The 42,666-nt window shown below is 60.6% G+C and carries 39 protein-coding genes; 13 read left to right on the top strand and 26 right to left on the bottom strand.

Features of this window, described 5'->3' with window-relative positions:
• Positions 1-98 precede the first annotated feature (98 nt).
• Entirely contained in the window at positions 99-1,154 is a 1,056-nt protein-coding gene (locus ACRC4F_RS22060) for a haloacid dehalogenase-like hydrolase (RefSeq protein WP_438661247.1), read from the bottom strand.
• Between the two features lie 241 nt (positions 1,155-1,395).
• Here ACRC4F_RS22060 and ACRC4F_RS22055 point away from each other — a divergent pair, with 241 nt between their 5' ends.
• Complete coding sequence (locus tag ACRC4F_RS22055; RefSeq protein ID WP_438661246.1) at positions 1,396-2,787, top strand: L-cystine transporter; 1,392 nt, start codon at positions 1,396-1,398, stop codon at positions 2,785-2,787.
• Positions 2,788-2,909: 122 nt separating this feature from the next.
• Here the strand turns inward: ACRC4F_RS22055 and ACRC4F_RS22050 are convergent, their stop codons facing one another.
• A complete protein-coding gene (locus ACRC4F_RS22050) occupies positions 2,910-3,422 on the bottom strand; it encodes a dihydrofolate reductase (RefSeq protein ID WP_438661245.1) in 513 nt (170 codons plus the stop codon).
• A gap of 85 nt (positions 3,423-3,507) precedes the next feature.
• Between ACRC4F_RS22050 and ACRC4F_RS22045 the strand changes: the two genes are divergently transcribed.
• Together ACRC4F_RS22045 and ACRC4F_RS22040 are read left to right on the top strand one after the other, a co-directional pair.
• Positions 3,508-4,887: a DUF2868 domain-containing protein gene (locus tag ACRC4F_RS22045; RefSeq protein ID WP_438661244.1), complete on the top strand. Its 1,380-nt coding sequence runs from the start codon at positions 3,508-3,510 to the stop codon at positions 4,885-4,887.
• Positions 4,880-6,256 (top strand): GTPase/DUF3482 domain-containing protein, encoded by a 1,377-nt coding sequence (locus ACRC4F_RS22040; RefSeq protein ID WP_438661243.1) that lies wholly within the window; start codon positions 4,880-4,882, stop codon positions 6,254-6,256. Before ACRC4F_RS22045 ends, ACRC4F_RS22040 begins: the two co-directional genes overlap by 8 nt.
• A 79-nt stretch (positions 6,257-6,335) precedes the next feature.
• On the opposite strand, the gene ACRC4F_RS22035 is transcribed toward ACRC4F_RS22040, so the two are convergent.
• From ACRC4F_RS22035 to ACRC4F_RS22000, 8 genes are all read right to left on the bottom strand, one after another.
• Positions 6,336-6,869, bottom strand: a complete 534-nt coding sequence (locus ACRC4F_RS22035; RefSeq protein WP_438661242.1) for a hypothetical protein — start codon at positions 6,867-6,869, stop codon at positions 6,336-6,338.
• A 94-nt stretch (positions 6,870-6,963) separates the two neighbouring features.
• Positions 6,964-7,563 carry a phosphonate degradation HD-domain oxygenase gene (locus tag ACRC4F_RS22030; protein WP_438661241.1) on the bottom strand — a complete coding sequence of 200 codons (600 nt, stop codon included), beginning with the start codon at positions 7,561-7,563 and terminating at the stop codon, positions 6,964-6,966.
• A complete protein-coding gene (locus tag ACRC4F_RS22025) occupies positions 7,563-8,696 on the bottom strand; it encodes a TIGR03364 family FAD-dependent oxidoreductase (RefSeq protein WP_438661240.1) in 1,134 nt (377 codons plus the stop codon). Before ACRC4F_RS22025 ends, ACRC4F_RS22030 begins: the two co-directional genes overlap by 1 nt.
• Positions 8,697-8,861: 165 nt before the next feature.
• Positions 8,862-9,887, bottom strand: a complete 1,026-nt coding sequence (locus ACRC4F_RS22020; RefSeq protein ID WP_438661239.1) for a putative 2-aminoethylphosphonate ABC transporter substrate-binding protein — start codon at positions 9,885-9,887, stop codon at positions 8,862-8,864.
• A 35-nt stretch (positions 9,888-9,922) separates the two neighbouring features.
• Positions 9,923-11,647 (bottom strand): putative 2-aminoethylphosphonate ABC transporter permease subunit, encoded by a 1,725-nt coding sequence (locus tag ACRC4F_RS22015; RefSeq protein WP_438661238.1) that lies wholly within the window; start codon positions 11,645-11,647, stop codon positions 9,923-9,925.
• On the bottom strand, positions 11,647-12,723 hold the full coding sequence (locus ACRC4F_RS22010) for a putative 2-aminoethylphosphonate ABC transporter ATP-binding protein (protein ID WP_438661237.1): 1,077 nt from the start codon (positions 12,721-12,723) through the stop codon (positions 11,647-11,649). Before ACRC4F_RS22010 ends, ACRC4F_RS22015 begins: the two co-directional genes overlap by 1 nt.
• 225 nt (positions 12,724-12,948) lie before the next feature.
• Positions 12,949-13,812: a LysR family transcriptional regulator gene (locus tag ACRC4F_RS22005; protein WP_438661236.1), complete on the bottom strand. Its 864-nt coding sequence runs from the start codon at positions 13,810-13,812 to the stop codon at positions 12,949-12,951.
• 16 nt (positions 13,813-13,828) lie between these two features.
• Positions 13,829-16,114 (bottom strand): heavy metal translocating P-type ATPase, encoded by a 2,286-nt coding sequence (locus tag ACRC4F_RS22000; protein ID WP_438661235.1) that lies wholly within the window; start codon positions 16,112-16,114, stop codon positions 13,829-13,831.
• 85 nt (positions 16,115-16,199) lie between these two features.
• Between ACRC4F_RS22000 and cadR the strand changes: the two genes are divergently transcribed.
• Positions 16,200-16,649 (top strand): Cd(II)/Pb(II)-responsive transcriptional regulator, encoded by a 450-nt coding sequence (gene cadR / locus ACRC4F_RS21995; RefSeq protein WP_027926516.1) that lies wholly within the window; start codon positions 16,200-16,202, stop codon positions 16,647-16,649.
• 124 nt (positions 16,650-16,773) lie between these two features.
• Here cadR and ACRC4F_RS21990 read toward each other — a convergent pair whose 3' ends face one another.
• The 3 genes from ACRC4F_RS21990 to ACRC4F_RS21980 all read right to left on the bottom strand — a co-directional run bounded on the left by ACRC4F_RS21990 (position 16,774) and on the right by ACRC4F_RS21980 (position 19,458).
• Positions 16,774-17,745, bottom strand: coding sequence for a thymidylate synthase (locus ACRC4F_RS21990; RefSeq protein ID WP_438661234.1), 972 nt, complete (start codon positions 17,743-17,745; stop codon positions 16,774-16,776).
• A gap of 48 nt (positions 17,746-17,793) precedes the next feature.
• Positions 17,794-18,600 (bottom strand): prolipoprotein diacylglyceryl transferase, encoded by an 807-nt coding sequence (lgt, locus tag ACRC4F_RS21985; RefSeq protein WP_438661233.1) that lies wholly within the window; start codon positions 18,598-18,600, stop codon positions 17,794-17,796.
• A gap of 75 nt (positions 18,601-18,675) precedes the next feature.
• The gene (locus ACRC4F_RS21980; RefSeq protein ID WP_438661232.1) at positions 18,676-19,458 is read right to left on the bottom strand and encodes a sulfite exporter TauE/SafE family protein; all 783 of its coding nucleotides are present in this window, start codon (positions 19,456-19,458) and stop codon (positions 18,676-18,678) included.
• Positions 19,459-19,579: 121 nt separating this feature from the next.
• On the opposite strand from ACRC4F_RS21980, the gene ACRC4F_RS21975 reads away from it, so the two are divergent.
• Positions 19,580-20,326: an NRDE family protein gene (locus ACRC4F_RS21975; RefSeq protein ID WP_438661231.1), complete on the top strand. Its 747-nt coding sequence runs from the start codon at positions 19,580-19,582 to the stop codon at positions 20,324-20,326.
• 123 nt (positions 20,327-20,449) lie between these two features.
• Here ACRC4F_RS21975 and ptsP read toward each other — a convergent pair whose 3' ends face one another.
• Both ptsP and ACRC4F_RS21965 read right to left on the bottom strand, forming a co-directional pair.
• Positions 20,450-22,729: a phosphoenolpyruvate--protein phosphotransferase gene (ptsP, locus tag ACRC4F_RS21970; RefSeq protein WP_438661230.1), complete on the bottom strand. Its 2,280-nt coding sequence runs from the start codon at positions 22,727-22,729 to the stop codon at positions 20,450-20,452.
• A 22-nt stretch (positions 22,730-22,751) separates the two neighbouring features.
• Positions 22,752-23,231: an RNA pyrophosphohydrolase gene (locus ACRC4F_RS21965; protein WP_007945562.1), complete on the bottom strand. Its 480-nt coding sequence runs from the start codon at positions 23,229-23,231 to the stop codon at positions 22,752-22,754.
• Positions 23,232-23,374: 143 nt separating this feature from the next.
• Between ACRC4F_RS21965 and ACRC4F_RS21960 the strand changes: the two genes are divergently transcribed.
• Positions 23,375-24,031 carry an HAD family hydrolase gene (locus ACRC4F_RS21960; protein WP_438661229.1) on the top strand — a complete coding sequence of 219 codons (657 nt, stop codon included), beginning with the start codon at positions 23,375-23,377 and terminating at the stop codon, positions 24,029-24,031.
• Between the two features lie 122 nt (positions 24,032-24,153).
• Here ACRC4F_RS21960 and ACRC4F_RS21955 read toward each other — a convergent pair whose 3' ends face one another.
• The gene (locus tag ACRC4F_RS21955; RefSeq protein WP_438661228.1) at positions 24,154-24,579 is read right to left on the bottom strand and encodes a DUF2269 domain-containing protein; all 426 of its coding nucleotides are present in this window, start codon (positions 24,577-24,579) and stop codon (positions 24,154-24,156) included.
• A 39-nt stretch (positions 24,580-24,618) separates the two neighbouring features.
• Positions 24,619-26,133 (bottom strand): threonine ammonia-lyase, biosynthetic, encoded by a 1,515-nt coding sequence (gene ilvA, locus ACRC4F_RS21950; RefSeq protein WP_438661227.1) that lies wholly within the window; start codon positions 26,131-26,133, stop codon positions 24,619-24,621.
• 146 nt (positions 26,134-26,279) lie between these two features.
• On the opposite strand from ilvA, the gene rpiA reads away from it, so the two are divergent.
• The gene (rpiA, locus tag ACRC4F_RS21945) at positions 26,280-26,954 is read left to right on the top strand and encodes a ribose-5-phosphate isomerase RpiA (protein WP_008150505.1); all 675 of its coding nucleotides are present in this window, start codon (positions 26,280-26,282) and stop codon (positions 26,952-26,954) included.
• Between the two features lie 122 nt (positions 26,955-27,076).
• Here the strand turns inward: rpiA and ACRC4F_RS21940 are convergent, their stop codons facing one another.
• The 4 genes from ACRC4F_RS21940 to ACRC4F_RS21925 all read right to left on the bottom strand — a co-directional run bounded on the left by ACRC4F_RS21940 (position 27,077) and on the right by ACRC4F_RS21925 (position 31,395).
• A complete protein-coding gene (locus ACRC4F_RS21940) occupies positions 27,077-27,994 on the bottom strand; it encodes an SdiA-regulated domain-containing protein (RefSeq protein ID WP_438661226.1) in 918 nt (305 codons plus the stop codon).
• Between the two features lie 105 nt (positions 27,995-28,099).
• Positions 28,100-29,029 carry an SdiA-regulated domain-containing protein gene (locus ACRC4F_RS21935; protein ID WP_438661225.1) on the bottom strand — a complete coding sequence of 310 codons (930 nt, stop codon included), beginning with the start codon at positions 29,027-29,029 and terminating at the stop codon, positions 28,100-28,102.
• 269 nt (positions 29,030-29,298) lie between these two features.
• Positions 29,299-29,964, bottom strand: a complete 666-nt coding sequence (locus tag ACRC4F_RS21930; RefSeq protein ID WP_438661224.1) for a fumarylacetoacetate hydrolase family protein — start codon at positions 29,962-29,964, stop codon at positions 29,299-29,301.
• A 36-nt stretch (positions 29,965-30,000) separates the two neighbouring features.
• Positions 30,001-31,395 carry an FAD-binding oxidoreductase gene (locus ACRC4F_RS21925; protein WP_438661223.1) on the bottom strand — a complete coding sequence of 465 codons (1,395 nt, stop codon included), beginning with the start codon at positions 31,393-31,395 and terminating at the stop codon, positions 30,001-30,003.
• 204 nt (positions 31,396-31,599) lie between these two features.
• Here ACRC4F_RS21925 and serA point away from each other — a divergent pair, with 204 nt between their 5' ends.
• Positions 31,600-32,829 carry a phosphoglycerate dehydrogenase gene (gene serA / locus ACRC4F_RS21920; protein WP_438661222.1) on the top strand — a complete coding sequence of 410 codons (1,230 nt, stop codon included), beginning with the start codon at positions 31,600-31,602 and terminating at the stop codon, positions 32,827-32,829.
• Between the two features lie 63 nt (positions 32,830-32,892).
• Here the strand turns inward: serA and ACRC4F_RS21915 are convergent, their stop codons facing one another.
• The gene (locus tag ACRC4F_RS21915) at positions 32,893-33,318 is read right to left on the bottom strand and encodes a DUF4399 domain-containing protein (protein ID WP_438661221.1); all 426 of its coding nucleotides are present in this window, start codon (positions 33,316-33,318) and stop codon (positions 32,893-32,895) included.
• Positions 33,319-33,453: 135 nt separating this feature from the next.
• Here ACRC4F_RS21915 and ACRC4F_RS21910 point away from each other — a divergent pair, with 135 nt between their 5' ends.
• Complete coding sequence (locus tag ACRC4F_RS21910; protein ID WP_438661220.1) at positions 33,454-34,041, top strand: transporter substrate-binding domain-containing protein; 588 nt, start codon at positions 33,454-33,456, stop codon at positions 34,039-34,041.
• Between the two features lie 219 nt (positions 34,042-34,260).
• On the opposite strand, the gene ACRC4F_RS21905 is transcribed toward ACRC4F_RS21910, so the two are convergent.
• Both ACRC4F_RS21905 and ACRC4F_RS21900 read right to left on the bottom strand, forming a co-directional pair.
• Entirely contained in the window at positions 34,261-34,746 is a 486-nt protein-coding gene (locus tag ACRC4F_RS21905) for a DUF523 domain-containing protein (RefSeq protein ID WP_438661219.1), read from the bottom strand.
• A gap of 2 nt (positions 34,747-34,748) precedes the next feature.
• Positions 34,749-35,381 carry a 2OG-Fe(II) oxygenase gene (locus tag ACRC4F_RS21900; RefSeq protein ID WP_438661218.1) on the bottom strand — a complete coding sequence of 211 codons (633 nt, stop codon included), beginning with the start codon at positions 35,379-35,381 and terminating at the stop codon, positions 34,749-34,751.
• Positions 35,382-35,504: 123 nt separating this feature from the next.
• On the opposite strand from ACRC4F_RS21900, the gene ACRC4F_RS21895 reads away from it, so the two are divergent.
• Positions 35,505-36,257 (top strand): DUF2059 domain-containing protein, encoded by a 753-nt coding sequence (locus ACRC4F_RS21895; protein ID WP_438661217.1) that lies wholly within the window; start codon positions 35,505-35,507, stop codon positions 36,255-36,257.
• A gap of 134 nt (positions 36,258-36,391) precedes the next feature.
• On the opposite strand, the gene ACRC4F_RS21890 is transcribed toward ACRC4F_RS21895, so the two are convergent.
• On the bottom strand, positions 36,392-37,339 hold the full coding sequence (locus ACRC4F_RS21890; protein ID WP_438661216.1) for an alpha/beta hydrolase: 948 nt from the start codon (positions 37,337-37,339) through the stop codon (positions 36,392-36,394).
• 97 nt (positions 37,340-37,436) lie between these two features.
• Between ACRC4F_RS21890 and ACRC4F_RS21885 the strand changes: the two genes are divergently transcribed.
• Positions 37,437-38,015 (top strand): DUF6436 domain-containing protein, encoded by a 579-nt coding sequence (locus ACRC4F_RS21885; RefSeq protein WP_438661215.1) that lies wholly within the window; start codon positions 37,437-37,439, stop codon positions 38,013-38,015.
• 102 nt (positions 38,016-38,117) lie between these two features.
• Positions 38,118-40,529 (top strand): penicillin acylase family protein, encoded by a 2,412-nt coding sequence (locus ACRC4F_RS21880; RefSeq protein ID WP_438661214.1) that lies wholly within the window; start codon positions 38,118-38,120, stop codon positions 40,527-40,529.
• A 127-nt stretch (positions 40,530-40,656) separates the two neighbouring features.
• On the opposite strand, the gene ACRC4F_RS21875 is transcribed toward ACRC4F_RS21880, so the two are convergent.
• On the bottom strand, positions 40,657-41,622 hold the full coding sequence (locus ACRC4F_RS21875; RefSeq protein WP_438661213.1) for a GlxA family transcriptional regulator: 966 nt from the start codon (positions 41,620-41,622) through the stop codon (positions 40,657-40,659).
• 315 nt (positions 41,623-41,937) lie between these two features.
• Here ACRC4F_RS21875 and ACRC4F_RS21870 point away from each other — a divergent pair, with 315 nt between their 5' ends.
• The gene (locus tag ACRC4F_RS21870) at positions 41,938-42,579 is read left to right on the top strand and encodes an HD domain-containing protein (RefSeq protein ID WP_438661212.1); all 642 of its coding nucleotides are present in this window, start codon (positions 41,938-41,940) and stop codon (positions 42,577-42,579) included.
• The last annotated feature ends 87 nt before the right edge of the window (positions 42,580-42,666 follow it).

Raw genomic sequence — 42,666 nt, 5'->3', positions numbered from 1 at the left:
CCGGCTTGCTGGCGATAGCGGACTTCCAGCCGAAACGTCACTGACTGGCACACCGCTATCGCCAGCAAGCCGGCTCCTACAGTTGATCGGTGTTGCGGTTACTGAATCTCTTCAGGCTTGACGATCACCCAGTTCTTGTCCGCCGTCACCGGCAGCCCTTCCTTGGCCTGGGCGGCTGCGTGCTTGGCCATCATGCCGTTAATCTGGGTCATGTATTTGTCCTTGCGGTTGACCCACAAGTGGATGCCGCCCTTGGCCACGTCGACGCTGTGGAACAGCATGAAACCGTCGCTGGTCGGAGTGTCGCCGCCAACCAGTACCGGTTTTTTCCACTCATCAATGTACGTCAGGATCGCTGCTTGTTTACCCGCCATCCAGGTTGCCGGGGTCCACAGGTACGGGGTCAGTTCGAGGCCGAGGTTGGCTTTCTCGTCATACTTGCCGGCGGTGATCTGCTTGCGCGCCGTGGTCAACTCGCCGGACTTGGGATCCTTGAGCAGCAGGCTTACGCCAATGACGTTTTGCGGTTTGACGTTGTAGCCGTATTTCGGATCGGAAGCGACCATGCGCACCAGCTCTTCGGAGGCGGCGGTCATCACATACACCTCAATGCCGTTCTCCATCAGCTTGTTGTACAGCTCGGTCTGACCGGTGAAGACTTTAGGCGGATTGACGTCGAGTTTCTTGACCACGTCGCCTTCGTAATAAGTGGTCGGCACCGGTTTGCCGGACGCCATCAACTCATCGACATAACCCTTGAGCTCAGTGAGCGTGAAGCCGGAGAACACCTGGGCGACCCATGGATAGCAAACCATGTCGTCGAGTTCGCAGAGGCGATAGTAGTAACTGAACAGGCTTTCCTTATGGTCAGCGGTGTCCTTGAACGGAATCAGTTTCAGGGAGGGGTCGAGTTTCTCGCGGGTGATCAGGCCCTTGTTCTCCATGAACGGCAGCAACGACTCTTCGAGGTCGTAGCGGTAACTGGTGTTGTCCATGTCGAACACCGCGTAATTACCTTTGTTGGCATTGGCCGCAATCATTGCGTCCAGTGCCTTGGCCTGATCGGCTGGCCAATGCTTCAAATCCGTGGCAAACACCTGGCCAGCGAGGCCCAGACAGAGTGCGGCAGCCAGAAATTTCGGTGCAAGCTTCATTGGCATTTCTCCCTGATTCAAAGATATCGACGCTATCAAATTAGTGTGACAGTCCCCGTCTGCCTGCGACCGCCCGCGTCCCTTCCGCGTCAGCTGCATCCCCGACAACGACACCCTCTTATTCCAAAAACGACAGTTAACAGACTTTTTTGATATTAATTCATTGGAAATCAAGCTGTTAGGCTTGCCGGTTCGCAGCTGCCCCGGAAGGTGGCTGGCACAAGTCTCTCTCGGAGTTCACATGAATCTGCCGCTGATCCTTAATCTGCTGGTATTCCTCGCCCTGCTCTTTGGCTTGGCGCAAACCCGTCATACGACGTGGAGCTTAGCTAAAAAAGTCCTGCTCGCACTGGTGTTGGGCGTGCTGTTCGGTGTTGCGCTGCACACGATTTACGGTGCCGGCAACCCGGTGCTGAAAGCCTCGATCGGCTGGTTCGACCTGGTGGGCAACGGTTACGTGCAGCTGCTGCAAATGATCGTCATCCCGCTGGTGTTCGCCTCGATCCTCAGCGCCGTGGCGCGCCTGCACAACGCATCGTCGCTGGGCAAGATCAGCTTCCTGACCATTGGCACGTTGCTGTTTACCACCGCCATCGCGGCGCTGATCGGCATCGGCTTGACTAACCTGTTCGGCCTGACCGCTGAAGGCCTGGTCGCCGGCACCCAGGAAATGGCTCGTCTGCAAACCATTCAGACTGACTATGCGGGCAAGGTCGCCGACCTGAATGTGCCGCAGCTACTGTTGTCGTTCATTCCGCAAAACCCGTTCGCCGACCTCGCTCGCGCCAAGCCGACCTCGATCATCAGCGTGGTGATCTTCGCTGCGTTCCTCGGTGTCGCGGCGCTGCAACTGCTCAAGGATGACGTCGAAAAAGGTCAGAAAGTGATCAACGCCATCGACACCCTGCAAGCCTGGGTGATGCGTCTTGTGCGTCTGGTGATGAAGCTGACCCCGTACGGTGTGTTGGCGCTGATGACCAAAGTGGTCGCCGGTTCCAACCTGCAAGACATCATCAAGCTCGGCAGTTTTGTGGTGGTTTCCTACATCGGCCTGGGCCTGATGTTTGTGGTCCATGGCCTGCTGGTGTCGGCGGCCGGGATCAATCCGTTGCGGTTCTTCCGCAAGATCTGGCCAGTGCTGACGTTTGCCTTCACCAGCCGCTCCAGCGCCGCGACGATTCCGCTGAGCATCGAAGCGCAGACCAGCCGTCTGGGTATCCCGCAATCCATCGCCAGTTTCGCCGCTTCGTTCGGCGCAACCATTGGCCAGAACGGTTGTGCCGGTCTGTACCCGGCGATGTTGGCGGTGATGGTGGCGCCCACCGTGGGCATCAACCCGCTGGACCCGCTGTGGATCGCGACGCTGGTGGCGATTGTTACCTTGAGCTCCGCCGGTGTGGCGGGCGTGGGCGGTGGCGCGACGTTTGCCGCGCTGATCGTGTTGCCGGCGATGGGTTTGCCGGTGTCATTGGTGGCGTTGCTGATTTCGGTTGAGCCGCTGATTGATATGGGCCGCACGGCGTTGAACGTGAGTGGTTCGATCACGGCCGGGGCGATTACCAGCCAGATGATGCAGCAGACGGATAAAGAGCTGCTGGATGCGGATGAGCATGCGGAGTTGGCTCACGCTTAAATTCTTTAGCGTCTGATCTGGCCTCATCGCCAGCAGGCTGGCTCCCACAGGGATTTGGGGTGTTCACACAATCTGTGTTTCACCTCAAACCCACTGTGGGAGCCAGCCTGCTGGCGATGATTTTAAGCTTTCTCCCAGACTTCGAAGTTGTACGCCGGCTTGTCATCGACTGCCGGATTTTCGATGTTGGAAACGAGCTTCCATTGCCCCAGATCAAACTCCGGAAACCACGCATCCCCCTCCGGGCTCAACGCCACGCGCGTCAGATACAACCGATCCGCCTGAGCCATCCCCTGCGTATACAACTGCGCCCCGCCAATCAACATCACCTCATCGACGCCCTGCTCGTTCGCCCATTCCTGCGCGCGAACCACGGCCGCCTCCAGCGACGGATAAACCTCCGCGCCTTCCAGCACCAGATCCGCCTGACGGCTGACCACGATGTTCAACCGGCCGGGCAGCGGACGACCGAGGGAATCCCAGGTCTTGCGACCCATGATGATCGGCTTGCCCAAGGTGGTGGCCTTGAAGTATTTGAAGTCCCCCGGCAAGTGCCAGGGCATGCTGTTGTCGACGCCGATCACACGGTTTTCACCGAGGGCTGCGATCAGGCTGAGGGGGAGTGATTTAGTCATGCCGGCGAGGATACCAGAGCCTTCCGTACCCCGATAAGCGCCACAGCGGTTATGCTCACAGCTCAATTGAGCGACGGGATGGCGCGTGACTGAACTGACTCCACTGCAAAACCTCTGGCTGACCGAGACGGTGCGCCTGCGTGAAGAACACGCCGGCCCCCTGGATGATCTGGAAGCCAACCGACTGGCTCGCAGCGCCGGAGGCGATCTGCCGACGCGCATTCAGCGCCGGGCGGTGTGGCTGGCCGAGCGCGACGGCTTGGCCGACGCCCTCCACCATTGGCTGCATGGCGCGCGACTGGCGCTGATTGTCATGGCGGTGTTGGCCATCGTCAGCGGCGCGGGCCTGGCATTCGCCGCGCTGGGTGACGGCCAGACCCCGGTGAATGTGTTCTGGGCCTTGGGCAGTCTGCTGGGGCTCAATCTGATTCTGCTGTTGAGCTGGGCGTTGGGCCTGATGTTTGCCGGTGAGCACGGCGCCAGCCTTGGACGCTTGTGGCTGTGGCTCAGCGAAAAACTCGCCCGGGATGCCAAAGCCGCGCAACTGGCGCCGGCGCTGCTGCTGTTATTGCAACGAAAGAAACTCAATCGCTGGGCGATCGGCACGCTGGTCAACGGCTTGTGGTTACTGGCGATGCTCAGCGCCCTGGCGATCTTGCTGACGCTCATGGCGACCCGGCGCTACGGCTTCGTTTGGGAAACCACCATCCTCAGTGGCGACACCTTCGTCGCCATGACTCAAGCTCTTGGCACGCTGCCGGCGTTGCTCGGCTTCAGCGTGCCCACTGTGGAGATGATCCGCGCCAGTGGCGATGCCGCGCTGAACATCGAAAGCGCTCGTCAGGCCTGGGCGGGATGGCTGGTGGGCGTGTTGCTGGTCTACGGCGTGTTGCCACGTCTGTTGCTGATGCTGTTCTGCCGCTGGCGCTGGACATCCGGCCAAGCGGCTTTGCGCCTGGATTTGAACCTGCCCGGTTATGCCCAGTTGCGCGAACGCCTGATGCCCACCAGCGAGCGACTCGGCATCAGCGATGCCGCGCCTGCGCAACTGCATCGTGTGGAAAGTGCTGTCAGTGAACAGCAAAGCGATGGTGCGCTGCTGGTGGCCATCGAGCTGGACGATCAACGCCCATGGCCACCGCAACTGCCGAAAGCCGTGAACAACGCCGGCATCCTCGACAGTCGCGAGTCGCGGCACAAACTCCTCGAACAGTTGAGTCGTTTTCCCCCGGCACGCCTGGCTATTGCCTGCGATCCGCGACGCTCACCGGACCGTGGCAGCCTGGCACTGATCGCCGAACTGGCGCGCAATGCCGCCGCGACCCGGGTCTGGCTGCTGCAAGCGCCCAGTGGCGAAGCGCTGGATGCCGAGCGTCTGGGCGACTGGCACATCGCGCTGCAACAGCTGGACTTGCCGTTCGCCGATTGCGCACCGTTGAACTGGCTGGAGACGGGTCATGACTAATCCGTGGAAAGCGCCGTTGAAGCTCGCTGTGGTCGGCCACACCAACGTCGGCAAAACTTCCCTGTTGCGCACGCTGACCCGGGATGTCGGTTTCGGCGAAGTCTCCCATCGACCGAGCACCACCCGCCACGTCGAAGGCGCGCGCTTGTCGGTGGACGGCGAGCCATTGCTGGATCTCTTTGACACGCCTGGTCTTGAAGACGCCATCGCCCTGCTCGACTATCTCGAACGCCTGGAGCGTCCCGGCGAACGCCTCGACGGCCCGGCACGGCTGGCACGGTTCCTGGAGGGCAGCGAAGCGCGGCAGCGTTTTGAACAGGAGGCCAAAGTGCTGCGGCAACTGCTCGCCTCGGACGCGGGCCTCTATGTGATCGACGCCCGGGAACCGGTGCTGGCCAAGTACCGCGACGAACTGGAAGTGCTGGCCAGTTGCGGCAAACCGCTGCTGCCCGTGCTGAATTTCGTCAGCAGCGCCAACCATCGCGAACCGGACTGGCGTGAAGCCCTGGCACGTCTGGGCTTGCATGCGCTGGTGCGCTTCGACACCGTCGCACCGCCCGAGGATGGCGAACGTCGTCTCTATGAAAGCCTCGCGCTGTTGCTGGAAAGCTCTCGTGAACAACTTGAGCGCCTGATCGCCGATCAACAGGCCCAACGCCTGGCTCGTCAGCAGAGTGCAGCGCGATTGATTGCCGAGTTGCTGATCGATTGCGCCGCGTGTCGGCGCAGCGTGGTCAGCGATGCGCAGCAGGAACAACAGGCCATCAGCGAACTGCGCAAAGCCGTTCGCCAACGGGAACAGCGCTGTGTTGAAGCCTTGCTCAAGCTCTACGCCTTCCGCCCACAGGACGCGGCGGCCAGTGATCTGCCGCTGCTTGACGGTCGTTGGGGCGATGATTTGTTCAACCCGCAAACCCTCAAGCAACTCGGCGTGAGGGTCGGCGGTGGCATCGCCGCTGGCGCGGCTGCCGGTGCCGGGGTCGACTTGCTGGTCGGCGGCCTGACCCTCGGCGCAGCGGCACTGGCCGGCGCGATTGCCGGCGGCGCCCTGCAAACCGCACGCAGTTACGGCAGCCGGCTGATGGGCAAGATCAAAGGCCAGCGAGAATTGACGGTCGATGACAGCGTACTGCGCCTGTTGGCATTGCGTCAGCGGCAACTGGTGCAGGCGTTAAGCGCGCGAGGCCACGCGGCAGTGGACAGCATTCAGGTGGCCACGCCACAGGACAAGAACTGGCGCGAAGGCAAACTGCCCGAGCCCCTGAACAAGGCCCGGGCGTACCCGCAGTGGTCGTCGCTGAACCCGCATCCGAAATTGAGTCAGGCACAAAGGCAGGAGCAGATCGAAGTGCTGGCGCAGCAGCTTTAGCTCGGCGGCGTCAGGACCGTCCCCTTTGCGAGCAGGTCGTGACGCGGTTTTTGGTCTGGCCCGCGTCAGATTCCCGCGCTCACTTCCATTTGAACTTCAGGTAGTTATCACTCAGCAACGTCACCAGTTCACGATCCACTGCATCCGTGTCGCCATCGTTATCCATGTCGAAGTGAATCGACCAGTCCAGTGTTCCGTTGTTATCCGTGTCGTAGGCGGACGCGGTGTAAGCCAGCGTCTTGTCCGTCGGTTTTCCGGTGCCTTCATGAAAGTGCAAACGCACCGTATCCGGACTGCCATCCCCGGCGAAATCCTCGGCAAAGATTTTCAAGTAACGCTTGGTAGAAGCGCCGGGATTGAACCAGCTGAGTCGCAGACAAGCATTGGCGAAAGTCTTCAGCAGACGTTGGTCAACGCTGTTTTCCCTGCCGTCGTTCGTGACGTCGCCCATTTTGTAATCGACTTTGCCATCCGCATCGAAATCCAGTGCAAAGGCTTTGTTGAGCAGGACATCGTCGCCCGGTGTACAGGCTGATTCGTAAAACTGCAGCAAGACAGAATCGGCCCGACCATTGCCGACCCGATCCTGGACGGTGACTTTCAAATAGCGCATGAGTGCTTCTCGACAATAAAAGAAGCTCAAACACTAGCGGCTCGAAAATCGTGTCGCCATGGCCCAACTTCGCCGCGGATAGTAGGGGGTTTCGCTAAAGAGCCGGCGCAAAAGGATTCCCTGCTGAAGGACCTTTGGCTTGGTCCAACAGCGCCGTGGCTTTCGCCTTTAACACCTGAAGGTCAATCACCGGCACCTCCCTCTCCTTGGCCAACTCATCCCACTGGCGCATGCGCAAACTGACCTCACACAAAGGGTCCTGCTCGAAGGCTTCAGCCTCGGCAGGTGTCATCACCCCGCCCTGGTATTCCAGGGTCCGGCGGCTGGCTTCGCTCAAGCGCTCGTAGTATCCGGGCTCTTTCAGCGTCAGATAACGCTTGGCCTGGACGTGGTATTCCACCAGCCGCGCCAGGCGCTCGCTGAAACCTGCGCGACGCAAGTAATCGGCGCCCAGACGCTCGTGGCTGACCACGCCGAAACCCCCCATGTTCTCCGCACTCTCGGCGCAGATATGCCCGATGTCGTGAAAGAACGCGGCCAGCACCACCTCATCATCGAAGCCTTCGGCCATGGCCAGTTCGGCCGCCTGGGACATGTGTTCGATCTGCGACACCGGCTCGCCGATGTAATCGCTGTCGCCAAAGCGCTCGTACAAACCGAACACCTCAGCAATCACTTGTTCATGGCGCGCCATCAGTTTTCCCCCAACAGTTGAGCGACATTACGTTCAGCCATTGCCGGCCCGACACTCATGCCGACGCCGGTGTGCATCAGCGCCACGCTCACACCCGGCATCGGCCGCAGGAACGAGAACGGCCCTGGCCCCCGTGAACCATAGACACCCTGCCAGCGTTCGACCACTTGCACTTTGCAACCCAGGGTTTGCTCTGCAAGTTCGATCATCCAGTTGTCCACTTGCTCGGCGTTGAACGGCGACGGATCGCGGCCGTAATGGTGGGAGTCGCCAATGATCAACTCACCGTAAGGCGTCGGGCTGATCAGCAGGTGGATGCCGTTTTCATGCAGGTGCGGTTCCTCGCGCAGAATCTGCGCCTGCACCGCCGCCGCTTCCGGCAGATCGGCGAAGGCGCCGTAGTGCACGCAACTCAAACCGGTGAGCAACGCGTGCTGCAGATTGAGATTGATCTGCGGTCGGGCGCGGAGCATTTGCAGACGGCAGATTCGCGGGTTGAGCGCAGCAATCGGCTCGGCCAGCAACGTCTGATAGTCGTGACCGGAGCAGACGATGATGTGCTCGGCGTTGAAAGTGCCGGCGGTGCTGTACAGACGACCCGGTTCGATGTCGCGCACCAAAGTCGAGAAGTGAAACTCGACGCCGAGGTCGCGGCGCAGGTAGTCGATCAGCGCCGGAATCGCTTCGCGGGAATACAGTTGCTGATCGTCCATGCCATGCAGCGCGGCGCTGTGATGGCTGAACTGACCGCCGTACAGATCGCGCAGTGCAGCGCCGCGCAACAGGTCGACGCGGTAACCGTGTTCCACGGCGCGACCGGTGCAAAAGGCTTCCAGCAGGTGTTCTTCGGCTTCGGTGCGGGCGAACAGGTATGAACCGTTGCGCTTGAGTTGCAGGCCGGCCCGTTGTGCCCATTGACCCCAGATGTCGCGGCTGGCCTTGGCCAGTTCGAGCATCGGGCCCGGGGGCTGGCCGGTGACGAGGGCCTGGCCGAAGTTGCGGACCGAGGCGCCGAGCGGGGTTTCGCTGCGTTCGAAGACGGTGACTTTGAGACCGCGCCTGGCGGCGGCGTAGGCGTGGGACAGGCCAAGGATGCCGGCGCCTATGATCAGCATGTCGTTGTGGTGTGTCATTGAGTTTTGTCCTGAATTCCGTGGCGAGGGGATTTATCCCCGTTGGGCTGCGAAGCGGCCCCAAAACCTGCAACCGAGGTGTATCAGGTACACCGAAGGCAATGGTTTTGCGACTGCTTCGCAGCCGAACGGGGATAAATCCCCTCGCCACAGGTTGTGCATTGTTTACTTGGCAGCGACTTTCTCGGACTTGCCGTCATAGCGCTTGCGCCACTCGGTCAGGATTTCGTCGCGGTTCTTCGAGGCCCAGGCAAAGTCGTTCTTGATCAAACGCTGCTCGTAATCCGCCGGCAATTCGGTCTGCGGCTTGGCAATACCTGGCTGCGCGAGCACCGCGAAGTTCTCCTTATAAAGCTCCATCGCCGCCGGGCTCGCCGAGAAGTCCGCCAGTTTCTTCGCCGCCTCTTCATGCGGCGTGCCCTTGATCACGGCGGTGGCTTCGATTTCCCAGCCCAGGCCTTCCTTCGGCAGGATGATGTCCAGCGGCGCGCCCTGGCGTTTCAGCTGAACGGCCGGGTATTCGAAGGAAATACCGATCGGGAACTCACCCGCCGCCGCCAGTTTGCAAGGCTTGGAACCGGAGTGAACGTACTGGCCAATGTTCTGGTGCAGGTCGTCCATGTACTGCCAGCCCTGCTTCTCGCCGAAGGTTTGCAGCCAGGCACTGACGTCGAGGAAACCGGTACCGGACGAAGCCGGGTTCGGCATCACGATCTTGCCTTTGTACTCAGGCTTGGTCAGGTCCTGCCAGCTCACAGGCTTGGTCAAACCCTGCTTCTCGGCTTCGACGGTGTTGAAGCAAATGGTCGCGGCCCAGACGTCCATGCCGACCCACGCTGGCGGGTTGGCCGCGTCGCGGTAGTTGCCGCCAATCTTGCCGAGGTCCTTCGGCGCGTAGCTTTGCAGCATCCCTTGCTGATCGAGAATCGCCAGGCTCGACGCCGCCAGGCCCCAGACTGCGTCAGCTTGCGGACGGGCTTTTTCGGCCAGCAGTTTGGCGGTGATGATGCCGGTGGAATCGCGCACCCACTTGATCTCGACGTCCGGGTTGGCTTTTTCGAAGGCTTCTTTGTAGGTCTTCAGTTGTTCGGCTTCGAGGGCGGTGTACACCGTCAACTCGGTTTGCGCCGCGAAGGCGTTCAGGCTGAAAGTAGCGAGCACAGCAGCGGCCAGGGCCATAGGCTTGAACATGATCGGTTTCCTGTCTTGTGAGTTGAGGGTGTGAATTAGTGGCCAGGCGCGGTCTGCCGCCAGGCTTGAGAGCGGCGCAGCAAACCGCGCGAGGCCCAGGCCAGCAGCAGGGACACGCCCGCCGAGGTGAACAGAATCAGGGTCGACATCGCCGCCGCGCCGCCGACATTGCCGGCGTCGTCCATGTTCAGCACCGCCACCGCCGCGAGGATGGTGTCGGGGCTGTAGAGGAAAATCGCCGCCGAGACGGTGGTCATGGCTGAGACGAACAGGTAGCGCACGATGTCCAGCAGCGCCGGCAGGCAGATCGGCACGGTGACGCGCAGGTAATGCCGATACAGCGGCGCCTTGAGCGACAGCGCGGCGGCTTCGAACTCGGCGTCGAGTTGACGCAGCGCCGTGGTGGCCGTCATTTGCGCGGTGGTCAAATAGTGAGCAATGGTGCAGACCACCAGCAGGGTCATGGTTCCGTAGAGCACATGCAGCGGGTTGCCGGTGAGGTTGAAGAAGAAGACGTAACCCAGACCCAGCACCAGACCCGGCACCGCCATCGGTACGAAACTGAGCATGCGCAGGGTCAGATTCAGTCCGCGCTGGCCCTTGGTTTTTTCCATCAGGTAAGCGCCGGTGAAGATCAGCACGCTGCCGATCAGCGCCGTGCACAAAGCCATCTTCACGCTATTGCCATAGGCCAGCCAGCCGCCACCCGCCGTGTCGTTGAACTGGTAGTGGTTGAGCGACAACGACAGGTTGTACGGCCAGAATTTCACCAGCGAGGAGAACACCGCCATGCCGAACACCAGCAGCAACACCGCGCAGATCAGCAGCACGATGGCCAGGTAGCAACCGTCACGCAGCTTCGACGGAGCCGGTTGAAACACCTGGGCCCGGCCGCTCATGGAGTCGCCATGACGCCGACGCAACCACGCATCGACCCCGAAACTGAACAGCGCCGGCAGCAACAGGACCATGCCGATCAACGCGCCGCGACCGAACTGTTGCTGGCCGACCACCGCTTTGTAGGCTTCCAGCGCCAGCACCTGATAATCGCCACCGACCACCACAGGCACGCCGAAGTCAGTGATGGTCAGTGTGAAAACCAGACAGAACGCCGCGAACACGGCCTGACGGGTCGCCGGCCAGGTGATGCTGCGAAAGGCTTTCGCCGGACTGGCGCCCATGCTGGAGGCGGCATCGAACAGTCGCGCATCCGCCAGGGAAAGCGCCGACAGAAGAATCATCAGCGCGTGTGGGAAGGTGTAGATGACCTCGCCCAGAACAATGCCCCAGAAACCGTAGATATTGTCCGAGAGCAAACCACGCAACATGCCCTGATTGCCAAACAGATAAACCAGCGCAATGCCCGGCAACATCGACGGCGCCATCAGCGGCAACAGCGACATGCCGCGCCAGATGCCTTTGCCGGGGATCAACGTGCGTTGCAGCGCGTAGGCAAACAGGTAAGCCAGCGGTACGACAATCGCCGCGACGCTGAGAGAAACTTTCAAACTGTTGCCCAACAGCCAGTGGAAATTCGCACTGGTCACCAATTCACGGGCGGCGACCAGACCGCCGCCCTGCCCCGCTTCCGAACTGAAGCCACGCCAGAAGATCGCCAGCAACGGCATCAACACCGCGATGCCGAGTAGCACCAGCAAAAGGACTTTGCCACCGACTACGAACACCCGGTCGCCGATCTCGGCACGGGAGGTCTGCCGAACCTGCTTGTGCGGTATCGGCAGCGCGATGTTCGCGCTCATCAGGCAAACACCTGCAAGCTACGCGGAGGCAAGGCGACCATGATCTGCTGCGCACCGAGACGCGGCATGGCTTCCGGCGCCAGCTCCGCGAGTAAGGCGTGGCCGGGCAGTTGATCGAGTTCGAAGCTCATGCGGCAGCGATTGCCGAGGAAGGTGATCTCGCGAACCTTGGCCGGGAAGAGGTTTTCTTCGTGCACTGGCGGGTTGACGTTGATCGCTTCGGGGCGGCAGAACAGACGCCCCGACGTGGTTTTGGCGCTGCCATCGGCCAGGCGCATGCTCATCCCGCCGACCTGGGCGTGGCTGTCGCTGCTGCGGTTGAACGGCAGCCAGTTGCCCTGGCCGACAAACTCCGCCACAAACGGAGTGGCCGGGCGGTCGTAGATTTCCTGCGGCGTGGCGTACTGCTCGACCTTGCCGTTGTTCATCACGGCGATGCGGTCGGCCATCAGCATGGCCTCGTCCTGATTGTGCGTGACCATCAGGGTGGTGACGCCGAGGTTGCGCTGCAACTGGCGCAGCTCGGTGCACAAATGCTCGCGGACCCGGGCGTCGAGGGCGGACATGGGTTCGTCGAGCAACAACAAGGACGGCGCTGGCGCCAATGCCCGAGCCAATGCGACACGCTGCTGTTGGCCGCCGGACAGTTGGCCGGGGTACTTTTTCTCACTGCCGGTCAGACCGACCAGTTCGAGCATCTGACCGACACGCTTGCGCACCTCATCGCGACCACTGCTAGCGAGGCCGTAGGCAATGTTCGCTTCGACGGTGAGATTGGGGAACAGCGCGTAGGACTGGAAGAGAATGCCGTAGTCCCGCGCCTGAGGTGCCAGGTGGGAAACGTTGCGATCTCCCAGGAACAATTCGCCATCGTCCTGCTTCTCCAGACCGGCGATGCAGCGCAGCAAGGTGGTTTTGCCACAGCCCGATGGGCCGAGCAGACACACCAGCTCACCGGCGGCGACGTCGAGAGAGACGTTATCCAGCGCGGTGAACGCGCCAAAGCGTTTCTGCACGCCGCGCACTTTCATCGGGGCGCCGGGGTTGGTCAGGGCAGTTGCGATCGAGTGGTTCATGGACGGGCCTCATCAAGCAGATGAAGCCATCCTAAGTTTGTAATGCGTCGGTCATGTGGCAGTGAAGCAAAAACGGCTGATAGTGGTATTCAGGGATTTGGGTTGGATAGTGCGCGCAATGATTACCTGTGGTGAGGGGATTTATCCCCGTTCGGCTGCGCAGCAGTCGCAGATTTCAGGGCCGCTTCGCTGCCCAACGGGGATAAATCCCCTCGCCACAAGGATCTATGCCGGGGCCATTTCCTGCGCCAGACCGAGAAACGCCGCCGGCAACCGCGCGCCTTTGCGTTCCTTGAGGCAGTACAAATACTCGGGAATCTGCGGCGCATTCTCAATCGTCAGCACCCGCAACTGTGGATCATGCGGCACTTCCTGCCGGGCGATGATGCTGATGCCGATGTTGCGCAGCACCGCCTCGCGAATCGATTCACGGCTGCCAATCTCCAGCAACGGTCCGAAACTTACCCCGGCGCTGGCCAGCAACTCTTCGGTCAGCCGCCGAGTCGTCGAGCCCGACTCACGCATCAACAACGTATGCCCGGCCAACGCACTGAGCGGCACATGGTCGTGAACCGCCAGCGGATGATTGCGATGCACCGCCAGCACCAGCGGATCGCTGCCGAGCACCCGGCGAATCAGCCGCGCATCGTCGAGTAACTGCGACGAGGCCGCGACATCCACCCGGTAATCCTCCAGCGCCTCCAGCACCTGCTGCGAGTTGCCGATCTCCACCGACACTTCCACCTGCGGCAGGCGCTCGCGAAAAGTCTTCACCAGGTCGAGGATGTAATACGGCGCGGTGGCGGCGATGCGTAACGTGCCCTGGACCTGGCCGCTGTTGCGCAGGAAAAACTCGATGTCGGCTTCCTGTTGCAACAGCGCCTTGACCATCGGCAGCAACCGCGCGCCTTCTTCGCTGACGCTAAGACGGCGGCCGCCACGGTAGAACAGCTCAACCGAGTACTGGCTTTCCAGATTGCGAATCTGCGTGGTCACCGTGGGCTGGCTCAGACCGAGCTTTTTCGCTGCCAGGGTGATGCTGCCCAGGCGGGCCACCATGTAAAACGCCTTCAGATCGGCACTCAGCACACCCGTTCCTCATCGCTTATTTGCGCAGCAGGCGCAAACCGTTGAACACCACCAACAGGCTCACGCCCATGTCGGCGAACACCGCCATCCACATGGTGGCGATCCCGGCGAAGGTTACCCCAAGAAAGATCGCCTTGATGACCAATGCGAGGGCGATGTTTTGTTTGAGGATGCTCGACGTCTGCCGCGACAGGCGAATGAACGCGGGGATCTTGCGCAGATCGTCGTCCATCAGGGCGACATCGGCGGTCTCGATGGCGGTATCCGTGCCGGCCGCAGCCATGGCGAAACCGATCTCGGCCCGGGCCAGCGCCGGCGCATCGTTGATGCCGTCGCCGACCATGCCGACGTTATGGCCCTGTGCATAAAGCGCCTCGATGGCTTGCAGCTTGTCGGTCGGCAGCAGATCGCCCTTGGCCTCGTCGATGCCGACTTGCGCGGCAATCGCCTGAGCGGTGTGGACGTTATCGCCGGTCAGCATCAGGGTTTTGATGCCCAGATCGTGCAGCTGCTGGATCGCTTCGCGGCTGGACTCTTTGACCGTGTCCGCCACGGCGAACAGTGCCAACGGGCCGGATGTGTCGAGCAGCAGCACCACGGACTTGCCCTGTTTCTCCAGCGCGAATAGCTTTTCTTCCAGCGCCGGCGAACACAGGCCCAGATCTTCCACTAGGCGATGGTTGCCCAAGTGGTAGGTCTGACCGTTGATGTCGCCGCGAACGCCGCGACCGGCCAGGGCTTCGAAGTTATCCACAGCGAGCGGCGCGGATTGTTTATCCACAGCCGCATTGGCGATGGCCAACGACACCGGGTGATCCGAGCGACCGGCCAGCGCCGCCGCAATCGCCGGGGCAGTTGCGTCCGCGGTGGGATCAAGGGACAAATAATCGGTCTGCACCGGTTTGCCGTGAGTAAGGGTGCCGGTCTTGTCCAGGGCAAGGTAGTCGAGCTTGTAACCGCCCTCCAGATACACACCGCCCTTCACCAGAATGCCTTTGCGCGCCGCCGCCGCGAGGCCGCTGACGATGGTCACCGGGGTGGAAATCACCAAGGCGCAGGGGCAAGCGACCACCAGCAACACCAATGCCCGGTAGATCCAGTCGAACCAGAGGGCGCCCATGAACAGTGGCGGAATCACTGCGACGGCGAGTGCCAACAGGAACACCGCCGGGGTATAGATTTTCGAGAACTGATCGACGAAGCGCTGGGTCGGTGCCCGCGCGCCCTGGGCCTGTTCCACGGCGTGGATGATCCTCGCCAGGGTCGAGTTATTGGCCGCGGCAGTCACGGTGTATTCCAGCGAGCCCGCCTGGTTGATGGTGCCGGCGAACACTTTATCGCCCACCGTTTTCTCGATCGGCAGGCTTTCGCCGGTGATCGGCGCCTGATCGATGGTCGAACTGCCCGACAGCACTTCGCCGTCCAGGCCAATCCGCTCGCCGGGACGCACCCGCACGCGAGCACCGAGCTCGATGGTTTTGACGTCTTGCTCGACCCAGCTGCCATCGGCCAGTTGCACCGTGGCCTGTTCCGGGGTCATCTGCATCAGGCCGCCAATGGCGTTGCGCGCGCGGTCCAGCGACTTGGCTTCGATCAACTCGGCCACGGCGAACAGGAACATCACCATCGCCGCTTCCGGCCACTGGCCAATCAGGATCGCGCCCGTCACGGCGATGCTCATCAAGGCGTTGATGTTCAGGTTGAGATTCTTGAGAGCGATCCAGCCTTTCTTGTACGTGGTGAGGCCGCCACTGAGGATCGAAACCAACGCGATGATGGCCACCACCCACGTCGGTGCGGCGTCGGTAAAGTGGATAACTTCCGCCGCCAGCGCGCCCACGCCGGACAGCGCCAAGGGCCACCAGTGCTTTTTCTCGGGGATCGGCGCGGGCGCTTCGCTGCCCTGCTCCATCGGTTCAGCCACCATGCCCAGCGACTTGATCGCCTCGATGATCGGCGCAGTGCTCGGCAGGTCATGGGTCACGCCCAGCAACCGATTGATCAAGTTGAATTCCAGTTGCTGCACACCCGCAAGCTTGCCCAGTTTGTTCTGAATCAGCGTCTGCTCTGTCGGGCAATCCATGGCGTCGATCCGGAAACTGCTCAGCCGTGCGCCGTCGGTTGGCTTGTCGCTCAACTTGATCAGCGAAGGTGTTGCCGCTTTGGATGAACAGCAGGAATCGCTGTGCCCGCCATGGTCATGCTTCTGCACAGGCTGCAGCTTATGGCTGTGATCGTGATCGTGATCGTGATCGTGATCGTGATCAGCCTCGGGTTTGTGGGTGTGAAGGGAATCGCTCATTGGGTTGCGTCCATGAAGGTGCCTGTTGCCAAGTAAAGACCCTGTAGCCACTATAGGGTCAAGCACCCTTTTGGAGATTGTCGCGATGAAGATCGGAGAGCTGGCCAAACTGACCGACTGCGCTGTGGAAACCATCCGCTACTACGAGCGCGAAAACCTGCTGCCGGAACCGGCCCGCAGCGACGGCAACTACCGCGTCTACACCCAGGCCCACGCCGAACGCCTGACCTTCATCCGCAATTGCCGCACCCTCGACATGACCCTCGAAGAGATCCGCAGCCTGCTGGCCTTGCGCGACAGTCCGCAGGATCAGTGTGAAAGCGTGAATGCGCTGATCGACGAGCACATTCATCACGTGAAGGCGCGGATTGACGGGTTGCTGGCGTTGCAGACGCAACTGCTCGACCTGCGCCAACGCTGTGGCGAGGGGCCGGAGATTGATCAGTGCGGGATTTTGCAGCGGTTGGAAGTGAGTGGCGGGGTTGTGGCGACGGAGGTTGAGCACTCTCACGTAGGCCGAAGCCACGGCCACTAAAAGCACCACAAATCAAATGTGGGAGCTAGCCTGCTAGCGATAGCGGTTTTTCATTCACATCATTGTTGGATGTGCCGTCGTTATCGCTAGCAGGCTAGCTCCCACAGGGGTATTGCGTGCTACATCAGACCGCCATCGGCGCGGTCATCGGTGGGTGATGCTCGTAGCCTTCCAGCGAAAAATCGCTCGGCTCGATCAACTCCAGCCACTCCGGCTGGTAAACACCGGTCTTCGCAAACTCTGGCACTCGATCACTGATCACCAGTTTCGGCATCGGGAACGGCTCGCGCTTGAGCTGTTCATTCAGCATGTCCAGGTGATTTTCGTAGACGTGGGCATCACCGATGAAATAGGTGAACCAGCGCGGCGTGTAGCCGGTCAGGCGGCCGATCAGGCTCAGCAGCGCGGCGCCTTCGGTGAGGTTGAACGGCGTGCCCAGGCCCAGGTCGTTGGAACGAATGTAGAGGGTCAAAGAAATCTCTTTGGTCTCGACATTCGGGTGGAACTGGTAAAGCAGATGGCACGGTGGCAAGGCCATTTCATCGAGCTGCGCGACGTTCCAGCCGTGGAACAGGATGCGGCGGCTACCCGGGTCCTTGATGATCGTGTCGACGCACTGGCGGATCTGGTCGATTGCCTTGTACAGCACCACGTAAGCCTGACCGTCCTCTTCGCCTTCGGCGATTTGGCGGTAGCCCTGACTCAGGGTCTGTTCGATGGCGGCCTGGTTGCTGACCGGGATCTGCTTGTACGCCGGCCATTTGCGCCATTGCACGCCGTAGATCTCGCCGAGGTCGTCTTCACCCTGACGGAACGGGTTGGCCAGCCACTGCGCGTTTTCGTTGGCGTTCTGATCCCAGACCTTGCAGCCCAGCGCACGGAATTCGGCGGCGTTGTTCACGCCACGCAGGAAACCACACATCTCGCCGATGGCTGATTTGAAGGCCATCTTGCGCGTGGTGATCGCCGGGAAACCTTCTTTCAGGTCATAACGCAGCATCGCACCCGGAAAACTGATGGTGTTCACGCCGGTGCGGTTGGCTTGCTTGGTGCCGTTCTTGATGACGTGGGCGACCAGTTCGAGATATTGCTTCATGAGTTACCTGTGTCCTTGAACCCGGGGCCGTCACCCCGGGATTCGAATTTATACGGCGGCCGCGGGTGTCGCCGGGGCGCGGTGATACGCCAGCCAGATCAGGAACAGCCCGCCGACGATCATCGGTACGCACAGCACCTGACCCATGGTCAGCCAGTTCCAGGCCAGATAGCCCAGTTGCGCGTCCGGTACGCGGACGAATTCGACGATGAAACGGAAGATGCCGTAGAACAGCGCGAACATCCCGGACACCGCCATGGTCGGCCGCGGCTTGCGCGAGAACAGCCACAGAATGGCGAACAGCGCCACGCCTTCGAGCGCGAACTGGTACAGCTGCGACGGGTGACGCGCCAGTTGCGCCGGATCGGTCGGGAAGACCATCGCCCACGGCACGTCGGTCGCCTTGCCCCACAACTCGGCGTTGATGAAGTTGCCGATACGTCCGGCGCCCAAACCGATCGGCACCATCGGTGCGACGAAGTCCATCAGCTGGAAGAACGACTTGCCGTTCTTCTTGCCGAACCACAACGCCGCCAGCATCACGCCGATGAAGCCGCCGTGGAACGACATGCCGCCCTTCCACACCTCGAAAATCAGTGTCGGGTTGGCCAGGTAAGCCTGCAGATCGTAGAACAGCACATAGCCCAGGCGTCCGCCGACAATCACGCCCATCGACATCCAGAAGACCATGTCGGAGAGCTTTTCCTTGGTCCAGGTCGGGTCGAAGCGGTTGAGCCGGCGCGATGCCAGCAGCCAGGCGCCGCCGATGCCGATCAGGTACATCAGACCGTACCAGTGGATTTTCAGCGGACCGATGGCCAGGGCCACCGGGTCGATCTGCGGGTAAGGCAGCATTGCGACTCCTTGTTAGAGTTGAAACCAGAATTCCCGGGCGACGCTGCCACCCCAGGATTAAGCCAGCATTGCGAGCTACAGCAGGAAGCTCAGGCCAACGCAGAACAGCAAAGCGGCAAACAGCCTTTTCAGCAACTTCGGCGACAGCTTGTGGGCCAGTCGCGCACCGAGACGGGCGAACACCATGCTGGTCAAAGCAATCCCCAGCAGCGCCGGCAAATAAATAAAACCGAGACTATGGGCCGGCAGCAGCGGATCGTGCCAGCCCAGAATCATGAAACTTAATGCACTGGCCAAGGCAATGGGCAGTCCGCAAGCCGACGAAGTCGCCACGGCTTGCTGCATCGGCACGCTGCGCCAGGTCAGGAACGGCACGGTCAACGAGCCACCACCAATGCCGAAAATCGCCGAGGCCCAGCCAATTACGCTGCCGGCCACGGTGAGGCCGAGTTTGCCGGGCACCGTTTGGCTGGCCTTGGGTTTGACGTCCAGCGCCAGTTGCACGGCGATGATCAGCGCAAACACACCGATGATTTTCTGCAGGTTAGGGCCGGAAATTGCCTCGGCCGTCAGCGCACCGAAACCGGCGCCCATCAGAATGCCCACGGTCATCCACACGAATATCGGCCAACGCACCGCGCCGCGACGGTGATGTTCGCGCACCGCATTGACTGACGTAAAGATGATCGTCGCCAGGGACGTGCCGACCGCCAGGTGGGTCAGGATCGAAGCGTCGAAACCCTGCAAGGTGAAACTGAACACCAACACCGGGACGATGATAATCCCGCCACCGACCCCGAACAGCCCGGCCAGCACGCCTGCACAGGCGCCCAGCGCCAGGTAGAGCAGAAATTCCATGGACGACCCTCAAAGAAGAGCGGCATGGTAACGGATGCATGGCCTCCGGCTCCACTGGATGGCGATGGATACCCACACAATGTCTGCGTAGAGTGGGCAAAAAACACACTGGGACCACCTTATGTGCCTGATTGTTTTTGCCTGGCGACCGGGTCACGCCCAGCCGCTGATCGTGGCGGCCAACCGCGACGAATTCTATGCCCGGCCCAGCCTGCCTTTGGCGCAATGGCCCGAAGCGCCTCAGGTCTACGCCGGTCGTGACCTTGAAGCCGGCGGCACCTGGCTTGGTATTGGAGCCAATGGACGCTTCGCGGCGCTGACCAACATTCGTGATCCGCATCAGCCGCCGTCGCGCAAATCGCGAGGAGAACTGGTAGCGGGTTTTCTGTTGGGCAATCTGTCCATTGATGATTATTTACACGACGTTGTCTCACGATCGCCGGAATATGCCGGTTTTAATCTGCTGATTGGTAATGCCAACGAACTGTGGCACTTCAATGCGCGGGAGACCGAGGCGGTGATGCTGCCACCCGGAGTTTATGGGTTGTCGAACGCCGGGCTGGATACGCCGTGGCCCAAACTGCTCAAGGCGCGGGCGGCGCTGGAGGGCGTGTTGGAGGATCCGCAGCCAGAGGCATTATTAGCGTTGCTGAATGATCCGCAGACCGCAGCGTTTGCCGAGTTGCCGGATACCGGGGTTGGGGTGGCGACCGAGACGTTGCTGTCGAGTGTGTTTATTGCCAGTCCCACATACGGGACGCGGGCGAGTACGGCGTTGATTGTTCACGCAGATGGAACGCGGCATATGGTCGAAAGGAGTTTCGGGCCGTATGGGGGGCATTTGGGGGAGGTGGAGATAAAGATCTGACAGTCAGGCAATAAATTGTGGCGAGGGAGCTTGCTCCCGCTGGGCTGCGAAGCGGCCCCAAAAAATGGGACTGCTACGCAGTCCAGCGGGAGCAAGCTCCCTCGCCACAGGGCCATCAGCCTTTTAGAGAGCTTTGACCGCAGCCGGATTGACCATCTTCGCCAACCCAAGGTTCTTCAGCGCCAATTGCAGCGAGCTGTGGATCACTTGCGGGTTGTCGATGGTCATCAGCTCGGCCAGCAGTTCCTTGGCCATGCTGAGGTTGACCTGACGCAGCATCCACTTCACTTTCGGCAAGTTGGTGGCGTTCATCGACAAGCTGTCGAAGCCCATCGCCATCAACAACACCGCCGCCGCCGGGTCACCGGCCATCTCGCCGCAGATACTGACGGGCTTGCCTTCGGCATGAGCGTCACGCACCACGCTCTGCAGGGCTTGCAGCACCGCCGGGTGCAGGTAGTCGTAGAGGTCGGCTACCCGCGGGTTGTTTCGGTCCACCGCCAGCAGGTACTGGGTCAGGTCGTTGGAGCCGACCGACAGGAAGTCCACTTGCCGCGCCAGTTCCTTGGTTTGATACACCGCCGCCGGAATCTCGATCATCACGCCAATCGGCGGCATAGGCACGTCGCAGCCTTCGTCGCGGACTTCGCCCCAGGCCCGGTGGATCAAGTGCAGGGCTTCTTCGAGTTCGTGGGTGCCGGAGATCATCGGCAGCAGAATCCGCAAGTTGTTCAGGCCTTCGCTGGCCTTGAGCATCGCGCGGGTCTGCACCAGGAAGATTTCCGGGTGGTCGAGGGTGACGCGAATGCCGCGCCAGCCGAGGAACGGGTTGTCTTCCTTGATCGGGAAGTACGACAGCGACTTGTCACCGCCGATGTCCAGGCTACGCATGGTCACCGGTTGCGGGTGAAACGCGGCGAGTTGCTCGCGGTAAATCGCCAGCTGCTCCTTTTCGCTCGGGAATCTCTGGTTGATCATGAATGGGACTTCGGTGCGATACAGACCGACACCTTCGGCACCGCGCTTCTGCGCTCGCGCCACGTCCGCCAGCAGGCCGGTGTTGACCCACAGCGGCATGCGGTGACCGTCGAGGGTCACGCACGGCAAGTCGCGCAGGGAGTCGAGACCGAGCGCCAGTTGCTTCTCTTCTTCCACCACCTCGGCGAACTGCTTGCGCAGCACGTCGCTGGGGTTGGTGTAGACCTCGCCGCGATTGCCATCGACGATCAATTCGATGCCGTCGACCTTGGCATAAGGCAGGTCAACCAGGCCCATCACCGTCGGGATGCCCATCGCCCGAGCGAGGATCGCGACGTGGGAGTTACCTGAGCCGAGGACCGAAACCAGACCGACCAGCGTGCCTTCCGGCACCTCGCCGAGCATCGCCGGCGTCAGTTCTTCGCTGACCAGAATGGTTTTTTCCGGGTAGACCAGGTTCTGCTGGCGCTCTTCCTGCAAGTAGGCGAGCAAGCGGCGACCAAGGTCCTTGACGTCCGATGCGCGCTCACGCAGGTAGGCGTCGTCCATCAATTCGAAACGGTTGACGTGCTCGGTGACCACCTGGCGCAACGCGCCCTGGGCCCACTGGCCGGTCTTGATCACCGTGGTCACTTCGCTGCCGAGCGCCTCGTCGGCGAGCATCATCAGGTAGACGTCGAACAGGGCCCGCTCTTCGGGGCGCAGCTGCGAAGCCAGTTTGGCGGACAAGGCGCGCATGTCAGCGCGCACGCCTTCGATGGCGGTCTTGAACAACGCCAGTTCGGCGTCGATGTCGGTGATGGTCTTGTCCGGCACCACGTCCAGATCGGCCGGCGGCAGCATGACCACCGCCGTACCGACCGCCGCACCCGGTGAACCCGGTACGCCGACGAACTTGGCTTCCTGGATGCCTTTGCCCTGACGGCCAAGGCCACGGATCGAACCTGTGGCTTCGGCGTGAGCAATAACACCGGCAAGCTGCGCACTCATGGTCACGAGGAAGGCTTCTTCACCTTCATCGAACTGGCGGCGTTCCTTTTGCTGGATGACCAATACGCCGACGACGCGACGGTGGTGAATGATCGGCGCCCCGAGGAAGGAGGCGTAGCGTTCTTCACCGGTCTCGGCGAAGTAGCGGTAGCGCGGGTGATCCGCGGCGTTTTCGAGGTTCAGGGGTTCTTCACGCGTGCCGACCAGGCCAACCAGACCTTCGTTGGGCGCCATGCTGACTTTGCCGATCGAGCGCTTGTTCAAGCCCTCGGTCGCCATCAGCACGAAGCGGTTGGTCTCAGGGTCAAGCAGGTAGACCGAGCAGACCTGGCTGCCCATGGCCTCTTTGACGCGCAACACAATAATCCCCAACGCCGCCTTGAGATCCTTGGCGGAGTTAACTTCCTGGACGATCTTGCGCAGCGTATTGAGCATGGCTCGGGGTCGAACTCCGTCGTCAGTCGCGCGTTAAAAGGCGCGGGGCAAGCTCTTTGAGAGCGCGTCGATACACCTCGCGCTTGAATGTCACCACCTGGCCCAACGGATACCAATAACTGACCCAGCGCCAGCCATCGAACTCCGGTTTACCGGTCAAATCCATCCGCACCCGCTGCTCGTTGGAGATCAGGCGCAGGAGAAACCATTTCTGTTTCTGGCCGATGCACAGCGGTTGGCTGTGGGTGCGGACCAGACGTTGCGGCAAACGATAGCGCAACCAGCCCCGGGTGCAGGCGAGAATTTCAACATCTTCGCGCTCAAGACCCACTTCTTCGTTCAACTCGCGGTACAAGGCGTCTTCCGGCGTCTCCTGGGGGTTGATCCCGCCCTGTGGAAACTGCCAGGCATCTTGATTGATACGGCGAGCCCATAGCACCTGTCCGGCATCATTCGTGAGAATGATCCCGACATTGGGGCGGAAACCATCGGGGTCGATCACGGCAACAACCTCGCAAACGCATGTCGCCGCATTGTTCCACAAAGGTTGTGAAGGCAGCAACGAGCCGACCTACCTTATGTGCACTCTTGTGAAAAGTCCGTATTCTGGACGCCTTTCTACAGACTTTTCAGCGAGTAACTGCAATGCGGCTGGCTTTATTCGACTTGGACAACACGCTTTTGGGCGGCGACAGCGACCATGCCTGGGGCGATTACCTGTGCGAACGCGGTTTCCTCGACGCCGTCGCCTACAAGGCACGCAACGACGAGTTCTACCAGGACTACCTGGCCGGCAAGCTGGATAACGATGCCTACCTGAACTTCTGCCTGGAAGTCCTCGGCCGCACCGAGATGGCCACGCTGGATCAATGGCACCGGGATTACATGCGCGATTGCATCGAGCCGATCGTGCTGCCCAAGGCCATGGCGTTATTGGCCAAACACCGCGAGGCAGGTGACAAACTGGTGATCATCACGGCGACCAACCGTTTTGTGACCGGTCCGATTGCCGAGCGTTTGGGCGTTGAAACCTTGATTGCCACAGAATGCGAGATGGTCGATGGCCGTTATACCGGGCGCAGCACCGATGTTCCTTGCTTCCGTGAAGGCAAGGTCACGCGGTTGAATCGTTGGCTGGAAGAGACCGGGTATTCGCTGGAAGACAGTTACTTCTACAGCGACTCGATGAATGATTTGCCGTTGCTGGAGCAGGTGGCGAATCCGATTGCGGTGGATCCTGATCCGAATCTGCGCGCTGAAGCCGAGAAGCGTGGTTGGCCGGTGATGACTCTGCGCGACTGAGGACGCCATCGCGGGCAAGCCCGCTCCCACAGGGGATCTGCGTCGATCACATAATCTGTGTTCACTGAAGATCTAATGTGGGAGCGAGCCTGCTCGCGATGGGGCCGACTCGATTCAAAGCCTTAAACCGGCTTCGCGCCCATCAATCCCGCAATGGCGATAAAGCAGACAAAACTGAACAGTGCGAGGGCAAAGGTGAACTTGCCGCTGCCTCCCGGTGCAGTACGCAGCTTGTTAAGCCGCACCAACAACCAGAACCACGCCAACGCCGCCACGGTATAAAGCACACTCGACACCAGCAACCACGTCTGCCCCAGCGGCCAACCCACCAGATGCACCATCCACCATCCCGTGAACGGCATGCTCACCAGGGCCAGCCCCATCAGCAGCCAGATCAGCACCCGCGGCCGCTGCAACGTCCGGGCAGGTGCCGTCGCATCGCCGTTACGTCGCGTGCGCCATACCCAGATCCCCAGACCCAGCGCACACACCATCAACACGACCGTCGCCACGACATGCGCCACTTTCAGGGCGGTTAACGTTTCCATTGTTCGATTTCCTTATGGCTTGCGCATCAGCGTAGCTGTTCAGCCAAGAAACAGCTGATAGGCCGGGTTGTCGCTTTCGTCCCAGTACGGGTAGCCGATTTCCTCAAGCGCCGCAGGAACCAGATGCCGCTCATCGTGAGGCACTTGCAGGCCCGCGACCACGCGGCCGTCCGCCGCGCCATGGTTGCGGTAATGGAACATCGAAATGTTCCAGCGCCCGCCGAGCTTGTTGAGGAAGTTGAACAGCGCGCCCGGACGTTCCGGGAACTCGAAACGCAGAATCACTTCATCGACCACGTGAGCCGCGCGACCGCCGACCATGTGGCGAATGTGCAGCTTGGCCAGTTCGTTGTCGGTCAGGTCCAACACCGGAAAACCCTGCTCGCCGAGGCTGGCGATCAGCGCACTGCGCGGGTCGGTTTCCGGGTGCGTCTGCACGCCGACGAAGATGTGCGCTTCGCTGCCGGTGTTGTAGCGGTAGTTGAATTCAGTGATCTGGCGCTTGCCGATGGCTTCGCAGAACGCCTTGAAGCTGCCCGGTTTCTCGGGGATGGTCACAGCGATGATGGCTTCCCGACCTTCACCCAGTTCGGCGCGTTCGGCGACATGGCGCAGGCGGTCGAAGTTGACGTTGGCACCGGAGTCGATGGCCACGAAGGTATGCCCGGTGACGCCGCGTTGCTCAACGTACTTCTTGATCCCGGCCACGCCCAGGGCGCCGGCAGGCTCCGTGATCGAGCGGGTATCGTCGTAGATGTCCTTGATCGCCGCACAAATCTCATCGGTGCTGACGGTGATGACTTCATCGACGTAATCTTTGCAGATGTCGAAGGTGTGCTGACCAATTTGGGCCACCGCCACGCCGTCGGCGAAGAGGCCCACGGTCGGCAGCACCACGCGCTCGCCGGCCGCCATGGCCGCTTGCAGGCAGTTGGAATCGTCGGGCTCGACGCCGATGATTTTGATTTCCGGGCGCAGGTATTTCACGTACGCCGCGATCCCGGCGATCAGGCCGCCGCCGCCGACCGGAACGAAAATCGCATCCAGACGCCCGGGATGCTGGCGCAGAATCTCCATCGCCACGGTGCCCTGCCCGGCAATGGTGTGGGGATCGTCGTAGGGATGAATGTAGACGTAGCCTTTTTCGTCGACCAGTTTCAGCGAGTAGGCCAGGGCTTCCGGGAACGAATCACCGTGCAGCACCACTTTGCCGCCGCGCGAACGCACGCCTTCGACTTTGATTTCCGGGGTGGTCTTGGGCATGACGATGGTGGCTTTGACGCCCAACACTTTCGCTGCCAGGGCCAGGCCCTGCGCATGATTGCCCGCCGATGCGGTGACCACGCCGCGAGCGCGCTCTTCATCGCTCAGCTGGGTGAGCTTGTTGTAAGCGCCGCGAATCTTGAACGAGAACACCGGCTGCAAGTCTTCGCGCTTGAGCCAAATATTGTTGCCCAGCCGCTCGGAGAGCTGGCGGGCAGTCTGCAATGGGGTTTCTACGGCAACGTCATAAACGCGCGAGGTGAGGATCTTTTTGACGTACTGTTCGAGCATCGGAAAGCATCACTGAGCGGGTTGGGCAGGGTCAAGGAGTCTAACCCGGCTTTCGGGCGGACGACCACACGAATACAGAGGTTTTAGACCCGCATGAAGCTATAATGCCGGCCTTTCCGTTTCCCCTTGCCCGCTTCGGAGCCCGCATGACCCAGGATCAACTCAAACAGGCAGTGGCTCAGGCCGCCGTCGACTTCATCCTCCCGAAACTCGACGACAAAAGCATCGTCGGGGTCGGCACCGGCTCCACCGCCAACTGCTTCATCGACGCCCTGGCCAAGCACAAAGGCGCGTTCGATGGCGCGGTCGCCAGTTCCGAAGCCACCGCCGCCCGCCTCAAGGGCCACGGCATTCCGGTGTATGAGCTGAACACCGTCAGCGACCTGGAATTCTACGTCGACGGCGCCGATGAAAGCGACGAGCACCTGAACCTGATCAAGGGCGGCGGCGCGGCCCTGACCCGCGAGAAGATTGTCGCGGCCGTGGCCAAGACTTTCATCTGCATCGCCGATGGCAGCAAACTGGTGCCGGTACTCGGCGCGTTCCCGCTGCCGGTCGAAGTGATCCCGATGGCCCGCAGCCACGTGGCCCGCGAGCTGGTGAAACTGGGCGGCGACCCGGTCTACCGCGAAGGCGTGCTGACGGACAACGGCAACATCATCCTCGACGTGTTCAACATGCAGATCACCAACCCGGTGGAGCTGGAAACGCAGATCAACGCGATTGTCGGCGTGGTCACCAATGGCTTGTTTGCGGCACGTCCGGCGGATTTGTTGTTGTTGGGGACCAGTGAAGGCGTGAAAACCCTGCGCGCCAAGTAAGACTTACATAAACCTGTGGGAGCGAGCCTGCTCGCGATGGCGGTGTAACAGTCAACAGAGATGTTGGATGTTATGGCCTCATCGCGAGCAGGCTCGCTCCCACATTGGTTTTGCGGTGTTGGTTAGTTCTGCGCTGGTTTTTTGAAGACGTAGAACAGGTTCGGCTCGCTGACGAGGTACATCGTGCCGTCGTCATCCATGGCGATGCCTTCCGCTTGCGGCACAGTCTTCTGCAATCCCTGACGCCCCTTGCTCAATGACATGGTGCTCAGCGGTCGCCCGTCCACATCCAGTTCCAGAATCAGCCGCGACTCGTCGGACAGCGCCAGCAAATGGCCGCTGCGCTCGTCGTATTGCAGGCTCGACAGGTCTCGCACGAACATCCCGGCATCGCGCTTGGGGTTGTTGACCACGTGCACTGCGTAGGATTTCTCCGGGTTGTAATGCGGGAAACCCTGCACCTCGTAGATCAGCATCGGGTCGCGTTCCTTGGCGACAAACAGGCGCTTGCCCACCGAATCGTACGCCAGACCTTCGAAACCCTTGTTGCCGCTCATGTGCACGCCAAGGGTCATCTGTTCGGCGTCCGCCGCGTCGAGGAATTTGGTGTCCTTCTCCAGATGAATCTTGATCAGCCGTTGCTCGCGTTCATCGGTGATCACATAAGTGTCGGCGCTGATGAACTCCACCGCCTCCGGATCACCGAAGCCCACCAGCGATATGCGCCGAATGATCCGTCCGTCCAGCGACAGCTCGATCAGCTCGGCGTTTTTATTGGTGACGGTGAACAGGCTTTTGCGCACCGGATCGAAGGTCAGCGCCGACACATCGTCGTTCAGCCCGTCGATGACCCGGGCTTCGATCTCAACACGGTATTGATCCAGGCCGATCGATTCGCTGCTTAACGGTTGCCAGAGGGTGTGCAGGTTGAACCAGGCGCGCTCGAACAGACGCATGTATTGACCGATCGCAACCAGCACGACCAGTGCAATCACTGTCAGGATCAAAATAAGGGGTTTGGGACGGGCAAGTCGGCGCATTCAGGCGAGCTCGGAAACAGAAACAGGCGGATGAAATATCACGCCTGTATGAATTCAAGCTTAATGGCCAGTTGCCTTTGACCACAACTGCTGGATTCGCAGCGTCTATTTCTGCTTTTCGAAACGGTAGAACAGGTTCGGCTCACTCACCATGTACAGCGTGCCCGCATCGTCCATGGTCACGCCTTCGGCGCGGGGAATGGTCTTCTTAAGGCCGTTGAAGCCACCCAGCAAGGTCATAAAGCTGACCTGCTCGCCCTTCTCGTCCAGTTCCAGCAACAAGTGGGAATCGGCGGACAGCACCAGCGTGTGGCCCGTGCGCGGGTCGATGGCCAGCCCCGACAGGTTGCGGATGTCCAGTTCGTCATTGGCGAGTTTCTGTTTGTCGCCCTTGAGGATCTGGCTGCCGTCGCTTTTCCAGCTGAACAGCGCTGGCGGACGCTCCTCACCCAGGAGAATTTGCTGGTTGCGCGGATCATAGACGATCGCTTCGAAGGCCTTGTTCTGGTCTTTCGAAGGGCCGAGGTCGTACTTCGGGAAGTTGGCGATGTTCAGTTCGCGAGTGTCGGCATCAACCTTGACGATGGAGAGCATGTGCTCACGCTCGTCGACAATGGCCAGCAGACCGTTGCCCATCACGGTCAGGCCCTCCGGATTGCTCCAGCCCACCAGCGGCATTTTGCGCAGGACGTCGCCCTGCAAGGTCAGCTCGACGAGGAACGGGTTCTTGCCCATGACCGAAAACAGCGTTTTGGTTTGCGGATCGTAGGCCAGGTCCGACGCTTCATCCTTCTCCATGCCCGGCAGCAGCTTGGCGTCGATCACCGCGCGGTAATCCGGCAGCCAGATACTTTCCTGGCGCTCGGCGGGGCTTTCAAAACGCTCACGCAGCCAGAGCACACCGCGATCATCCCAATGCATCGCAAAGGCGAGGCCATACGCGGCGGCGGCTACCAGCAAAAGCCAGGAATACCAACGCATGACAAAGCGCGAGCGGCGGGCAGTTTTGACAGTGGGCAGCGGTCGGGTGGCCATTCAGGATGCGTTCCAGAAATTCAGGCTACGGGTAATAGCACAATTGGGACCGGCTCAGACGCCAGAATCCGCGGAATTATCCAGACAAGATGTGAAAAAAACGGGAAATGGCGGGATTGCCCTTCTGCGGGCAACCACAAACCAATGTGGGAGCGACGGTGCGACGATTCGACCTGCTCGCGATGAGGCCAGCACATCCAACTTATATGTTGAATGACAGACCGCTATCGCGAGCAGGCTCGCTCCCACAGGGTTTTGCGGTGTCAGGGTTAGCGGACGGAGCTGTTGAAACTGCTCGCGCCTGGCAATTCGATCACCAGTTCATCACCTACATTCAGTGGGCCAACGCCCACCGGCGTGCCGGTCAGGATCACGTCACCGGCCTGCAGCGAAAAGCAGCCAGCCATGTGCTGGATCATCGGCACGATAGGGTTGAGCATCGCGCTGCTGTTGCCATCCTGGCGAACTTCGCCATTGATGGTCAGGCGAATACCGATGTCGGTCAGGTCGGCAAAGGTGCTGCCGGCCACGAACGGCGCGATTACCGCCGCACCGTCGAAAGACTTCGCGATTTCCCACGGCAAGCCCTTGGATTTCAGCTCGGCCTGTTTGTCACGCAAGGTCAGGTCCAGGGCCGGTGCGAAGCCGGAAATCGCATCCAGCACTTCTTCACGGCTCGGTTTGGTCGACAAGGGCTTGCCGATCAACACCGCGATTTCCGCTTCGTAATGCACCGAGCCACGCTCGGTCGGAATGCTGAAACTGTCTTCCAGCGGCACCACGCAACTGCCCGGTTTAATGAACAACAGCGGCTCTGTAGGCACCGGGTTGTCCAGTTCCTTGGCGTGTTCGGCGTAGTTGCGGCCGATGCACACCACCTTCCCCAGCGGGAAGTGAATACGCGTACCGTCGACATACTGGTGCTGATAGCTCATTTCCGACTCCTGTTTCGTAGCGCTTAAGTTCGAAAGTCAAACAGCGAAGATCTTGCCCGGGTTCATGATGCCGTTCGGGTCGAACACCGCTTTAACCGCTTTCATGTACTCGATCTCAACCGGCGAACGGCTGTAGGTCAAGTAGTCACGCTTGGTCATGCCCACGCCGTGTTCGGCGGAAATAGAACCGTTGTACTTCTCGACGGTTTCAAACACCCACTTGTTGACGGTCGCGCACTTGGCGAAGAACTCGTCCTTGCTCAGGTTATCCGGCTTGAGGATGTTCAAGTGCAGGTTGCCGTCGCCGATGTGGCCGAACCAGACGATTTCGAAATCCGGGTAGTGCTCGCCGACGATCGCGTCGATTTCCTTAAGGAACGCTGGCACTTTCGACACGGTGACCGAGATGTCGTTCTTGTACGGCGTCCAGTGGGAAATGGTTTCGGAGATGTATTCGCGCAGCTTCCACAGGTTCTGCAACTGGGTTTCGCTCTGGCTCATCACACCGTCCAGCACCCAGCCCTGCTCGACGCAGTGCTCGAAGGTTTCCAGGGCGTGGTTGGCCACTTCTTCAGTGGTCGCTTCGAATTCCAGCAGCGCGTAGAACGGGCAATCGGTTTCAAACGGCGCCGGCACGTCACCGCGACCCATGACCTTGGCCAGGGCCTTGTCGGAGAAGAATTCGAACGCGGTCAAGTCGAGTTTGCTCTGGAACGCGTGCAGCACCGGCATGATCGAGTCGAAATCGGCGGTGCCCAGGACCATCGCGGTGAGGTTTTTCGGCGCACGGTCCAGGCGCATGGTCGCTTCCACGACAAAACCGAGGGTGCCTTCGGCGCCGATGAACAGCTGACGCAGGTCGTAGCCGGTGGCGTTCTTGATCAGGTCGCGGTTCAGTTCCAGCAGATCGCCCTTGCCGGTGACGACTTTCATGCCCGCCACCCAATTGCGGGTCATGCCGTAGCGAATCACCTTGATTCCGCCGGCATTGGTGCCGATATTGCCGCCAATCTGACTGGAACCTGCCGAAGCGAAATCCACCGGGTAGTACAGGCCTTTTTCCTCTGCGACGTTCTGCAGATGCTCCGTCACAACGCCCGGCTGGCACACCGCCGTACGGTCAGTCAGGTTCACGTCGAGAATCTGGTTCATGTAGTCGAACGACACGACCACTTCACCATTGGCTGCCACTGCAGCGGCGGAAAGACCGGTGCGACCGCCAGACGGCACCAGTGCCACCTTGTGTTTATTGGCCCAGAGGACAATGGCCTGGACCTGTTCGGTGGTCTTCGGGAACACGATAGCCGTCGGGGCCGGAGCGAAATGCTTGGTCCAATCCTTGCCATAAGCATTCAGGGAGTCGGCGTCGGTCAGCACCTTGCCAGGCTCAACCAAGGTCTTCAGCTCATCAATCAGGGCAGGATTGGTCATCGACAGAACTCTCGAACAATTCATGGTCATCCTGAGAACGCTTCACGTCGCAGGAATGAGTGTTTAGCGGGGTGCGTATGCTAGCATACCGACCCCGCAGGGTAGTGCCCAACGGCTATTCTGCGGTGACGGCATTCTTGCCGTCCGGGTCAGCGTCTGCTGGCTATTTCCTGCCATTTTTCTCCGGGATACAGGTTTACGCAGATGAGCAAGACTTCTCTCGATAAGAGCAAGATCAAGTTCCTTCTTCTCGAAGGCGTCCACCAATCGGCTGTCGACGTTCTCAAGTCGGCGGGCTACACCAGCATCGAGTACCTCACCGGTTCTCTGCCGGAAGCCCAGCTGAAGGAAAAGATCGCTGATGCGCACTTCATCGGCATTCGCTCCCGCACTCAACTGACCGAAGAGATCTTCGATCACGCGAAGAAGCTCGTGGCTGTAGGGTGTTTCTGCATCGGCACCAACCAGGTTGACCTGAACGCGGCTCGCGAACGCGGCATCGCGGTGTTCAACGCTCCGTACTCCAATACTCGCTCCGTGGCCGAACTGGTGCTGGCCGAAGCGATCCTGTTGCTGCGCGGCATCCCTGAGAAGAACGCTTCCTGCCACCGTGGTGGCTGGATCAAGAGCGCAGCCAACTCCTTCGAAATCCGTGGCAAGAAGCTCGGCATCGTCGGTTACGGCTCGATCGGTACGCAATTGTCGGTCCTGGCGGAAGGCTTAGGGATGCAGGTGTACTTCTACGACACCGTGACCAAGCTGCCATTGGGCAACGCGACTCAGGTCGGTAACCTGACCGAGCTGCTGGGCATGTCCGACATCGTCACCCTGCACGTTCCGGAAACCGCTGCGACCCAGTGGATGATCGGCGAGAAGGAAATCCGCGCCATCAAGAAGGGCGGCATCCTGATCAACGCCGCTCGCGGCACGGTCGTTGAGCTGCAAGCCCTGGCAGACGCGATCAAGGACAAGCACCTGATCGGCGCGGCCATCGACGTCTTCCCGGTGGAGCCTCGCTCCAACGACGAAGAGTTCGAAAGCCCGCTGCGTGGCCTGGACAACGTGATCCTGACCCCGCACATCGGTGGTTCCACCGCTGAAGCGCAGGCCAACATCGGTCTGGAAGTGGCAGAAAAACTGGTCAAGTACAGCGACAACGGTACGTCGGTATCGTCGGTGAACTTCCCGGAAGTGGCCCTGCCGGCTCACCCTGGCAAGCACCGTCTGCTGCACATCCACGAGAACATTCCGGGTGTGATGAGCGAGATCAACAAGGTCTTCGCCGAAAACGGCATCAACATCTCCGGTCAGTTCCTGCAGACCAACGAGAAAGTCGGTTACGTGGTCATCGACGTCGACGCCGATTACTCGGAAATGGCGCAACAGAAGCTGCAGCACATCAACGGCACCATTCGTTGCCGTGTGTTGTTCTGATAGCGACCTGAGCGACAAAAAAAGGAGACCTTCGGGTCTCCTTTTTCATGGGCGCTACTAAAATCACTTAACGTTGACGGTGATCTTCTCGGAGACGATGGGTGGATCAAAGGCCATATGGCTCATGTCGCCCAACTCCAACTGCAAGGTGTGCTTGCCAGGTGTCAGCGTCAGCTCGGTTTCTGTCTGCGCCTTGCCAAAATGAATGTGATTTGCATCTGCCGGGATGACTGCCCCTGCTGCAACTACATCTTTGGCATCGACCAGCAAATGGTGGTGGCCAGTATTCTTGGTGGTATCGCCCGCTGGCGCCAACGCAACGTTCTCAACAGCGAATTTAATCTTGAAAGTTTGCGGGACAGTAGCACCATCTTCAGGAGACACGATGGACACTTCGGCGCCTTTAGGGGCCGGCGTTGCAGCACTGGCCAGCACCGAAACGCCCATCAACAGGCCAGCCAATGCTGCTCGTGACATAAACGTTTTCATTCTCTTCTCCAGTTTTTCCGTAAAATCCGCGTGGCCGAGACAACTTCACGGCCATTCGTTGTCGAAGGATTTCGACAACCATAGCAAAGCGAGCCTGAACCAGCGCATCGCAATAATGAATTCAAAGGAGTGACCATGCGTTTTTTGCCTGGCCTGATCTGCCTGCTACCCCTTTTGAGCCCTCTGGCTCATGCCGAACTGATTGACGATGTCTTCGATCGCGGCGAATTGCGCATTGCTCTTGAGGCTAATACACCGCCCTTCAATTTCAAGGATGACGGCAAACTCACTGGCTTCGAAGTTGAATTAGGGCAAATGCTGGCGAATGAGCTGGATGTGCGGGCCGACTTTGTCGTCACCGATTCCAGCGATCTGGTGACCGGTGTCGAAACCGGCAAATACGACATCGCCATCAACCACATAGCAATGACCCCGGAACTCAAGGATCGTTTCGACTTCACCGAGCCTTACATTCACACCAATGCGCAACTGGTTGCGCAGAAAGAAGAAGAGCCGCGCTCAATCCTGTTGGTGCAGTCGCTGACGGAAGAAAAGCCGAAAGCCGCCCCGGCTGTGGACCTGGCGATTCCGTTTCAGAAGGGTAATCCGGCATTTCATGCCAGCCTGGAAGCTGCTTTGAAGCGGATCAAGGCGGATGGGCGGATGGAGGCGCTGGAGCAGAAGTGGTTTGGGGCGGACACGAGTGTGGCGCCCAAACCTTGAGAATTTTGTCGCTCTCTAGATCCAGCCCCTCACCCTAACCCTCTCCCCAAGGGGGCGAGGGGACTGATCGTGGGGATCTGTAGAAATTTTGCGACCTGAAAGTCTTTGTGTTGAATCCATAATCGACTCGATCTTTCAGGTCGATGGATAGCGTCTGACACCTCGGTCAGTCCCCTCGCCCCTTGGGGAGAGGGTTAGGGTGAGGGGATGGATTCTGGATCAGCCCAAAGCCCCCAAAGCCACCGCCACCTCAACCATCTCCAGTTCGCTGAAAACCTGAACGCCGTAACGCCTGAGCAACGCCGCAGTCACTCCCTCGCCACTCACCTTCACTCCACTGAACGTCCCGTCATAGGTCAACAAATTCCCGCAAGACGGGCTGTTGGCCTTGAGCACCGCAATCCGGATGCCGTGCTTTTGCACCAGTTCCAACGCCTGATAAGCCCCCGAAAGAAACTCGGCGCTGACGTCCTCGCCCTCGGTGGTGATCACAGTGGCGTGGCCATCCAGCACTTCACCACCCTGCCCACCCGGAATCTCCGCCGCGGCCCTGGGCGTCGGCAAACCCCCGGCGACTTCCGGGCACAGCGGCACCACACGACCTTCGTCGAGCCACTGTTGAAGCTGATCGAACGGCCCGCTCGCCCCGCCGTCGTAACGCACGCGATGGCCCAGCAGGCAGCGGCTTACCAGGATTTTCTGCATGATCAGAACGGCTCGTTTCCGCGACGCCGGAACCAGCCCGTCAACGACAGGCGATCCCGGGTCGCGGGCAGGACTTCGTGGGGCACCTCTCCCGACAAAAACACCACCAGGCATCCACCGGTGGGCACCACATCGTGTTCAACGCCCTCATCCAGGTACATGCGCAACTGGCCGCCGTGCTCGGGCAGCCAGGCGTCATTGAGGTAGATCACCGCCGAGACCATGCGCCGGTCGTCATCGCGAAAACGATCGACATGCTTGAGGTAAAACGCACCGGGCGGGTAGAGCGCGAAATGGCTTTCGAAATCTTCCAGGCCCAGGAATAGCCCGCGATTCATTGCCTCGCGCAGGCTGTCCATCAAGCCCAGATAACTGTCGCATGCTTCGGCCTGGCCTGGTTCGATCCACTGGATGTGGTCGCCGCGAATCCCCTCGCGAATCTCCGACGTCGGCCCGCGCCCCACGGCCGCCGGGGCCAATTCACCCTCGGCGGCACGTTTACGGCACTCAGCCGCCAGTTCCCGGGTCAGACCCAGAGGCAGGAAAATATTCTGCTGCGACCAGCCGCGCTCGGCCAGGTCGTCGACGATACGTAACAGCAGCGGGTGATCAGAGGATATTTGCATGGCGCGCATAGTATTCCTGTGCCTGCAAATCCGACAGAGCCGCGCGGCGGAGGATTTGTCGGATTACTGATACGAATTCTCGACAAGTACGAAAGCCGCACGGAGAATAGTCGCCTGCTGACAGGAGTCCCTATGCGCCGTTTGCTTTTTTCACTGCTGATGCTCTGTGTGTTGCCCGCTTGGGCAGACGGCCACGACCAGTTGTACAAGGTCGCCGGTTGGCCAGATCAGCGCGCGCATTTTAACGACGCCCTCTCAGCCGCCCAGCAGCGTTACCAGAACAGCCTGCCGCCGGCGGTGTTTCAGGCTTTGGTGAACAACAGCAATCAACGTTTCGCCCCCCAGGCTGTGGACCAACGCGCCGAAGCGCAATTGCGCAAAAGCCTCAGCGATCCGAAGCCCGCGCTGGCCTTCTTTCAATCGCCCCTGGGCAAGAAAATCGTCGCCGCAGAATTGCTGGCGACCCGTCGCGATCAGCTGGCGAAAAACGCCAAGGGTCTGCCGAAGATTCAGGCCAGCGACAGCCGCCTGCTGATCATCGGTCATCTGGCCCAGGCCCTGCCCGCTCGCGAGGCTGGCGCGGAAGTCAGCCTGGCGATTGCCGGCGTTGCGGCTGACAGCCTGAGTTCGATGATCCCCGGCCTGCTCGGTGGCGGACAGGCGCAAGGGATGTTGAACGGACAGCGCCAGCGCTTGATGGATCAGATCGGGGCTGATCTGAACAACACGCTGCTGTATGTCTATCGCGACTTGTCGGATGAAGAACTGGAAGAGTTCGCCACGTTTGCCGAGTCCACCGAGGGCAAGGCGTATTACCAGGCGGCGCTGGCGGCGATCCGGGCGGGGTTGGCGGTGGGGCAAAGCACCTCGAACCTCAACCAGTAATCTTCGGCGTCTGATACGCCGCCATCGTCGGAACGCCGCCCGGAGCAAGCCCGCTCCCACAGTTGACCGAGTTTTCCCGACCTACACGGTTCAATGTGGGAGCGAGCCTGCTCGCGATGGGGCCCTGACGGTCGCTAAAGATTCCGGCCCTTGATCCGCTTGCTCAAAAACCCGAAATACTCCTCCCGCATCGCCAGCGTCTCATTCGCCAAATGATGCCGCGCCTCCGGCAACATCAACACCTGAGGCCGATCGAACTTGGCCTTCAACACCTCAAGGTTATGCTCCCAGTCCACCGTCATGTCCGCCTGCCCCTGCACAATCAGTGGTCGCCGCGGACTGTTCGGCGCCGCCTCGATTCGCTTGATCCACCGCGCCAGCGCTCCAACCCACGCCGTTGGCAGTCGCAGCGGTTGCAACGGATCGGCTTGCAGGAATGGCAAAAACTCAGGGTCGTTGGAGTTCTCGCTGAAGCGCCGGGCGATGGCTTTGACGAAGGGCTTGAGCAAGTAATAACTGAGCTGCGACCAGCCCCAGGCACGCGGCCGAACCAGCGGTGACAACAGAATCACCTGGCCTTGAGCCGGACTGTTCGTGCCCTGATTGAGCACGTGATCGATCACAATCGCTCCGCCGGTACTCTGCCCGCAAAGATGCCACGGCTGCGGAAGGTCCAGCGACTGCGCCTCGGCAAACACCCCTTGCAGCGTGTGCTGATACTCGGCGAAATCCTTGATGCTCGCTCGCTCACCACTGGAAAGACCATGCCCCGGCAAGTCGCAGGCAATCACCGCGAAGCCCTGATCCAGCGCCCACTCGATGACATGCCGGTAGAGGCCGGTGTGGTCGTAGAAGCCGTGGAACAGAAACAGCGTCGCCTTCGCCCGCTCGGGCCACCAGACCTGATTGACCACTTCATAGCCATCGACCTCGAAACGCCCCAAGCCACTGCGCTGGGTTCGCCCCGGAAAATCCAGACCGTAGAACCGCTGATAGGCCAGCGCTTGCGACGAGAGCGGCTGCCACTCGGCCAGTGGCCGCAGGCTGGCGCGCAAATGATCGGGGTCGAAAGTGGCAGACATGAACGATTCCAGAGCACTAAACAGACTTTATGGGCCTGCGATATTCATCTGTCGCGGCAAGCATGGCAAGCTAGCCGACCTTCGAGGATTGAAACCCATGCGTCCGGCCTACCGCACCACACTGCTTGCCAGCCTGCTCGCCCTCGTGTGTGCCGGCGTCTTGTGGGCGGCCTATGACTGGTTTCAGGGTCGCTACCTGCGCGCCTTCAGTTCGCACACCGCGGTATTTTCCGGCGATCCGCTGCGCCTACCGGACGAACTGGCCGGCCCCGGCGCCATCCGCCTGGTGCACTTCTGGGACCCGGCCTGCCCGTGCAATGTCGGCAACCAACAACACCTGACCGAACTGGTCGAGCACTACGTACCGCAAGGCGTGGAGTTTTTCGCGGTGCAAAAACCCGGCAGCCACGGCCAGTTGCCCAGCACCTTGAGCAGCCTGAAAACCATCACCGTTCTCCCGGGCTCCGAACAGATCCCCGCCAGCCCGGCAGTGGCGATCTGGGACCGCAGCGGCAAACTGGCGTATTTCGGCCCGTACAGCGAAGGCCTGACCTGCAATTCGAACAACAGCTTCATCGAGCCCATTCTGCAAGCACTCAGCGAAGGTCGCGCGGTGGGCGCCACCCATACGCTGGCGGTCGGTTGCTACTGCCCTTGGCCGGAGGAAGTGAAGTAAGGCAATCCTGACTTTTCCAGGACCGCGATGCCCGGCACAGAAGGTCTGTGCTACATGTTTGCAGCCCGCACGGGTGGCAATCCCGAAGAACAAGGAGTCACCATGAAACGCGTCCTGACCGTACTTGTATTGCTGATCGTCACGCTCGTCATCGGGGTCGGCGGGTACGTGTACATCAAGCAGCCGACGCGTCAGGGCCAGGTGGAGTTGCAGCGTCTTCAGGGCTCGGTGACCGTGCGCTATGACGAGCGTGGCGTGCCGCACATCCGCGCCGAGAACGAAACCGATCTCTACCGTACCCTTGGCTATGTGCAAGCCCAGGACCGCCTGTTCCAGATGGAAGCCATGCGCCGCCTCGCCCGGGGTGAGCTGGCAGAAATCCTCGGCCCGAAGCTGATTGACACCGACAAACTGTTCCGCAGCCTGCGCATCCGCGAACGCGCCGAGAGTTATGTGGCCGCGCTGGATCGTCAGTCACCGGCGTGGAAGGCGCTGGAAGCCTATCTGGATGGCATCAATCAATATCAGGACACTCACGCGGCGCCCATGGAGTTCGATGTGCTGGGCATCCGCAAGCGCCCTTTCACCGCCGAAGACACCATCAGCGTCGCCGGCTACATGGCCTACAGTTTTGCCGCCGCGTTTCGCACCGAACCGTTACTGACGTTTGTGCGCGACCAGTTGGGCCCCGAGTACCTGAACGTTTTCGAACTCGACTGGCAGCCCAAAGGCGTGTTGGCCAAGTCGCGCACAACCCCCGGTCCCGCCCTCGCCGCCGGTGACTGGAAAGACCTGAACGCTCTCGCCCGCCTCAGCGAACAGGCGCTGGCCGACAACGGCCTGCCGCAATTCGAAGGCAGCAACGCCTGGGTGATTTCCGGCAACCGCAGCAAAAGCACCAAACCGCTGCTGGCCGGTGACCCGCACATTCGCTTCTCGGTGCCGTCTGTGTGGTACGAGGCGCAACTGTCGGCGCCGGGCTTTGAACTGTACGGCCATCATCAGGCGCTGGTGCCCTTTGCCTTTCTCGGTCACAACCTGGATTTCGGCTGGAGCCTGACGATGTTCCAGAACGACGACCTCGACCTGATCGCCGAGAAGGTCAACCCGGACAACCCGAACCAGGTCTGGTATCGCGGCAAATGGGTCGACATGATCAACACCGAGCAACAGATCGCGGTGAAGGGCCAGGCACCGGTCACGCTGACACTCCGTCAGTCGCCCCACGGCCCGATCATCAACGACGCACTGGGCCCCGCCGCTGGCAAGACGCCGGTGGCCATGTGGTGGGCGTTCCTTGAAACGCCGAACCCGATCCTCGACGGCTTCTACCAGCTCAACCGCGCCGACACCCTGGCCAAGGCCCGCGCCGCAGCGGCCAAGGTTCAGGCGCCGGGCTTGAACATCGTGTACGCCAACGCCAAGGGCGACATCGGCTGGTGGGCCTCGGCGCTGCTGCCCAAACGCGCGAACGGGGTGAAGCCCGGTTTCATCCTCGACGGCAGCACCCATCAGGCGGACAAGGAAGGTTTCTACCCGTTCAGCGCCAACCCGCAGGAAGAGAACCCGGCGCGGGGCTACATCGTCTCGGCCAACTTCCAGCCCGTGTCGCCGACCGGCATGGAGATTCCCGGTTACTACAACCTTGCCGATCGCGGCCAGCAACTCAATCGCCAGCTTAGCGACAAGAACGTGAAGTGGGACAACGAGGCCAACCAGAAGCTGCAACTGGGTACCACCACCGCCTACGGCCCGCGTCTGTTGGCGCCGCTATTGCCGGTACTGCGTGAAGTGGTCAGCGATCCCGCCGAGCTGAAACTGGTCGAGCAACTGGCGCAATGGAAAGGCGATTACCCGCTGGATTCCACCAGCGCCACGCTGTTCAACCAGTTCCTGTTCAACCTGGCCGACGCGACGATGCACGATGAACTGGGCAATGATTTTTTCGAAACCCTGCTCTCGACCCGCGTGATCGACGCGGCGCTGCCACGTCTCGCCGTGACCGCCGACTCGCCGTGGTGGGACAACCGCAACACCCTCGGCAAGGAAACCCGCGCCGACACGGTGAAGGTGGCGTGGCAAGCGAGCATCGCCCATCTCAAGACCACCCTTGGCGCGGACTTCGCGCACTGGCAGTGGGGCAAGGCGCACACCCTGACCCATGGTCATCCTTTAGGCATGCAGAAACCGCTGGACCGGATCTTCAACGTCGGCCCGTTCGCAGCGCCCGGCACCCACGAAGTGCCGAATAATCTTTCGGCCAAGATCGGCCCGGCACCGTGGCCGGTGACTTATGGACCGTCGACCCGGCGGTTGATCGACTTCGCCGACCCGGCCCACAGCCTGACCATCAACCCGGTCGGCCAGAGCGGCGTACCGTTCGACAGCCACTACGACGATCAGGCTGAGGCGTATGTCGAAGGGATTTATTACGAGGCGCATTTCAATGACGAAGAAGTCACGGCCAACACGCGCAGTACGGTGAAGTTCTTGCCGGCGCGCAGTGCTCAGTAGATTTGTATTGGCTGGACTGGCCTCATCGCTAGCAGGCTAGCTCCCACAGGGGTCTTGTGCACGCAGATCTATTGTGGGAGCTAGCCTGCTAGCGAAGAGGCCCGCAAGAACAACGCATATTCATGGCTCAAACCATCGCCGCAAAATTCAACCTGAACTGCTGCGGCGTCACCCCCAGCCTGCGATTGAACACGGTGCGCATATGCTGGGCATCACGAAACCCGCACTGATACGCCACGGTCTTGAGCGGCGAATGAGTGCTTTCCAGCAGCACCCGCGCCGCATCCACCCGCGCCCGCTCGACGAATTCCGCCGGGGTGATTTTCGCTTCCTTGGCGAACACCCGAGAGAAATTTCGCGCGCTCATGTTGGCTGCGTTCGCCAGATCGGCAATGGTCAGGTCGCCGGTGAGGTTGGACAGAACGTAGAGCTGCACCAGCGCCACCGCCGACGTCGGTTCGGCGTGGGGTGTGAGGAACGGACTGAACTGCGATTGCCCGCCCGAACGCTGGGTGAACACCACCAGCCGCTTGGCCACGCTCAACGCTACCTCCGGTCCGTGGTCCTGCGCCAGCAGGTACAGCGACAAATCGATCCCCGCCGTGACGCCGGCAGAGGTGAAGAGCTCGCCGTCCTGAACGTAGAGGCGATCGGCTTCAACCTGGGTCGACGGGCACAACGCGGCCAGCGCCGAGGCATCGCCCCAATGGGTGGTGACGGTCCGCCCCTCTAGCAACCCGGCCCGGGCCAGCATGAACGCGCCGTTGCAGATCGAGCCAAAGCGTTGCGAGCGCGCACAGGCCTCGCGTAACCAGGCATCGAACACCGCGCCAAAATCCAGGAACGGCAACTGCGGCCCGCCGGCTACCAGCAGCAAGTCATAAGCGTCCAGCGCTTCACTGAAATGCCGATGGGCATTGAGCGACAATCCGTTGGAACACGGCATCACCCCGCGCTCGACGCCAATGACCTCCAGCCGGTAATGGTCGTGCGGTTCGAGGAAACGATTGGCTTCGGAAAACACATCCATGGGACCGGTGACGTCCAGCGACTGGACGCCAGCGAACACCACGATGGCAACGGTTTTACTCATGGTTCGATTGCCTCTACGGATCACACTTACCTGTGGCGAGGGAGCTTTGTGGTGAGGGGATTTATCCCCGTTGGAGTGCGCAGCGCTCCCGGAATTTTTGGGGCCGCTGCGCAGCCCAACGGGGATAAATCCCCTCGCCACAAAAGCTCTTGCATCCCGAGCAAACTTAGCCAATCCGGGCGCAACAAGCGAGGTTGGCGCGATATGCCTGTTCATTGGCCGGGATCGCAGCCATGGATCGATTGTCCGGTTTTGGGGGTGGGCACAGACTTTGTCCATCAACGCCGCCACGGCGTTCCCCATGAGGAAAGCACCATGAGCAGCATCATTGCCGGTATCAAAATCCCCGACAGTGCATTGGCCCGGGCCACCACTGAATACATACGCGACGCCGAGTCTGACTTGCTTTACCACCACTCGCGCCGGGTGTTTCTGTTCGGCGCCCTGAGCGGTGAACGCAAGCAGTTGTCCTACGATCCGGAAATGCTTTACGTCGGCGCCATGTTCCATGACTTGGGCCTGGTGGAAGGTCATCGCACCGACGACGAGCGTTTCGAAGTCGATAGCGCGAACGCCGCCAAGGCGTTCCTCAAGCCTTATGGTTTGTCGGATGGCGATATCGAACAGGTGTGGTTGTCGATTGCCCTGCACACCACGCCGGGTGTGCCGCAACACTTGCGGCCTAACGTGGCGCTGGTCACGGCCGGTGTGGAAATGGATGTGTTGGGCATCGACTACGCCGCATTCCCCACCGTGCAGCGCGAAGCGGTGGTGCATGCGCATCCACGGGGCGAAGGGTTCAAGGAATGCATCCTGTGCGCGTTCGCCAATGGCTTCAAACACAAACCGGACACCACGTTCGGCACGGTGAACGCGGACGTGCTGGTGGACAGCGAGCCGGGGTTCAAGCCGATGAACTTTGTCGAGATCATCCGCAAATCCCCTTGGGCTGCATAAAGCAAATGTGGGAGCGAGCCTGCTCGCGATGAGGCCATTACAGCCACCAGTGATGGTGACTGTAATACCGCTATCGCGAGCAGGCTC

It is taken from the genome of Pseudomonas sp., assembly GCF_051660785.1.
Classification (GTDB): Bacteria; Pseudomonadota; Gammaproteobacteria; order Pseudomonadales; family Pseudomonadaceae; genus Aquipseudomonas.
Note: the sequence above shows the minus strand (reverse complement) of the source record. Positions and strands in the feature narration are given on the sequence as shown.

Bases quoted from the DNA above. Each gene is read 5' to 3' on its own strand.
- ACRC4F_RS22060 (WP_438661247.1), bottom strand. From the start codon at position 1,154: ATGAAGCTTGCACCGAAATTTCTGGCTGCCGCACTCTGTCTGGGCCTC.
- ACRC4F_RS22055 (WP_438661246.1), top strand. From the start codon at position 1,396: ATGAATCTGCCGCTGATCCTTAATCTGCTGGTATTCCTCGCCCTGCTC.
- ACRC4F_RS22050 (WP_438661245.1), bottom strand. From the start codon at position 3,422: ATGACTAAATCACTCCCCCTCAGCCTGATCGCAGCCCTCGGTGAAAAC.
- ACRC4F_RS22040 (WP_438661243.1), top strand. From the start codon at position 4,880: ATGACTAATCCGTGGAAAGCGCCGTTGAAGCTCGCTGTGGTCGGCCAC.
- ACRC4F_RS22035 (WP_438661242.1), bottom strand. From the start codon at position 6,869: ATGCGCTATTTGAAAGTCACCGTCCAGGATCGGGTCGGCAATGGTCGG.
- ACRC4F_RS22030 (WP_438661241.1), bottom strand. From the start codon at position 7,563: ATGGCGCGCCATGAACAAGTGATTGCTGAGGTGTTCGGTTTGTACGAG.
- ACRC4F_RS22025 (WP_438661240.1), bottom strand. From the start codon at position 8,696: ATGACACACCACAACGACATGCTGATCATAGGCGCCGGCATCCTTGGC.
- ACRC4F_RS22020 (WP_438661239.1), bottom strand. From the start codon at position 9,887: ATGTTCAAGCCTATGGCCCTGGCCGCTGCTGTGCTCGCTACTTTCAGC.
- ACRC4F_RS22015 (WP_438661238.1), bottom strand. From the start codon at position 11,647: ATGAGCGCGAACATCGCGCTGCCGATACCGCACAAGCAGGTTCGGCAG.
- ACRC4F_RS22010 (WP_438661237.1), bottom strand. From the start codon at position 12,723: ATGAACCACTCGATCGCAACTGCCCTGACCAACCCCGGCGCCCCGATG.
- ACRC4F_RS22000 (WP_438661235.1), bottom strand. From the start codon at position 16,114: ATGAGCGATTCCCTTCACACCCACAAACCCGAGGCTGATCACGATCAC.
- cadR (WP_027926516.1), top strand. From the start codon at position 16,200: ATGAAGATCGGAGAGCTGGCCAAACTGACCGACTGCGCTGTGGAAACC.
- ACRC4F_RS21990 (WP_438661234.1), bottom strand. From the start codon at position 17,745: ATGAAGCAATATCTCGAACTGGTCGCCCACGTCATCAAGAACGGCACC.
- lgt (WP_438661233.1), bottom strand. From the start codon at position 18,600: ATGCTGCCTTACCCGCAGATCGACCCGGTGGCCCTGGCCATCGGTCCG.
- ACRC4F_RS21980 (WP_438661232.1), bottom strand. From the start codon at position 19,458: ATGGAATTTCTGCTCTACCTGGCGCTGGGCGCCTGTGCAGGCGTGCTG.
- ACRC4F_RS21975 (WP_438661231.1), top strand. From the start codon at position 19,580: ATGTGCCTGATTGTTTTTGCCTGGCGACCGGGTCACGCCCAGCCGCTG.
- ptsP (WP_438661230.1), bottom strand. From the start codon at position 22,729: ATGCTCAATACGCTGCGCAAGATCGTCCAGGAAGTTAACTCCGCCAAG.
- ACRC4F_RS21960 (WP_438661229.1), top strand. From the start codon at position 23,375: ATGCGGCTGGCTTTATTCGACTTGGACAACACGCTTTTGGGCGGCGAC.
- ACRC4F_RS21955 (WP_438661228.1), bottom strand. From the start codon at position 24,579: ATGGAAACGTTAACCGCCCTGAAAGTGGCGCATGTCGTGGCGACGGTC.
- ilvA (WP_438661227.1), bottom strand. From the start codon at position 26,133: ATGCTCGAACAGTACGTCAAAAAGATCCTCACCTCGCGCGTTTATGAC.
- rpiA (WP_008150505.1), top strand. From the start codon at position 26,280: ATGACCCAGGATCAACTCAAACAGGCAGTGGCTCAGGCCGCCGTCGAC.
- ACRC4F_RS21940 (WP_438661226.1), bottom strand. From the start codon at position 27,994: ATGCGCCGACTTGCCCGTCCCAAACCCCTTATTTTGATCCTGACAGTG.
- ACRC4F_RS21935 (WP_438661225.1), bottom strand. From the start codon at position 29,029: ATGGCCACCCGACCGCTGCCCACTGTCAAAACTGCCCGCCGCTCGCGC.
- ACRC4F_RS21930 (WP_438661224.1), bottom strand. From the start codon at position 29,964: ATGAGCTATCAGCACCAGTATGTCGACGGTACGCGTATTCACTTCCCG.
- ACRC4F_RS21925 (WP_438661223.1), bottom strand. From the start codon at position 31,395: ATGACCAATCCTGCCCTGATTGATGAGCTGAAGACCTTGGTTGAGCCT.
- serA (WP_438661222.1), top strand. From the start codon at position 31,600: ATGAGCAAGACTTCTCTCGATAAGAGCAAGATCAAGTTCCTTCTTCTC.
- ACRC4F_RS21915 (WP_438661221.1), bottom strand. From the start codon at position 33,318: ATGAAAACGTTTATGTCACGAGCAGCATTGGCTGGCCTGTTGATGGGC.
- ACRC4F_RS21910 (WP_438661220.1), top strand. From the start codon at position 33,454: ATGCGTTTTTTGCCTGGCCTGATCTGCCTGCTACCCCTTTTGAGCCCT.
- ACRC4F_RS21905 (WP_438661219.1), bottom strand. From the start codon at position 34,746: ATGCAGAAAATCCTGGTAAGCCGCTGCCTGCTGGGCCATCGCGTGCGT.
- ACRC4F_RS21900 (WP_438661218.1), bottom strand. From the start codon at position 35,381: ATGCGCGCCATGCAAATATCCTCTGATCACCCGCTGCTGTTACGTATC.
- ACRC4F_RS21895 (WP_438661217.1), top strand. From the start codon at position 35,505: ATGCGCCGTTTGCTTTTTTCACTGCTGATGCTCTGTGTGTTGCCCGCT.
- ACRC4F_RS21890 (WP_438661216.1), bottom strand. From the start codon at position 37,339: ATGTCTGCCACTTTCGACCCCGATCATTTGCGCGCCAGCCTGCGGCCA.
- ACRC4F_RS21885 (WP_438661215.1), top strand. From the start codon at position 37,437: ATGCGTCCGGCCTACCGCACCACACTGCTTGCCAGCCTGCTCGCCCTC.
- ACRC4F_RS21880 (WP_438661214.1), top strand. From the start codon at position 38,118: ATGAAACGCGTCCTGACCGTACTTGTATTGCTGATCGTCACGCTCGTC.
- ACRC4F_RS21875 (WP_438661213.1), bottom strand. From the start codon at position 41,622: ATGAGTAAAACCGTTGCCATCGTGGTGTTCGCTGGCGTCCAGTCGCTG.
- ACRC4F_RS21870 (WP_438661212.1), top strand. From the start codon at position 41,938: ATGAGCAGCATCATTGCCGGTATCAAAATCCCCGACAGTGCATTGGCC.